The sequence below is a fragment of the Thermosynechococcus sp. genome (assembly GCF_025999095.1).
Taxonomy (GTDB): Bacteria; Cyanobacteriota; Cyanobacteriia; order Thermosynechococcales; family Thermosynechococcaceae; genus Thermosynechococcus.
The window spans coordinates 1,989,634-2,045,982 of sequence record NZ_AP024678.1; the positions used below are offsets into that span (position 1 = coordinate 1,989,634).

Sequence of the window (56,349 nt, forward strand, 5' to 3'; positions counted from 1 at the left end):
GGCAGCAACACCCCTGGCAAGTGTCCTTTTGGCCAATTCTTCTCTGCCTTCTTGTGGGGGCGATCGCCTGCTGCTGGCCTGCTGATGCCCAAACAATTCGCCCCTACATTGACCGTGCCATGGCTCAAATTAGTGAATTCTATCTTGACAATGGAATGCACTTCATTGTCATGGAGCAACACCAAGCCCCGATTGTGTCGTTTCTCACCTATGTGGATGTGGGGGGCGTGGATGAACCCGCAGGCCAGACGGGTGTCGCCCACTATCTCGAACACTTGGCCTTTAAGGGTACCCGCCGTATTGGCACAACGGATTATGCTGCCGAAAAAGAGAAACTGGCCCACCTGGATCGTCTCTTTGAGCAACTGCAAGCTGCAACCGATGAGCGGCAACGTCAGGCATTGATCACAGAATTTGCGGCTGTGCAGCAGGCGGCCGATCGCTATGTGATTCACAATCAATATGGCCAAATTGTCCAACAGGCTGGCGGAGTAGGTCTCAACGCCACCACCTCCGCCGATGCCACCCGTTACTTTTACAGTTTTCCCGCCAACAAATTGGAACTGTGGATGTCCCTAGAGTCAGAACGCTTTTTGGAGCCCGTCTTTCGCGACTTCTATCAGGAAAAAGCCGTCATCCTTGAGGAGCGGCGACTGCGCACAGAAAATTCCCCCACAGGGCAGCTTTTTGAGGCTTTTTTGGCCACGACCTTTCGGGAGCATCCCTACCGCCGACCCGTCATTGGCTACCGTGAAGACATTCAAAACCTGCGCCGCGCCGATGTGGAGCAGTTCTTTCGCCAGTATTACACCCCCGAGAAAATGACAATGGTGTTGGTGGGAGACGTGGATCCGCAACAGGTTAAGGAATTAGCCACAGTTTATTTTGGTCGCTATCCCAGGGGGACGGGCAAGACCACAACCATTCCCCCCGAAGCACCGCAAACAGCCCCTCGCCAAATCACCCTCCAATTAGCAAGCCAGCCCCTCTACATCGAAGCCTATCCCTGCCCACCCCTGCGCGAGCCTGCCTATCTGACCTATGAAATTTTGGCTCGCCTCCTCACTGGCGGTCGCACCTCCCGTCTCTATCGTTCCCTGGTTCTTGAGCAAAAACTTGCCCTCAATGTGCAGGCCTACGTGGGGTTTCCGGGTAATAAATACCCCAATCGCTTTCTCATCTATGGGGCGCCAGCTCCGGGGCAAACAACGGCTGCCCTGGCCGCAGGCATTGCCCAGGAACTCAAGGCACTGCAAACTACCCCCGTGACCCCAGTAGAATTGGAGCGGGTGAAAACGCAACTGCGGATGGAGCTGCTGCAAAACCTGATGTCCAATGAGGGCATGGCCAAACTCTTGGCGGAGTATGCCGTAAAGGGGGGTGGCTGGCAACAACTCTTTACTCGCCTAGAGGCAATTAATGACATTACCCCGGCCGATATTCAGCGGCTGGCTCAAGCCCTGAAACCTGAGCAGCGAACTGTGGCGCAGATTCAAACCCGTCTATGAAATCCCTTTGGCAGGAATGGCTGGGGGCGATCGCCTTCTACACCTGTTTGCCCATCTCCCCTAGCTGGCCAATTCAGTTGGCGGGGGCAGCCAAGTGGTGTCCTTGGGTGGGGATTGTGCTGGGGGGAATGCTCTGGGGAGTGCAGTGGCTGCTGGATTTTTTGCAGATTCCCTCCCCAGTGGCGAGTGTGGTGCTGGTGGCCCTTTGGTTGGCACTGACGGGCGGATTGCACTTGGATGGGGCGATGGACACTGCCGATGGTTTAGCTGTCAGGGATCAACAACGGCGTCTTGAGGTGATGGCAGATAGTCGAGTAGGGGCTTTTGGCGTCATGGCCGCAATTGTGATCCTGCTTTTGAAAGTCACAAGCCTAAGCAGTCTGGCAAAGGGCAGCGTCTTGGTTTGGGTATTGGTGGTGGGGCGCCTCGCTCAGGTGTGGGCGATCGCCCGCTATCCCTACTTGAAACCCCAGGGCACGGGTCAGATCCATAAAACCAGTGGTGTCTTTCCCCGCGATTTTTGGCCGAGTGGTTTACTTGTGCTCTTACTCAACTTCCTGCTGCCGCTGCCCCTTGGGCAATTGCTTTTTGGTCTGCTTTTAATTCTCTTGATCCCTGCATGGTTTCAGTGGCAGTTGGGGGGTCACACGGGGGATACCTACGGTGCCGTGGTGGAGTGGACGGAAGCCTTGATGCTGGCTGCCTTTACGGTTGGATCAGCCAGTTGATCGGGTAGGGCCACAGCCACGGTGATGATGCCCAAAACCTTGTATCCTGCCTTGCGCAATACGGTGGCGGCGCTGCGTGCCGTTGTTCCCGTTGTATAGATGTCATCGCACAGCAATAGCCAGCGTTGTCGCTCCAGACCGTGCCCAAGGCAAAAGGCATTTTCCAGATTGGCCTGGCGTTCTGTCAGGGAAAGGTGAAACATCGACTGGGTTGGCCGTTGGCGGATTAATCCTGCTGGGGCAAGGGGTAGCTCAAGGGCACGGCAAAAACCCTCAGCAATGAGCGCCGCTTGATTAAAGCCGCGGCTTTTCAATTTGTCGCGATGGAGGGGAACAGGCACAATCTGGAGGGGAAGGCGTTCGACGATCCTCGATTCTAACCAACTCAAGGCCAGCCATTGGCCAAAAAGGGCACCCAGCTCCGGCTGGTTGTTGTATTTCATGGTGGCGATCGCCCGCTTGAGGTCTTGCTGATAGTACCCCCAAGGAAAAAGGGGCAGACTGCCCCGCCAGTAGCGTTGCCGTTGGCGCACTTCCCATGACCTCAGGCGCCGGACACAATCCCTACAAATCCTTTGGGGACTTGCCCGACCACAACAGGAACAGGGCTGCTGCACTAAAAAGGAGGTCAGCGATCGCCACACTAGGGCACCCCCTATGGGCTAACAGTAAGCACTAATATCCTCATGGCACTCATTTGCCAAGTAGCAAAGGGCGCGGTAGCGCAGCACCATCAGTTCCTCATAGAGGGGATTCAGGTGGCACAGCGGCGGAATGTGAATGTGCCATTTGGCAACCACAATATCGCGTTCAAAGGGACACTGGGCCGGGATCAAGCGGCACAGACGATGGGCAAGCTGGCGATCGCGCACTTCCAGATGCTCTAGCCACTGCCGTACCGGCCACAGGATCGTGCGGAGCAGACGTTGCCCCAACGTAAAAATCATCATCAACTCAACACCTCAACTCAATCATTGAAGTTGGCAGCGCATTGAAGTTGGCAGCGCTCAATTCCCTTCCCCACCTTTTCAGAAGGGAATTGCAATCACTTAAAATGATGTTTTAAGAAGAGCAAACTTGTCGCTGCCTCTTATGGCAAAAAGGTGGTTCTGATTCACTTTGGATCATCCCTAGCGAGGCGCGACACCCCAGACAAATCTCAATGAAAATGGCATCACGATAGACAATCTCCTTGTTTCAGAGTTGTTTCAGAGAGATTTAGTAGTAGTGGATACATTGTTGAATTTAATGATGATCCTGTATCCATCCTTATTCTAGTGACTCCTGTTGAAGTTGACGATGAGGTTTTCCGAAAAGTTGCCCTTATAGCCACTGAAGTCCGCGGCGGCCACTTCAGATGCAGAAATTATAGCCTTGGAATTCAAAGGATGAGGGGGCATCATGCCAACCGCAGGTGAGTGCTAATCACAGCCTACTAGCACACATCCCCCTTCCTAAGCTAATCTGCAATTAGAGTCTGGCATTGGGGAGCACTGGTATGTTTAAGAACATATTGATTCCAACGGATCTCCATGATGGCCTCCCCAAACTCACCCACTACCTTGAGGCACTGCAAACCGCAGGTGCCCGCAAATTGATCTTTTTCCATGCCCGCCCCATAAACGAGGATGGGGATAAGCCTCGGCTACGGGAGGAAAAGCTGCAACAGGCGCGTGAGTTACTCAAAATTGACCCCACCAATGTGCCAGCCGATTTTAAAGCAGAGGTGATCATTGAAAATCGCCGCCCCGCTGATGCCATTCTGGACACCGTTGAAAAACATCACATTGACTTGGTACTGGCTAGCCGTCCCGTCCGCAATCTATTGGATGAGAAACTCTTTGGCAGTACAACCATTGAGGTACTGCAACGGATTAAAGTCCCAGTCATGATTATGCGCCCGCACCTGTTGTGGGTGATGACCACCGCAGAACTGAATCTCCGCTGTCAAAATCTCTTTCGTCATCTCCTTGTCCCCTACGACCACAGCCCCTCAGCCCAGCACCTCGTCCAAAAACTGCGGCAGGGTGTCCAACAGCCCGGTCAAACGAGCATTGCTTCCCTAACGTTTTGCTGGATTATTAGTGATGCGGGTCAAAGGGAGCTGGGGATTGCTGAGGAGCGCCCCAAGGCGGAAAAAATCCTGGCCCAGCTAAAGCAGGAATTCACTGGCTATGGCCTGAGCGTTGAAACAGAGATTCGCTTTGGCAGTCCGGTTGTGGAAGTCCAGTTGGCAGCTCAATATCGGGACATCTATGGAATTGCGGTTTCCTCTAGTTCCGTTGGTAAAATTTGGGAATTATCAATCCCCAGCTTTGCCGGGGAAATCATTCGCCGTTGCCTCTTTCCTGTGATCTATTTTCCGCCCGCTGGTCGCTAATAGATTAAAGCATGGGGCAGCAAAACTACCCCAAGGAGTTTAATCGGGAGCTAAGACCTAGCTAATCGTCACTTCGCGGGGTTCCTCAGGAGCAGCGGCCTTTGCTGCTTTTTGCTCCATCATTTCCGAGCGGGCTTCGGCAACCAAGTCCTGGAAAGACTCACTGGCTTCAGCGATCGCCGTCTGGGCTTTCTCATAGGTTTCAAAGGCCCACATCAAACCTGATTTTGCCGCATTGCGAGCTTGCTCTGCCAAGTTGTGACCGGTCATTGAGTCAACAGCACCCACAACAGGAGCAACAGCAACAGCACCAACCCCAAGGGCAAGCACGGCGAGTGGTTCTAAACCAAGTAACAGGGCTTCAAACTCCATTCTGCGGCATCCTCCAAAGAAAGAGCAATGATAAGTACATCGCACCTATGATAGCAAAGGTGCAGGGAGGGCCATGTCCCCACTCGCTTAATCGCTCCACCCAGAATCTTATGCAGGGCTGAGCCAAAAGCTTAGGAGAGCTTGAGGGCAGTACTGGGAACATCATCCCAAGAGGCCACGGTACGCAGGCGAACTTGCCAACCAGCAGCTTTTTGTTCTGTTGTCAAGTTTTTCTCAAAGGACTGCACACACTCCCTCGCCTGGGCTTCATTACAACAGGCAATGCAGGCATAAAGCAAGCCAGAGGGATCTATTTGCTCACTTACCCAAATCGTCATCATCGCTCACTCCTTGGTGCAGTTTGCCGATTTCACAGAACTATCTACAGCCTAGGCGAAATACCCTGGGATCGTCAGGCCTTCTTAACAGCACTTTAATAAAGCTGCCAATGCTGCCAGTAGTTGTTCAATGTGCGCGGGGGTATGATCGGCTCTTAGGGTAATGCGCAGACGACTAAAGGGCACAGTCGGTGGCCGTACCGCCGCCACCCAACATCCGGCCTCTTGTAATTTCTGACCCCATTGGAGGACGGTGGCTGGATCGGGAGCAGGCAGGCAAAAGATAGGAGTCGGTAGGGGACGGGGCAAAACCGGGCAACCCAATGCTTGCAGGCCTTTTTCTAGTTGTTGAATGCGCTCCTCTAGGGCTTGGCGCCGGGAAGGATCTGTTTGGAGTTGCTCAAGGGCAGCAAGGGCAGCAGCAGCGTCCGCCGGTGAGAGGCCAGTGCTATAGATCCATGTGCTGGCACGGTGTTGCAGATAGGTGATCAGGGCGTGGGAGCCGGCAATGTATCCCCCTAAACTACCGAGGGCTTTGCTGAGGGTACCCATTTGAATGACCGCCGCGCTGGCTTGCCCCAAGGCGGCTAAGGTACCAGCACCATTGGTTCCCAACACCCCTGTGCCGTGGGCATCATCCACTAGAACCATAGCCCTATAGGCCTCTGCCAAAGCCAAAATTTCCGGTAGGGGAGCAATATCCCCATCCATACTGAAGACCCCATCAGTAAGGATGAGACAACGACGGTATTGGGAGCGATGAGTCTCTAGGAGTTGAGCAAGGGCGGCAACATTGTTGTGGGGGTATTCATAGAACGTAGCCTGGCTGAGGCGGGCGCCTTTTTTCAGACAGGCATGGTTGTAGGCATCCCCAAGCACCACGTCCCGCTGATCCACAAGGGCAGCAATGGTGCCAAGATTGGCCGCAGTACCGGAACTGAAGACCAAGGCAGCTTCTGTACCCTTCCACTGGGCGATCGCCCCCTCGAGTTGGGCATGGAGGTGGCGCTGCCCACTGAGCAAGCGAGAGCCTGTGGCTCCGGTACCCCACTGTTGAATGGCTGCAATGGCGGCGGCTTTCACCTGCGGGTGGTTGGCCAGACCTAGATAGTCATTGCTGCAAAAGTTAATCAATGGACGAGGCGGCTCGCCTACACTCACTACGGCCGCCGGTGCGCCACTGAGCAGGGGCTGGCGGTACCAATGGGCACGGTGCAGCGTATCTAGGGCAGGCTTTAGCCAGTCAAAGGGATCGCTCATTTGGGAATATTTTAGGGCAGAGTTGACAAAGTCTAAAAAGACGTGGTCTAAACCAATACATGGCGGGGCGATCGCGGGGGACGGAGTTGATTGCCATGCTGCTGGTGGCGCCCATTCAATGGCTCAAGGTGCAGCCGATAGCCGACATTGCGCACGGTTTGAATCAAACGTGGCTGTTGCGGATCCACTTCAATTTTCTTACGCAAAGATAAAATATGCGTATCGACGGTGCGGGGGTTATCAATGCTCTCTGGCCAAGCGCGCCGCAGCAATTCCTGACGACTCAAAGGCGTGCCCCCCATTTGGGTGAGGACATAGAGCAAGCTAAATTCCTGCGGTGTTAAGTCCACTGGGACATTGCGTACTACCACTCGCCGCTGCACCAAATCTATTTGCAACTCACCTAGGTTCAAGATGCTGGGTAAACAGGGGCGTGCTCGCCGTCCCAAGGCCTCGACGCGGGCAAGAAACTCCTGCATCCCAAAGGGCTTGGCCAAATAATCATCGGCGCCTGCCCGCAGCGCCGTCACCACCTCCGCTTCATTCTCACGGGCGGAAAGGACTAAAATCAAAACGGGGCTTTGATGGTGGAGCCAGCGGCATAATTCCAAGCCGTTTCCCTCATTTAAGTCCAGATCGAGAACAACTAAATCGGGATGGCGCAGTTGAAACACCTCCTGTCCCTGTTGACAGCCACTGGCAAGGTGAACAATGTGCCCCACTTGTTGTAGGTGCCAGCCAAGGAGGGAACGCAGGTGGGGGTTGCTTTCAATAATTTCAATGTGCATCAACATGAATACATCCCCACAACAAGATGTGGTTCTACATTTCTGGGAGACTTTGGCAGAAGGTGCAACAGGATGGCAGTATCTGAATGAATTGGATGCTAATTTAGCAAATCTAATACCCAGTATTTCGTAACGAATAATACTTTAGGGTTTTTTCTTGTTCCCACAATAGAAAATTCTTACCCCTTCTCTAGTGACAAAATTCTAGTGACAAAATGAAGTGGGGTTTCTAAACAAGGGATATGGCTGTGCCCATTCTCAAGCTCTTAGGGGCTGATGGTTCACAACAGCAAATTCAACTGGGGCGCGATCGCCTGAGCATTGGTACTGACCCCCAAAGCCAAGTGATTCTCGTCGGCGAGGGGATTTCCCGCCACCATGCCTTGATTCTTCGCACCGAAACAGGCTACCAAGTGGCGGATCTCGGGAGCGCCAGTGGCACTTTTTTGAATGGCACAAAGCTGCGGCCCCGCACCCCTGTGGTTCTCAAGGCGGGCGATCGCCTACGAATTGGTGACTTTGAAGCCATTTTCGAGCCAGATGGCGTGACAACAACGGAACTGCCGGGCACGGTCGTGATGGGGGCTGCGAGTACCCCTATTTTGCAGGTGGCCACGCCTCACTGGTTGCAGGAGTTTCCGCTGCTCAAGGAGGAACTGATTCTCGGTCGGGATCCGAAGGCAGACATTACCATTGACCATCCCTTTGTGTCCTTTCACCATGCCAAGCTGGTGCGATCGGCGGATCACTACAAAATCATTGACTTGGGCAGCAAGAATGGCCTTCACTGGCGCGGCACAACGATTAGCGAACATACCTTGGCACCGGGAGATGTCATTCATGTGGGGGAATCTCTGCGCCTCACATATCTGTTGATGCCTGCCACGGAGGTTGTTGAGCAAACTCGCCCCCTCCAACTGCGCGATCGCCAGCGGGTTCGGATTGGCCGCGATCCCAGCAATGATATGGTGCTGGATCATCCCGTTGTCTCACGGTTCCACGCTCGCCTCTATCTCCAAGAGGGACAGTGGTACATCGTCGATCTCGACTCCGCCAACGGCACCTTTGTCAACAACCGGCGCCTTGACCCCCGCAAACCGACGCCCTTGCCAGCGGGAGCCCTGGTGCGCATTGGTCCCTATAGTTCTGTTTTTACCCCCGACGAAACCATTGTTCCCCACAATGACAGTGGTAACCTACGTCTCGATGCCATCCACCTCAGTAAAACCACCCCTAAGGGGGCGAAGCTCCTGCAAGATATTTCCCTTTCCATTTTGCCCCGCGAGTTTGTCGCCATTGTCGGTGGCAGTGGTGCTGGTAAATCCACGCTGCTCGATGCCCTCAATGGTTTTCGTCCTGCCACCGAGGGCACGGTACTGGTCAACGGCTATGATCTGTACCGCTACTTTGGAACATACCGCACCCAGATTGGCTATGTGCCTCAGGATGACATTATTCACCGGCAGTTAACTGTGGCTCAAGCCCTAGATTATGCAGCACGACTGCGCCTACCCGCTGATTTTAGCGATCAAGAGCGACAGGAACAGGTGAACCGGGTTCTGGCGGAGTTGGAGTTGACAGCGCAGCGGCATGTCCTTGTCAAGGAACTGAGTGGTGGTCAGCGCAAGCGGGTGTCGATTGGTGTGGAATTGCTCACCCGCCCTAGTTTGTTTTTCTTGGATGAGGCAACCTCTGGCTTGGATCCGGGCACGGAAACCCAAATGATGCGCCTCTTGCGCCAGTTGGCGGATCAGGGGCGAACGATTTTACTCATTACCCATGCCACTAAGAATGTGATGCTCTGCGATTTGGTGGTGTTTTTGGCGCGGGGCGGCCACCTTGCCTATTTTGGGCCACCGGATCAAGCCCTCAGCTATTTTGATGTTCAAGATTTTGATGAAATTTACCTCAAGATTGAGAGCGAAGCTAATCCAGCCCTCTGGCAGCAACGTTATCGCCAGTCTCATCTGTATCAAACCTATGTGGTGGAGCGACAGCGTCCCCTCAATGTGGATACAGGGGCAACGCGCCAGGTCCAACCCCAACGTCAAAAAGCCACGATTCCGCGAGTGGCACCATGGCGGCAGTGGTGGATTCTCATCCAGCGAAACTTGGCCATTTTGCGACAGGATCGGGCGGCCCTTATTCTCATGCTCTCTTTGGCACCAATTTTGGGAGCCTTGGATTTTGTCCTCTGGAAGCCAATGATTCTTGATCCAGATCAGGGGGATGCGGGGCAGGCATTTACGATGGCCTTTGTCACGGTGCTCATTGCCGTGATGGTGGGCAGTTTAACCACAATGCGCGAAATTGTCAAGGAACTGGAGATCTATCGCCGTGAGCGGATGGTGGGGTTGGGGCTGTGGCCCTATATTTTTTCGAAGCTTGGCCCAGCGGCGGTCCTGGCACTATACCAAGCAGCCATTTTCTTGGGGATGAAGTTTTTGGCGATCAACCTGAGCCTGGGAATTGGGGCGATCGCTGGCCTTTACTTGACACTGTTTCTAGTGACCTTTGGCGGCATGGTAATGGGGTTACTGGTTTCTGCCCTCTCCCCCACTCAGACGGTGGCTCCTCTACTCACGATTCTCTTTTTGGTGCCGCAGATTACCTTTGCCGGTGCCATTATTCCCCTCAAGGATCTAGGGCCACTGGGCAATTGGCTCAGCAATGTCACCTTGACCCGCTGGGGCTATGCCAATGTCGTTTCCCTCTTGGGCTTTGGTCAGGATGTGGCTCAAGATCCCTGCTGGCAGCAACCAAAGTCGGTACGGGAGAAGCGAAGTCCTGAAGCTTTGGCTGAGTGTCCCTGCTTTGGCGAGAACCTCTTCCGGCGTTGCCGCTTTCCGGGAGTGCGCAAGGAGTACCACCCCGCTGTGGATGAACCAGAACCCCCCCGACCTGCGGAACCAGGTGATCCACCGGCACTGCCCAAGTCTGTCTTAGAGTTTGATCAGGCCTATCGCGATCGCGTTGAGGAGTACAATCAGCGGGTCAAAAACTATCAGACGGCCATGGAGCGCTGGCAAGACCAATTTGCCCTCTGGAAAGAGCAGCGAGGGCGGGCGATCGCCAGCGGTGAAGCCCTCATTGATCGCTTTTGGAGTCTTCAGGGGCAGACCTTCAAGGCCAATGTTACTGCCAATCACCTGCGCTTAGGGGGCATTATTGCCCTCATGCTGGGACTAGTGGGGGTCTTTCAAAAGCGTCAGGATGTGCTTTAGTCTCGAGCAATAGGGTTACCGTTTCAGCAGCGGATAAGTCCCGAGGCCAGCACCAATGGGCTAGCCACCACCGCCCTTTGAGCCATTTCTCCAACACCGAGCATCCCTGAGGCAAGGCAGAGCTCATACCAAGGGCAAAGCCAACCCCAGATGCCCCAGCAGGGCACAAAAAAATAGCACTTACTAGACAACCCGCTGACCCTGCTAAACCATTTGGCCACCTTCTGGCTCCTCATCTCCTGAGGCTCAAGTATTAGGCTGTTAAGTGGGCAAAGGCTCGGCCCATTGCCCCTAAGGCCATATCAATCTCGGCAGCACTGACAATGAGAGGAGGGACAAAGCGCACCACCTTCGGCCCCGCCGGCACCAGCAATAGCCCCTCAGCAAGGGCGGCTTTGACGACTTCAGCAGCGGTGAGAGGGGTGTCGGGTTGGAGTTCAAGACCGCGGATCAGCCCCCAGCCGCGCACTTCGGCAATAACTTGGGGATAGGCGGCCGCCAGTTCCTGGAGTCCTGTCCGCAGTTGCTGCCCGCGATCGCGCACATTTTCGAGGAGATTCTCTTTTTCAAGGGTCTCACAGACGGTGAGGGCTGCTGCTGTGGCCAAGGGGTTACCGCCAAAGGTACTGGCATGATCCCCCGGCTGAAAGACGGCACAAAACTCCTTGGCAATCATGGCACCAATGGGAACGCCCCCGGCAAGGCCTTTGGCGGCGGTGAAAATATCCGGTTCGACACCGAGGGTTTCATAGCCCCACAGGGACCCCGTGCGACCCATGCCCACTTGCACTTCATCAAAAATCAGGAGAATGCCTTTTTCTGTGCAGAGTTGGCGTACCTGCTCAAAGTAGGCGCGATCGCCGGGGCGGACTCCCCCTTCCCCCTGCAAGGGCTCCAAAAGAATGGCGGCCACTTGCGGTTCCGGTTGATCCAAGGAGGCCACGAGGGCTTCTAGGGCACCTAAGTCGTTGTAGGGCACATAGGCAAAGCCGGGCACCAAGGGGTCAAAGTGTTTTTGGTATTTTGGTTGCCCCGTAGCGGTAATCGTGGCCAGGGTACGTCCGTGGAAGCTGGCCTGTGCTGTAATGATGATCGGGTTAGCAATGTGGCGAACGGTATGGGCATATTTACGGGCCAGTTTAATGGCAGCTTCGTTGGCTTCAGCACCAGAATTGCAGAAAAAGACGCGATCGCCACAGGAGTGAGCCACCAACCACTGCGCCAATGCCCCCTGTTGGGGAATGTAATACAGATTCGAAACGTGGTGCAGCGTTTGCATTTGGCGGCTGACCGTCTCCACTAAGGCCGGATGGGCATGGCCGAGGGTACAGGTGGCAATTCCCGCCACAAAGTCTAAATAGCTGCGGCCTTGATCATCCCAAACCCGACAGCCTTCACCGCGCACGAGCGTAATCGGAAAGCGGCCATAGGTGGTCATCACCACTTGGTCAAAGGCCTCAGTACTGAAGGATGTCGAGGGAGCAGCAACCATTGACTCTGGACCCAAAGCAAAAACTTCCTGCTATCTTAGCATCTCCCTATCGCTGTGGCAGGGGAGTTGGGGATCACCCTAGGATTAGTGCTTATTGACCGCCAAGGATGGCTTCGGTACACTACACCTAGTATTAGCCATTAAATCCTGACCCTATGGTGCAAAATCCTCCCCGTCCCCAAACCAGCTTCCCCACGACAGCCCCCACAGCCTATCCCGTGTTTTACCGTACCTACAGCCGCCAAAATGAAGCGGGCGAGCGGGAGAGTTGGCAACAGGTGTGCGATCGCACCCTCAAAGGCCTACAGGAAGTGGGACACCTCACCGAAGCAGAAGTGGCACTGCTAAGAGAAATGCAGCAGGAGCTGAAGGCACTGCCCTCTGGCCGTTGGCTGTGGGTCGGCGGCACTGATTGGGTACGCCAGCCGGAGAACTTTTCCGGTGCCTACAACTGCACCAGCACCAATGTCGTGGATTGGGACTCCTTTGGCCTCATGATGGACTTGGCCATGCAGGGCTGTGGCACGGGGGCGATTCTGGAGCCAAAATACATCTCTCAGTTACCCCCCATTTGCAATCGCCTAGAGGTCACCGTTGTCGGCAACATTGGTCAAACCCCCAGGGAAGCGCGTCAAGAGCACACCACCGTCACACTCAGCGGGCAGACCTGCCAGATTAAAGTGGGGGATAGCCGCCAAGGCTGGGTGAAGTCCTACCAAACGCTTCTTGAGCTAGCCAGTAACCCGCACCTCGGTGGTTCAGTGCAGGTAACGATTGACATAAGTGATGTGCGTCCGACAGGTGAGCGGCTCAAGGGGTTTGGGGGAGTGGCCAATCCAGTCAAGCTGCCAGAGCTCTACCATCGCTGTGCTGCTCTGTTGAATGCTGCAGTGGGTCGGCAGTTGACCGCTGTGGAGTGCTGTCTGCTGATTGATGAGGCAGCCGTTGTCGTCGTTGCAGGTAATGTGAGGCGATCGGCTGGCATGCGTCAGGGCGCTAGTGATGATGAGGCGTTTGCCCAGGCGAAGCAAAACCTCTGGCAGCAGGATGAGCAGGGCAATTGGCGCATTGATCCCAAGCGGGATGCCCTGCGAATGGCCAACCATACCCGTGTCTTCCACAGGAAGCCTAGTCTTGAAGAATGTATCAATGCGGTGCGGAGTCAGTTCTATTCTGGGGAAGGGGCTATTCAATGGGCAGGGGAGGCGATCGCCCGCGCCAATGCCGATCTTCTAACCACACCCCATCTAAAGCAGGCTTTTCTGCGTGCCTATGAAAATCAACAGGGGGACGCCTTTTTGCAGAAGCTGTTGCCTGCCATGGATCAGCGGGAGCTTGCCCACCGCCTGGGTCGCTATGGCCTCAATCCCTGTGGGGAAATTATTGGTGCGGATTTTCACTGTAACCTGGCGGAAATTCACCTCAATCAGATTGATCCAGCGGATACAGCCACCCAAGAAAAAGCGTTCAAAGCCGGCGCCCTCTCCGTTGCCGCCCTGTTAAACCATCGGTTTGTGGTTGAGCGCTATCAATACTCCCGTGCCGTTGATCCCATTGTGGGCGTCAGCTTTACGGGACTCTTCGATTTCTTTGTCCATGCCTTTGGTGTGCCTTGGCTCCAATGGTGGGCCGCAGGGCGTCCCGATACACCCCAAGGGCGGGAGTTCAAGGCCCAAGAAGCAGCCTTCCTCCAACGCTGGCGGCGGATTGTCCATGAAACCGTTTGGGAGTATTGCGATCGCCATGGCCTCAAGCGCCCCAACCGTTGTACCACTGTCCAACCCTCCGGTACTAAATCCCTGCTGACGGGTGCCTCCCCCGGTTGGCATCCCCCCAAGGCCCAACGCTTTATTCGGCGGATTACCTTCCGCAAGGGCGACCCAGTAGCGATGGCTTGCTATGACTATGGCTACAATGTCATTCCCTCCCAGTCCGATAAGGATGAGACGGGTAAGCTTCTGGATGATCCCTTTGATCCGCGGTGTACCGAGTGGCTGGTCGAAATTCCCGTTGCTGTCTCTTGGGCAGATCTGGCGGGGGCAGACACGATTGATATTAGCCAGTTTTCCGCTTTAGCGCAGTTTGACTTCTATATGCAGGTGCAGCAACATTACACCACCCACAACACCAGTGCCACCATTGAGCTACGGGAAGCTGAAGTGGAACCCCTTGCCACAGCAATTTACACGGCGATTCAGCAGGATCAAGGGTATATTTCTGCGGCCCTCTTGGCACGCTTTGATGCCCATGAAACATTCCCCCGGCTGCCCTTTGAACCCATTAGCAAAGAACGCTATGAGCAGGAAGTTGCGGCAGTTGCTCGGCGCAAGCGGGTCCATGATTTCCATGAAGCCCTATCGCGCTATAGCCAACCCCTGACGGAGGCAGGGCCAGCCGGCTGTGACTCCGATAAGTGTCTGATGTCCTAAGAGAATGGGGGCAAACTTGCCCCTCTATTTAGGCAACTTTGTAAACCAGTTCTTCTTGGCGTGATCGAGCTGACCTTGAACGAATCCCGAGACCATACTAAAGTCTGCTCCAGAAATGTCGGCACCGGTAAAGTTTGCTCCTGAGATCGAGGCATCCAGTAGTTTTGCCCCCTTCAAATTTGCCCTCTCAAAGTTGGCTTGCACCAGATAGGCACCGCAGAGATTGGCATCATTCAGGTTAGCTCCCTGAAAATTGGCTTCCCGCAATACAGCATTGGCAAGAATACAGCCTTTCAAATCTGCATTGGTAAAATTGGCGTTGGCAAAGTTAGCCCCCGCCAGATCCGCATTGCGGAGGACAACATTGGAGAGATCGACATCCATAAAATCTCGCTCTCCCCGTTTATAGGCTGTGAGCACCTGTGCCGCTGTCATCCGTGGTGTGACTTTGGCGCGGAGGTGTTGACCGGGACCAGTTCCGACAACGGGTGGGCCTCCCAATTGGGTCCCTGTCATCTTTGATTGGCGCACTCGCGCCGCTTGGGCATTTTGACTCACCGATGAGGCATAACTGGAGCGCTTAGGTGCTCCAGGAACACGGGAACGGTTTTGGGTCGGCGGGGTCGAAAGGGCATTGCTGAGGTCATCATCCTCTGCGGCAACAGTAGGAGCAGCCCCACCAGCTGCTTGTTTGGACTCAAGTAGTTGCAGATCCGCAAGGACATCCATGGCGGTTTGGTAGCGATCTTTAACCGCATCCTGGAGCATTTTGTTGAGGAGAGCAGCAAACTCAGGGGAAATATTCTTGACGTAGCGCTGCCAATGCCATTCGCCGGTGCGCGGATCCCGTTCAATTTCCTTGGGGGATTTAGCGGTCAGTAAATAGACACAGGTGACCCCAAGGGCATAAATGTCACTGGCATAGACCGGACGCATGGCCATTTGCTCTGGCGGCGCATACATGGGGGTTCCCACGGCGAAGCTGGTAAATGTGGATAGCTCCGGGGCATTTTCCACCATGGCCTGCGTGACTTTGTCTTTCACGGCACCAAAGTCAATCAGCACCAACCTGTTATCAAGATCACGGCGGATGAGATTAGCCGGCTTAATGTCGCGGTGAATGACACTATTTTGGTGTAGGTAATCAAGGATGGGCAGCACTTCCTGCAAAACCTGCTTTACCTCTTCTTCGCTTTTGGGCCCAAAGCGCTTGACCTCCTGTTGCAGGGTAAGGCCACCCACGTATTCTTGGATCAGGTAAAATTCATTTTCATTTTCAAAGTAGCCGAGCAGCCGAGGCAATTGTGGGTGATTGCCAACTTTACCCAAGGTTGTGGCTTCCCGCAAAAAAAGCTCCCGCGCCATCGCTATGATGTGGGGAGCTGTGGCGGCGGGTCGCAACTGTTTAATCACACAGGTGGGATTGCCCGGCAGTCGCGTATCAATGGCCAAAAAGGTAGCACCGAACCCCCCTCGCCCTAGAACTTTAATTGCCTTGTATTGATCATTGAGTAGAAGTTTGCTGCCGCAGGCTTGGCAAACATCGACATCGTCAGGGTTGTCTGGTTTGGTACAGTTCGGATTTAGGCAATAACTCATAAGCAGCCAAGAAGATGAACAGCACGTTCAACAAGGGGGGAAGGGAGATAGGGTGACCTGTTTTTTTTGAAGTCAAAGCTTACAGGAATATACCCCCACCGCTAGCATAACTCAGTAGTTTTCACAAAACGATTCTGTACTTTTACGATACTCTTTTTTCTTTGCCTCGCCCTATCCGTGAAATTACGGAAGTTTGACAAGAAGTCTGGAGCCCTTTTCTCAAGTATGGGATGTCTCAGGAGAACGCTGATCCTTCCCGACAGGGGCTTTGACTGTTTTGAAGATCTCCCGACCTTGTGAAAAGAGCCTTTGTTATGATACAAGGGTAGCACTTCATCCTCCCTGGTGTGGCTTTGGCTATGACCCCGCTTGTGACAGCTAGTCCTAAGGACTCCTTGTGCGATCGCCAGCAGGTTTTGGCCTGGCTAGCGGCAAATGTACCTGCGCCACGACTACAGCACATCCTGAGGGTGGAAACAATGGCGGCGGAGCTAGCTCTACACCATGGCTTGGATGTGGATCGCGCTGCTTGGGCTGGATTACTGCATGATTTGGCGAAGTACTTTCCTCCAGAGCGATTGTTAAGTATGGCACGGGAGGCGGGGCTACCCATTACAGAGGTAGACGAAGCAGATCCCCATTTGCTCCATGCCGACATCAGTGCTTTGGTGGCGCGGCAGCAATTTGGTGTGACTGATGAGCAGGTCTTAGCAGCCATCGCCAATCACACCTTGGGTCAAGCCGGCATGGATGCCTTGAGTTGTGTCGTGTTTCTTGCGGATAGCTTGGAGCCAGGGCGGGGCCAGACGGTGGAGCTCGAGGAATTGCGCAAGGTGGCTCACCAAAATTTACAGGAGGCGGTGTGGCGAGTGTGCGATCGCACGCTGTTGTGGCTGATTGATCAGCATCGCTTAATTCATCCACGCATGCTCCTCACCCGCAATTGGGCAATGCAGGTGGCACCGGCAAAGCCGAAAAAGAGCGAAAGGACAGCTACCGCCAAGGTTGAGAGGCATTGTTAACCTAGAAAGTAGGTTTAATCTTGGAGTTGCCCTATGAGCACCGCTGCAGCAACGGCTGTTCCCAGTATTTTCTCAGGTGAATTTGTTCAGGAAACACTGGCTTTAACCCGTCGCCTGTTTATCCAACTGCAACGGCGCCCTTCCACACTGGTGGCGGGGGTGGTACAACCCTTGATTTGGCTGGTCCTCTTTGGTGCCCTCTTCCAAAATGTGCCGCAGGGCCTCTTTGGCGAGAGCACGAGTTATGGTCAGTTTCTTTGCGCTGGCATTATTGTCTTTACGGCCTTTAGTGGTGCCCTCAATGCGGGGTTGCCGGTGATGTTTGACCGTGAATTTGGGTTTTTGAATCGGCTGTTGGTGGCACCGTTGGCTTCGCGGTTTTCAATTGTTCTCGCCTCGGCGTTGTTTATTACCACCCTAAGTCTGATTCAGGTGGGGGCGATCGCCAGCTTGGGGGCACTCCTAGGAACGGGGCTACCCAATTTAGCGGGTATTGGGGTTGTCTTGGCAACGGTGCTGATTTTGGTTTTCGGCGTAACGGCCTTGAGCCTCGGTCTTACCTTTGCCTTGCCGGGGCACATCGAATTGTTGGCCGTTATTTTTGTCATCAACCTACCGTTACTCTTTGCCAGTACCGCCTTGGTGCCCCTGTCGTTTATGCCTCGCTGGTTGCAGTGGATTGCTAGCCTCAACCCCCTCAGTTTGGCCATTGAACCAATTCGCTATGTCTATCTGCACCCCGATTGGCGGTTGAGCGATGTGGTGATGGTGGCTCCTTGGGGGTCACTGAGCTTGGGAGCGGCACTGCTAATCCTTTTGACTGTCGCCCTAGGAATGAGCCTACTGATCCAACCGCTATTACGGCGCCGCTTGGCCTAGACCACCCGCAATGTGAAGCCTTGGGTACACCACTCCCGCACATCCAAGCAAAACTCATTCCCTTCCGGTTCACTGCTGAGATCCCCTAGCAGACCGAGAACCAAGGCAAGACTATCCTCACCAGAAATTAGGAATGGCTCTGAATGATTGGGGTGGCTACTCAGTTGACTAAAACGGCTCAGAGGACGGGGGCTGCTGATGATAAAGACCTTCAGCCATTGGCAAGGGCGATTCAGCGTCCAAGTATAGAGGGGAATATTCAAGCCGGGGGCAACCGCTAACTGCCACGACTGCGTTTGCAGCGGCAGCAGGAGCATCCCCTGACTGCTATCCCAGGCAAGGGCGACAATGTTGAGGGGGCGATCGCCATAGTTGTAGAGGCTCCAGCGGCAAGTATCTCCCTTGGCCAAGGTGAGGGGGCTGTGTAAATTCATGGCTGGCAGCTTAGTGCTCAGGACATCTGGAAGGGGATTGGGACTGCGGGGGGGGGATTGGCGGCTCAAGAGTTTTGCTGTTGGCGATAGTTGTTCAAGAGTTGTACACACAGCCACCTGACTGGAGGTGGGATTGAGCGTTAGGGTCAGCCATTTCTGGGCCAGGAGGGCATTCAGTAGGGGGTTCAAGCGACGGATACCGGCTTTGGCGGCTTCATTGCTACCACTACAACTGTGTTCCAACAACGTCCCTACTGGCCACTCCAGCCCATAACTGCCCGCTGTCTCACTTTTGGTGAGAACCACATCCGGCAGGGAGTCACTGCTGTTGAGGACGGCAGCTTTTTCTTCATTGGCCAGGGCATTGATGGCATCCACGCGCTCAATTTTGCTGAGGTTGGTGTCGAGGGCCACCTGCAGATGGAGATTTTTCCCTAAACGCCGCTGTTGTTCATAGAGGCGATCGCCCACTTGCAGAGGCTGACTGCTGACTCCTTGGGCCAGCAGGCCATTAAAACTCGCCATATCAACCACGGTGCCACCATCGGCAGTGCTCCAGCGACTGTGGGGATGACAGTAGGTCAACAGCCAAGGACTGAGGCCGCCACACCAGATTTGTAGGGAGCGATCGCGCCCTATTGCCTGCACTACACCATCAAATCCTGGGGATAGGGTGAGGTTCGCCGCTAACCCGTCGCTCACCAGACGCATTTCTGCCCCCGTTTGCCAGCGCAGTTCATCGGCTGTGTACATCAGGCTCGTTGCCAAGGGGCGATCGCCCCCCAAAGCCGCTAGATAATGGCTAAAACTAGCAGTAAAGAGTCCCATAGGGACACCATTCAGGTGTGTTTCTACTCCCAAATCAGCCCAGAGGAGATGATCTTTGGGAACTTGGCCTATGCCACGGGTCTCTCCGGGGTGCAACGGGACAAATCGCCAACGCAGCATCTCCCCCTCAATGGGGGGCGGGCTAAAGCGAGTGTCGAGCCATACCTGTACCCCTTTGGTACGCAGTAATTCAGCCAGAGGTAAGATGCCCTCACCAGCTCTTGTGGCATCCGCCAAAACCAGCGCTGGTTGTTGCTGCCAGAGGGTGCCATAGCCACTAAAGTAAACCAAAAGGGGCTGACCAGAGCGCTCCAGCACCCCTAGGGTTTCTTGGACAGCATCCAGGGTTGCCGCCTGTTCCGTCAGGAGTGTAATGTCACCGTCCGCCAGCCCCCACCCGTCTAACAACAGGTTTTTCACTAGCTGAACATCTGTCAGACAACCCGCTAAGGGGGGCACACCGGCCAACTGGGGATAGTGGTTAATGCCAATCAGGAGGACTCGCCACGGACGAAGGGAGTCTGCCCAGGAGCCGCCTGCCGTTTGCCAAACCCACGGCATCAGTGTCAGTGCCGCAGCACCATACAAAAAAGAACGACGGCTTAACCGCATGCCTTACCTCCCAACAAACCCATCCTCAGGTTAGAGCACGGGCACAACAACACTTATGAATTAGGACTAGTTCTATTCTCAAAGGTTGTGGACTCAATTAGGTCCACAGCGAGCATAAAACATCAATTTTTCCTAAAGGCCTTCCCCCCGCACAATGAAGCGGACACGCTGGCTAATAGTTGTCGCATGGTCACCAATGCGCTCCAAGTTGCGAATCAGCAGCAGTAGGATCAAGCGCAGTTCCACCGGCTCTTGGGGATTCAAAGGGGCGCAAAGTCGCCCATAAAGACGTTGGTAGTCGGCATCGACGGCATCATCGCAGTTGGCTAGGGCGACTCCCGCCTCAGGATCAAAATTGGCAATGGCGGATAGGGCGGCCGATAGCAACAGTTGCGATCTCTCGAACATCAAGCGGAGGTCCTCAAAGTAAGGTGGGGGTGGGTACCGCAGCAGCGTTTGAGCAGCACGGCCAATTTCAAGGGCATCATCGCCGATGAGCGCTAGATCGCGACAGAAGTGGGAAAGCATGACCAGAAATCGCAGATCCTCTGCCACAGCGGCTTGCAATGTCAGCAGGGCGATCGCCTGGCGATTGAGTTCTTGAGCACTGCGGTTAATGTCTTGTTCCCTTTGGATCAACTGCTCAACACTGAGGAGATTTCGCTCAATCAGAGCACCATAGGCCAGTTGACAGGCACTTTCCACCAGTGCCCCTAGGCGCAGCAAGTCACTGCGCAGACGTTTTAGTTGCCGTTCAAAATGGGTGGCCACAGTCTCAGGCACCCACCCTTGCTCAAATAACTGTGCTCCCTAGTGTGCCAAAAAATGGGGTGAGTTGTGCCTTGGGCACAGCCGGAATCAATGATGTATAAAATATAGGCATTTTGATTCTTGCATCCACTGGCGCGATCGCAACCGCACAGCTGTATTGGCCTTCACTTCCAGGACCTCAATGGTTGGTTATCTCATTTCCCTTGGTATTTTCACTGCCACCTTTGCCCTCTTTAGCTTGGGGCTAAATTTGCACTGGGGCTATACGGGGCTAATTAACTTTGGCCATGTCGGCTTTTTGGCCATTGGTTCCTACACCACGATTTTGTTGGGGATTGCTGGCGTGCCGATGTTCTTTGCCGTCCTGGCTGGGGTGGTGCTGGCCATGGGACTAGGCTTTTTAATGGGGATTGCTACGCTGCGACTGCGGGAAGATTACCTGGCAATTGTGACCATCGGCATGGCGGAAATTGTCCGCCTGATTGCCCTCAATGAGGATTGGCTAACCCGAGGGGGTCGGGGAGTGTATGGGTTTCCGCTGCCCCTTGCTCAGTTCAATCCCAATATACCGACTAAGCTGGGGATGATAGCTCTTTTTTGGGCTGTGGTGGGGGGGGCTGCATGGCAGTGGTGGCAATGGTTACAGCGGCAGTATGGGCGATCGCACCCCCGCTGGTTACTCCCGAGCTATGCAGCGTTATTGATTGCCAGTACCCTCAACCTTTGGGCAACGTTACTGCCTTTGAGCTTGGGACGGGGAATTGCCATTTTGCCTCTTGTGTTGACACTGGTGACCCTTGGTGGAGCGATCGCTCTTGTGAGCTACTATTGCCGTCCAGAAAGACGAGCGGTGCTTCCCATTGCCCTGAATACCTTGGCCGCTGCCTTAGTTGGTCTTGTGGTCAAAGCCCTCACCCTTGGCCTATGGGAGTTTAGTTACCGAGCTGGGCTATTGTGGCTGTTGGTCTTGGTTTTGGCTTTGGTGGTGTGGCAGTTAGAGCGTTGGATTCATTCCCCCTGGGGACGGGTACTCAAAGCAATCCGCGAAGATGAGGAGGTGGCCAAAGCGCTGGGCAAGAATGTCTTTGCTTACAAAATGCAATCGCTGTTGTTGGGGGGAGCGATCGCCGCGGTGGCAGGATCTTTTTATGCCTGGCAGCTCACATTTATTAACCCCGATGGCTTTTTATCTCTGATTACATTTCAGGCGTGGACAATTGTGGTTTTGGGGGGGGCAGGCAACAACATGGGACCTCTCCTCGGTGCCGCCCTTTTTTGGGCCTACACTGCACTGACCCGCTTTATTCCCCTAGATGGCGGTCGCTTAGAGGCGCTGCGGATGATGCTCATTGGCCTTGTCCTCATTGTCTTGATGATGTGGCGACCCCAGGGTATCTTGGGCAAAAAGGAGGAACTCAGCCTTGGTCGATAAGCCTTCTCTCGCACCTGTCTCTAGCGGTGTCAGTCAAGTCTTGCCCTCAGACCTCCTAGTGGCCACAGGCCTATGCAAAAGTTTTGGTGGCATTCGCGCCGTCGATCATGCGGAAATTCGAGTTGCCCGTGGCAGTATTACTGGTCTCATTGGTCCAAACGGTGCCGGCAAAACCACCCTATTCAACCTCTTGTGCAACTTCCTTACGCCCGATCAAGGCCGTGTGATTTTTGATGGTGTCCCCATTAGTCATCTGCCAACCCACCAAGTTGCCCTTCAGGGACTCCTGCGCACCTTCCAAGTGCCGCGGGTACTCTCACGCCTATCGGTTCTCGAAAATATGCTCTTGGCAGCCCCGCTGCAAACTGGAGAGAAGTTGTGGAATAGCTGGCTTCAGCCCCTGCGCATTCGCCAAGAGGAACAGGAACTGCAGCAACGGGCGTGGGCAATTTTAGAGTCTGTGGGGCTAGCAGCCAAGGCCAATGACTATGCGGGTGCATTGTCGGGAGGGCAGCGAAAACTCCTTGAAATGGCGCGAGTCATGATGCACCGTCCCCGCATGGTCCTCCTCGATGAGCCAGCCGCCGGCGTCAATCCGACCTTGATCAACCAAATTTGTGGGCATATTGGGCGCTGGAATCAAGAGGGCGTGACGTTTCTGATTATTGAGCACAATATGGACGTGGTCATGTCCCTGTGTCAGCACATCTGGGTCTTAGCGGAGGGGAAAAATCTGGCTGACGGTCCTCCGAGCGAGATTCAAAGCAATCCTGAGGTCTTGAGAGCTTACCTTGGACAATAAACCTTGGACAATCAGTCCGTTGGGGTGGGTCAGGGGTTCTCGCCTCTATCGCTTCTCACGTGACGTTGCTCATGTTTTTTGGGGGACAGCCCTCTTCGCAGCGATCGCCCACACTCAACACTCCGAAAGCCAATCAAGAATAGTCACGGATCACCGCCAAGGAAGGACAGCGCTGCTGATCCAATTGCTGCAGGTATTTGCGATGCCGATAGTAGTCACGCCGTAGTTGTTCAAGGCGTTGCAGCCCCTCTGGTGCCACACCCGAAATATCGTCAATCTCAGTGTCGCTGTTGGTGAGTACCAGATAGCGGCGTAGGTCTTCAGTGGCAGGAGATTGCCTTAAAATCAAGGCAACAGTTTCCTGCCAAGACTGCAGGAGGCAGCGACAGCGCTTTTCAACGGCAATGCGCTCAAGGGCAGCGGCGGCGGCCTGGATGACTAGTTTGGGGCGATCGAGACTGCTGGCAGTAGTCTCATCTAAATGGAGTAGCGGCGTCAGCAGAGAAGCATCTTCTGCTTCATTGAGGCGATCAAAAAGATGACTGACCAAATCCAAGTCCCTCAGTTGTGTTCCAGTCTCCGTGGGTGAATGCAGTGGCCATTCAGCGTTATAGAGATCATCGGGTGCAGGCAGGCCGGCACAGTGTTTTTCTTCAATGGCCAAGATCTGCCGCCACAGCCAACGGTGGTGGGAGAGGCTAAATTCAATATCCCGTGCCTGCAGCGTTTGCCGAATGAGGGGGCGATATTCGCCACAGTGGAGGTAGAGGCGCAGGAGCTGTTCTTCAGCTGCTTGACGCAAATTATAGTCCGCTGGACGCTGCCATTTTTGCGATCGCCCCTGCCAGCGGTGCCCCCGCACCTGTTGCCGCAGTGCCTCTTCAATACGGAGCGTCAAACGACTATCGTGGCGTCCCAATAGCTCAGCACAGTGGTGAATGTAGTGGCTGCGCAGGGTGGCGTTGGGAAGCTTGGCCAAAAGTTCACTGAGGGCTTGGCTGGCTTGCTGAAATTGATCGCCCTGCTCCAGATCGTACTGCTGCACAAGGGTCTGAATTTGCCAGTCCAGCCAAAGGGGGGCTTGATCCAACAGGCCTTGGTAGGCTGCCTGCTGTGCCGCTAAGGTGGCCTCATCGCCTGTGAAAAAGTCCGCCGCATCCTTACCCGCTGGCAAGGTGAGAATCCGCAGTCGTAGATCCCCCCGATAGGCCAAATCCGCAGCCTCGCCAATGGCGCGATCGGCAGCCCGCTGTCCCGCCTTATCTGCATCAAAGTTGAGAATAATTTGCTTTGACTCGGTGTAGCGCAGTAGCAACTTAATTTGGGCCTGACTGAGGGCAGTCCCTAAACTGGCCACCGCCTGGGGAAATCCCGCCTGGTGCAGAGCCATCACATCAAAGTAGCCCTCAACAACGATCGCCTGATCCCTTTGGGCAATCGCCTGCCGTGCCTTATCGAGGCCAAAGAGCAACTGCCCCTTTTTAAAGATCAGGGTTTCTGGGGAGTTGAGATACTTCGGCTCCTGATTACTGAGGGTGCGACCGCCAAAGCCTACTACCCGTCCCTGGGCATCCATAATTGGGATCATCAGGCGATCGCGAAAGCGGTCGTAGTAGCCATCCCCGTTGGACCGCGGCAGAATTAAGCCGGCCTGTTCCACAAGGGCAGGGGGATACCCCTTTTGCTCCACAAGATAAGTATAAAGAACTTGCCACCCTGGGGGGGCATAGCCCAAGCGAAACTGCTGGATGGTTTCCTCCCTGAGCTGGCGCTGCCGCTGCAAATAGTCTTGGGCGTCTTGACCAACGGGTTGCCGCAGGGCGTGCTCATAGAAACGGGTGGCGATCGCCAGAATCTCGTAGAGTTGCTCTTGAAGGGATAGCCGCGCCTGTAGTGCCTGTTTTTGCTCACTAGCGAGGGTGCGCACGGGAATCTGATAGCGTTGGGCAAGGTCGAGCACCACCTCAGTAAAGGAGCGCTTTTGCAGTTCCATCAGGAACTTAATTGCATTGCCCCCGGCACCGCAGCCAAAACAGTAGTAAAAACCCTTGCAGGGGGCTGACCGTAAAACTGGGGGTTTTCTCCTCATGAAACGGACAACAGCCAACATATTCTTGGCCGCGCTTGCGTAGGACAACGTGCTCGGCCACCACATCAACAATGTTGACCGCTTGCCGCACAGCCTCAATTGTGTCGGGGTGTAGGGGAGGCATGTCCATAGACCATTAGTTTAGCCGATCCCCTAAGTCAGATCTTCCCCGCTGGCAAATTCAACAGTTCCTGAGCATGTTGCAAACTCTTAACTGGAGCAGTCAGGGGCGATTCACCTTCGCTAGGATGTTGACGTTGCCCTTGTTAGGTGCAGAGGCAGGCTTTGAGGCCATAACCGTTCACATAGGGAGCCAATATTCATGAGTACCAGCCGCAAACGACTTGGTGTGTTCACCAGTGGCGGAGATTGCCCAGGTCTAAATACAGCTATTCGTGCCATTGTTGCCCATGCCACCTTAAGTTACGGTTGGGAGGTTCTTGGCATCCTCCACGCCACTCAGGGGCTAATTGAGCGGAAGGCGATCCCCCTCAATGCCGAAGGCCTCGGGGGCATGGACGTACTGCTCAACATGGGGGGAACCATTCTCGGCGCGATTAATAAGGGCGATACCCTTGGCCATGCCGATGAAGTGATTGCCGGGTACTATGAATTGGGCTTGGATGCCCTCATTGCCATTTGTGGCGATGGCAGCCTGAAAATTTTGCATCAACTGGCGCAAAAGGGAAACTGGAATTTTCTTGCAGTGCCGAAAACCATTGATAACGATGTCGCCTTGACCGATCGCGCCATTGGCTTTGATACCGCTGTCAACACTGTTGTCGAAGCTCTGAGTCGAATTACCTCCACCGCCGCTAGCCACGATCGTGTTTTTGTAGTGGAAGTGATGGGGCGCACCGCTGGTCACTTGGCTCTGTATTCGGGCATTGCTGGCGGCGCTGACATTATCCTGATTCCAGAAATTCCCTACTCCATTGAAGGCATTTGCCAGCACCTCCAGAAGTTGCGCGATCGCTGGGGACGTCAAGTTTGCCCTCATCGTCGTTGCTGAAGGCTGCCAGGAGCTAGAAGAAGACGCCAACCATCCTCGTCATTGCGGTATTGGCCAGTATATTGCCAATAAAATTGATCAGCACAGTCCCATCCCCATTGAGCTACGGGTTTCGGTGTTGGGTCACATTCAGCGGGGGGGCGCCCCAATGGCCATGGATCGGCTGCTGGCAGCAGGCATGGGCAATACCGCTGTCGATTTGGCGGCTCAAGGGACGTTTGGCCGCATGGTGGCGTGGCAGGCAGGGCAAGTGGTGACAGTGCCCATTGCCGATGTTGTTGCTAAATCCCCGCGCCATGTAGATCCGAATAGCTTCTTGATTCGCACCGCTCAAGGATTGGGGATTTACGTTGGTGACAAGCCGATGCTGCCCTACGTAGATCCCACCCTCTGCCGTGATCAAGTGATTTGCGCGATCTAGAACCCCCTGAATCAGCAAACTAAGGAGTAGTCCGCAAGGGGCACGCCACTGAGGCTAAAAGCTCGCGCCGCGGTAATGCGGACACGCACCAGTTGTCCCCGTAGGGTCTCAATATCGCCAGGTAGGTACGTAAGGCGGTTACCATCGGTGCGGCCATAGACTTGCTGCGAATCCTTGGGATTTACCCCCTCCACCAGCACTACCTCTTCCCGTCCGAGATAGCGTTGGGAGCGATCGCTGGCGATCGTGGCCACCAGACGATTCAGTCGTTGGAGGCGATCTTCTTTAATTTCTTCTGGTACTTGATTCTCCCAGGTGGCCGCTGGTGTATTGGGTCGCGGAGAATAGGCCGCCGTATTCAGTTGGTCAAACCCCACCGCCGCCACCAGATCGAGTGTGCGCTGGAATTGTTCTTCTGTTTCACCGGGAAAGCCCACGATAGCATCCGCACTAATGGCAGCATCCGGCATGTAGCGGCGAATGGTCTCGATGATCTGCAAATAGCGCTCCCGGGTGTAGCCCCGGGCCATGGCCTTGAGAATCTCGTTATCCCCTGACTGAAAGGGAATGTGAAAATGCTTACACACCTTGGGCAGTTCGGCACAAGCCCGAATCAATCGCTCCGTAAAATAACGGGGATGACTGGTGGCAAAGCGAATCCGTTCAATACCTGCCACATCATGGATGTAATAAAGCAAATCGGTAAACGTGTGCTGTCGCCGGCCCTCTGGGGTAATTCCCGGCAAATCACGACCGTAGGCATCAATGTTTTGCCCAAGGAGTGTCACTTCTTTATAGCCTTGAGCTGCCAGCTCCTCAATTTCAGCGCGGATTGCCTCGGGGCGGCGGGATTGCTCTTGTCCCCGTACCCCCGGCACTACACAGTAGGTACAGCGTTCATTACAGCCATAAATCACGTTAACCCAAGCGGTAACCGTACTATCGCGCCGGGGTTTGGTAATGTCCTCAACAATCTGCAGCGGCTCTGTGGCCACCACTTGGCTGCCATTCCACACCTGCTCAAGCAGCTCACCAAGGCGATTGGCATACTGGGGCCCCATCACCAGATCCACTTCAGGAACTCGCCGCAGCAGTTGCTCCCCCTCCTGTTGAGCAACACAACCAGCGACAATTAACGTTAGGTTGGGGTCTTGATGCTTGCGCTTCGCCTGCCGCCCTAGGTAGGAATAGAGCTTTTGCTCGGCGTTGTCCCGAATTGTGCAGGTGTTGTAGAGCAACACATCGGCCTCATCCGGTTCAGCCACCGGTTCTAAACCCATGGCTTCCAAGACCCCGGCCATGCGCTCGGAGTCAGCTTTATTCATTTGGCAGCCAAAGGTGGTGATGTAATAGCGGCGTGGCATTCTCTTTCTCTTTAAAGTGCCCCTATGCGTCGGTTACATCATTCGTGGGTTTGATCTCGCTGCCACTGCCCTCTTCAGGTGCAGCAGCCACCTTGACCATGGCATGGCGTAGCACGCGATCGCCCAGCATATACCCCCGTTTGAGTTCTTCGATCACTGTGCCTTCAGGATGTTCATTGGTTGCTTCCCGCAGCACAGCCTCGTGGAGATTGGGATCAAAGGGCTTGCCTTTAGCTTGCATCGCCGAAACGCCAATGCGCTTGAGGCACTCCACCAGTTGCTTGTAAACGCCCTGATAGCTGCGGTGGATTTTTTCTTCTGCTTCGGTTTCTGTTTGAATGTGGGTGCGGGCTAGCTCAAAGCTATCTACCACAGGCAGTAAATCAGCAATGACACTGCACTTAATCTGGAGCTCGAGCTCCTCTTTTTCCCGCTGGGTGCGTTTGCGGAAGTTCTCAAAGTCAGCGGCAAGGCGCATATATTGGCTATTGCGCTCCTCCACCATCTGGGAAAGACTAGCCTTGGCAGCTTCAAGGGCAGTAATTTTCTCTAGCAAGTCGGCTGCAGCCGCAGAGGTTGCCTCAGATGCTTGACCTTCTTCGGCCGTGGTGGCCGCTGCAGGATTCTCAACATTCTCAACCGCATTCTCAACGGCATCAGGGGTAATTTCCCCTTCTTGGGCTTCAGCAGCGGGGTTGGTTACGGTTTGATCACTCATAGCTTGACTCAGGTTATGCCCTCTAGACTGTGGATTGCGCACCGCAGTGCGTTTAACTCATGCAATCGTTTTAGCCTATCATTTTACCCATTGTATCAACAGGGGCGAGGCATCCGTCTATTACGGGCTTCTCTACTACGACTCTTTTCACAGAGCTGGCAGGCACCCCAAAACCCAAGAGGTATTATGGGAGAGGGTCGCATCCATCTTTGATGTCTCCCCTAATTTTAGGGCATGGTCTTGACTGGTTTTGGCACTGCAAGATTCGGTTGCTCGGCCCCTAAGGGAGATGTTCTGGCCAAGCAAAGTTTATGACTAGGAGTTTTCGTTGATGTCCTTTCGCTCCCTAAAATTCAACCTCGTTCTAGCCTGCACGTTGACAGGTGTCACTCCAGTCCTAGCACAGACAGAGCCACCGCCACGGGAAAACTTCAATCCCTTTGGGGTGGATAATCCAGTCCTACAGCGGGCACGGAATTGGGCACGGCAGGCAACAGAGCGAGCCAACGGCGGGCTGAGTCGCTACCGCGCTGAAGCCTCCATGTTTGGGCCTGCAAGTCAATCACCCTACGTGGATAATGGTGATGGCACGTTTACCTTTCGTTTTCTAGGGGGGCCACCTGCGGAGCCACCAACCATTGAAAGTATTGTCACGGTCAACCCTAATCCTGATAACCCGATGATTCGCATTGACTACAATGGGCCAATTCGATCAGCACCACCCCCGCCGCCCCCGGTAGAAATACTGCCCCCAAGGGGCACAGAGCGTTTCTAGCGGCCTCAGTTCATAGAAATTCCCTTATTGAGGGGGTCGAAAATCTCTGAACTCTGCCCCTTACAACGGGATTGCTGGTGCGATATGATAGCCACAGCCCTGCTACAGCTCTTTTTCTGAAGATGTGGGATGTGCAAGGGGAATGTTGCCCTGTCCCACGGGGATTTTCACTGTTTTGAGCATGTTCTATCCTTAGGAAAAGGGCTGCACTTCAGACCTGTGTTTAGGAGAGTTTGCAATGACAACGGCCACCGCCACCCTAGAATTGGACTATCAAAGCGATCGCTACAAGGATGCCTATAGCCGCATTAATGCCATTGTCATTGAAGGTGAGCAGGAAGCCCACGATAACTACATGAATTTAGTCAAATTGCTGCCGCAGCATCAGGAAGAACTCACCCGCCTAGCCAAAATGGAAGCGCGCCACAAAAAGGGATTTGAGGCCTGTGGCCGCAACTTGAACGTGACCCCCAATATGGAATTTGCCAAGGCATTCTTTGAAACGCTTCACGGTAATTTTCAAGCAGCCCTGGCGGCGGGAAAAATTGCCACTTGTCTTTTGATTCAAGCTTTGATCATTGAATGCTTCGCGATCGCCGCCTACAACATCTACATCCCGATGGCGGATCCCTTTGCCCGTAAAATCACTGAGGGTGTGGTTAAGGACGAATACAGCCACCTCAACTTTGGCGAAATCTGGCTCAAGGAACACTTTGAGAGCGTCAAAGCGGAGCTTGAAGAAGCCAATCGCGCCAACTTGCCCTTGGTCTGGAAAATGCTCAACCAAGTGGAGGCCGATGCCAAAGTGCTCGGCATGGAAAAAGATGCCCTTGTGGAAGACTTCATGATTCAGTACAGCGGTGCCCTAGAAAATATCGGGTTTACCACCCGCGAAATTATGAAGATGTCGGTTTATGGCCTAACTGCGGCATAATGGTGGCTTAATATATCGTTACATTTCAGTCACCGCACGCTTGTATGTTTGGATTAATTGGTCATCTGACGAATCTGGAGCACGCCCGAGCCGTTGCCCATCAGTTGGGTTACCCCGAATATGCCGATCAAGGCTTGGAGTTTTGGTGTATGGCACCGCCGCAGATCGTCGATGAGATTACGGTGACGAGCGTAACGGGCAAAACTATCTATGGCAAATACGTTGAGTCCTGCTTTTTACCAGAGATGCTGGCCAACCAGCGGGTGAAGGCAGCGACTCGCAAAATTATTAACGCCATGGCCCATGCCCAAAAGCACAACATTGACATTACGGCCTTGGGGGGCTTCTCCTCGATCATCTTTGAGAACTTTGACCTGGAGAAAATGTCCCACGTTCGCAACATTGAGCTGGACTTTCGCCGCTTTACAACGGGGAATACCCACACCGCCTATATCATCTGCCAACAAATTGAGCAGGCGGCACCCCAAGTGGGGATTGATTTGCGGCAGGCCACCGTGGCTGTTTGTGGGGCTACGGGGGATATTGGTAGTGCCGTCTGCCGTTGGTTGAATACCTGTTTGGATGTGCAAGACCTCTTACTGGTAGCACGCAATCGGGATCGCCTGCTGGAGCTCCAGGCCGAATTGGGACGGGGGAAAATCCTTGACTTGATGGAGGCGCTGCCCCTTGCCGATATTGTGGTTTGGGTGGCCAGTATGCCCAAGGGAGTTGAGCTGAGCATTGAGCAGTTAAAACGTCCCTCCCTGATGATTGATGGCGGTTACCCCAAAAATATGGCCACCAAAATTCAGCACCCCCAGATTCATGTTCTCAGTGGTGGCATTGTCGAGCACGCCCTCGACATTGACTGGAAAATTATGGAAATTGTGAATATGGATGTGCCCTCGCGGCAGATGTTTGCCTGTTTTGCAGAGGCTATGCTTTTGGAGTTCGAGGGCTGGCACACCAATTTCTCTTGGGGGCGCAATCAAATCACTGTGGAAAAAATGCAGCAAATTGGTGAGGTCTCCCGTAAACACGGATTTAAGCCACTACTGTTGAACCCTCAGTAAAACCAAAAGGAACCCATTCGCCTATGGCAAACGAACGTCGCACGCTTCTGTTGGAGTTTGAAAAGCCCCTCGTGGAGCTAGAAGCCCAAATTCAGCAGGTGCGGGATAAGTCTTCGGAGTTTGGTGTTGATGTCTCAGAGCAAATCCGTGAATTGGAGGAGCGCGCCAGGCAACTGCGCTATGAAATTTTTAGTAAGCTGACACCGGGACAAACCCTTCAAGTGGCTCGCCATCCGCGTCGTCCCAGCACGTTGGATTACATCCAAGCCATTAGTGAAGAGTGGATCGAACTTCATGGCGATCGCCGGGGCAGTGATGATCCCGCTATTGTCGGTGGTATCGGTCGCCTCAATGATCAACCGGTTGTGATGCTAGGGCAGCAAAAGGGTCGCGACACAAAAGATAATGTGGCTCGCAATTTTGGCATGGCCTCCCCTGGGGGCTATCGCAAAGCCCTGCGCTTGATGGAGCACGCCAATCGCTTTCAGATGCCCATCCTCACCTTCATTGATACACCAGCGGCTTGGGCGGGGGTGGAGGCGGAAAAGTTTGGTCAAGGGGAAGCCATTGCCTACAATCTGCGGGAGATGTTTCGCTTTGAAGTTCCCATCATCTGTACTGTGATTGGCGAAGGCGGGTCTGGTGGTGCTTTGGCCATTGGGGTGGGCGATCGCCTGCTGATGTTTGAACACGCCGTCTATAGTGTGGCGCCGCCGGAGGCCTGTGCAGCAATTCTCTGGCGCGATGCCCAAAAGGCGCCCCAAGCAGCGGAAGCTCTGAAAATCACGGCTCGCGACCTGCTAAAGCTAGGGATTGTTGATGAAATTGTGCCGGAGCCCGTTGGTGCTGCCCATAGCAACCCTGTAGAGGCTGCGGAAAATCTCAAGGCTGCTCTCCTACGCAATCTGGCGGAATTGCAAGCCCTCAGCAGTAGTGAACGGCGGGAGTTGCGCTATCAGAAGTTTCGGCGCATGGGCGTCTTTACTGAGGCGGTATGACCCAACAAGTCTTAATCACCGGAGCCAGTAGTGGCATTGGGGCAGCCACGGCCATTGCCTTTGCCCAAGCGGGGTTTAATGTGGTGCTATTGGGGCGATCGCCCGCCAAACTGGCCGCTGTCCATGCCCAAGTCGTGGCCTGTGGGGTTGAAGCCCACACGTTTAGCGTGGACTTTAGCAATCCTGAACCCCTGCGATCGCGCCTTGATGAGATCCTCAGTAGTGTCGGCGACGTCCATGTCCTAGTGAATAATGCAGGGATGGCAAGAACCGCTCCCCTCATTGATCAACCCTTGGCGGACTGGCAGCACATCCTGAACGTCAACCTCACCAGTGCCCTCATCTGCTCCCAAGCGGTACTGCCGCAACTACGAGCTCGCCAGTGCGGTACGATAGTCAATGTTGTTTCAATTGCTGGACGCCAAGTTTTTCCCGACTGGGGCGCCTACTGTGCCTCAAAGTTTGCCCTCATGGCCTTGACCAAAACGATGGCGGCTGAAGAACGCGCCCACGGTATCCGCGTGATTGCCATCTGTCCCGGCGCCGTTGACACCCCCATTTGGGAAGACGTAGCAGGAGACTTTGACCGCACGGGGATGCTCAGCCCCGAACACATTGCTAACACCATTTTGTACACGACTCAATTGCCGCAAACGGCTTTTGTGGAAGAGCTAGTGGTTATGCCCCTTGGCGGAACCCTCTAGACTCCCCTTGTCCTTTACTTGTCACCCTTTATGGCAGCGTTCAATATGCCCGATTCGATCATTAACGGTAAAGCGACCACACCGGCAATTCTGCCCGATCGCAACACCCACCAAGGCAAAGAAGCGATTCCCCACCCACCCCCGCCAGAGGTTGCCAAGGAAGAAATGATGGCGGCAGTACGCACAATTCTGCTGAATGTGGGTGAGGATCCCGATCGCGAGGGGTTGCTGAAAACACCCAAGCGGGTCGCCGAAGCAATGCAATTTCTCACCAGTGGTTACAGTCAATCCCTTGAAACCCTGGTCAACGGCGCGATTTTTGATGAAGGCCACGATGAAATGGTCTTGGTGCGCGACATTAACTTCTTTAGCCTCTGTGAGCATCACATGTTGCCTTTCATTGGCAAAGCCCATGTGGCCTATATCCCCAACCAGCGAGTGATTGGCCTCAGTAAATTGGCACGGATTGTGGAAATGTATGCGCGGCGGCTGCAAGTGCAGGAACGCCTGACCCGTCAAGTGGCTGAAGCCATTGAAACCGTTCTCGATCCGAAGGGCGTGGCGGTGGTTATGGAAGCAACCCACATGTGCATGGTGATGCGCGGTGTCCAAAAACCCGGCTCTTGGACAGTGACCAGTTCGATGCTGGGGGTGTTTCGTGAAGATCAAAAGACCCGTGAGGAGTTTCTCAACTTGATTCGCCATCAGCCGAACTTCTAGGGAGCAGTCCTTGGGGGACGATCGCCCCCTTAGTGATTCTCAAGAACTTGGGCTAGGATGGATAATCAGCGAGATCCTCATGGGCGCATTGTGGAAAGATTTCACTTGTCTCAGTCTGAACATCGCCAATACCCGCAAACGCAGCCCCCATCCCTGAGTGTGTCAGTTGCCTACCTACTGTGGTCCTTGAGCTTCCTGGGGCTTTGTGGCCTGCAACGCTTTTATGTAGGGCAGCCACTGGTAGGTCTGTTGTACCTAGTCACCTTCGGCGTCTGTGGTGTGGGTCAATTCATTGATCTGTTTCTGATTCCAGGGCTGGTGGATCGCCATAAAACCTACCTGCGGGGACGCTACCTAACAGCAGAGAAGGGCCCTGACCTCAGCCCTGCCTCTGGTACACCGATACACCGTTTACTGCAAGTCGCAAAAGAACATGGGGGCGTTCTCTCAGCGGCCCAAGTAGCCCTCTATACCCATCTGGATCCCCAAACCGTGGAGGAGTTGCTCTTTGAGGCTCAGCGGCTCGGTTATGCCACAGTATTCAATGATCCCGAGACGGGAGCAGTGCGCTATCGCTTTGATGTTTAGTTCATGCCGCCCTTAGACCCGTTTCAACCCCTTGGGGCGATCGCCACCACTTCCCAAGGACTGGCTCAACTCCAGCGCCTTGTTGATGCAGGCATTCCCCTAAGCATTTGGGTTTCGCCCCAGTTAGGTGCCCACCGCCCCATACACACCTACGAGGGTTCTCTGGCAGCCCACTTGCAGAAACACTGGTGCCACTATCGCGCTTGGATCTTTGCCTTGGCCTGCGGTGCTGTGGTGCGGTTAATCTCACCCCTGTTGACCCACAAAAGACAGGATCCGGCGGTTTGCGTTCTTTCTGAGAATGGCCAATGGATCCTGAGTTTGCTGGGGGGGCATGGGGCAGGCGGCGATCGCCTGTGTCAAATCCTCAGTGCTACCCTTGGCGCAACACCAATTCTCACGGGAGCAAGTTATAGCCAAGGCTACTTTGCCGTGGATACTTGGGGAACAGCCTTGGGGTGGCAACGGGGGACAGGAGACTGGAATGCGATCGCCAGCCAACAGGCGCAGGGAAAGGCGCTGCAAGTGTATCAAACCTGCGGTAGCTCTTTGTGGCGCACCGGTCTCGGTTCAGACCAGCCCCTTGAGTTGGTCAGCACCCCACCCCTAGAAAATGCGGTGTGGATTACCGAAAAAGTGTTACCCGCCGCTGTTACCTCAGGGGTAGCTTGGCATCCACGGGTTCTGTGGCTAGGGATTGGCTGTGAACGGGGAACATCGGCGGCCCTGATCCAGCACGCCATTGATCAGACCCTTGCCGAAGCGGGACTCAGCCCCCTCGCGATCGCTGGCCTTGCCAGTATTGATCGCAAAGCCGATGAAGTGGGGTTAGGTCAAGTGGCTAAGGCGCACGATTGGCCAAGCCGCTGGTTTTCCGCACCAGAATTGGCGCCTGTTACAGTGCCTACCCCCTCAGCGATTGTGGCTGCAGAGATGGGAACCCCCAGTGTCGCTGAAGCCGCAGCAGTGTTGGCCAGCGAGGGAGGTCGTTTAATTGTTCCTAAGCAGATTTACCGTCAAGGGGGTGAGAGGGGGGCAGTGACGATTGCCATTGCCCAATCTGCACGGGAATTCATTCCCCGCCAAGGCTCCCTGAGCCTCATTGGCACTGGTCCGGGATCTTTGGATCAACTCACCCTCAGGGCACGCGCTGCCCTTTTGGCCGCTGATATTCTTGTGGGCTATACCCTTTACCTCGAATTGATCGCTCCCCTACGGCGACCAGGACAGATGGTGGCCGCCTATGGCATTACCCAAGAGCGACAACGTGCCCAAGTGGCGATTGATCTGGCACAGTGGGGACTCAATGTTGCGGTGGTTTCTTCGGGCGACTGTGGCATCTATGGCATGGCCGGTCTGGTACTAGAGCTATTGGCAGAAGCGGACATCACCGATTTACCGGTAGAGGTGTTTCCAGGGGTGAGTGCTGTGAATGCTGCTGCGGCTCGCTTGGGGGCACCCCTAATGCACGATTTTTGCACCATTAGCCTCAGCGATCGATTGACCCCTTGGCCAGTCATTAAGAAACGCCTACAGGCGGCGGCAGAAGCGGATTTTGTTACCGCCCTTTATAATCCTCGTTCCCGCGATCGCCAGCAACAATTGGTGGACGCCAAAGCTATTTTCTTAGAGTATCGTTCACCGCAGACACCAGTTGCAATTGTTCGTGCCGCCTATCGCCCTGAGGAGCACATCACCCTCACCACCCTTGGGGCATTTGAACCAGCAATAGTGGATATGTTCAGCTTGGTGTTGATTGGCAACGCCAGCACCCGCCGCTTTCAGGATTGGCTGATTACCCCTCGTGGCTATTTAAGGAACCCTAAAGCAAGCCTGCCTGACCGAGGAGATTAAAACAAGCCCAGTTGACGATACTGAGCGCAATCGAGCCAAAAAAGGCACTCCAAAAACCATTGCGGAGGGTAAATCCATCCACAAAGGCAGCGGCAAGGGCAAAAATGGCTGCATTAATGATCAAGGCAACTAAGCCAAACGTGAGAAAAATAAAGGGGAACGTTACAAACTTGAGCACTGCACCAAGGGTGGCATTGAGCAGACCAAAGACAATCGCCGACCACAGAGCAGTTGAGAACTTGTCAATTTCTACCCCCAAAAATGAGAGACGCGACACAATAAACAAGCTAATACTGGTGACAATCCAAGTAATGAGTAAACCCCACATAGGCAGCTCCTCATAATCTATTTAGATAACTATTGAGATAACGCTAGATAACAATCAAGAAAAAGGGGAATACCGGTACACCAAAGGTCACACTGAACCAGTAGCTAACCAGACTCAGGAGAAGGCTCAAGAGCAGCGAAAGACACAGTGACCACAGCAGATAGGCGGCGAACTCGTAGATTCCTTGCCAAAAGGAATCAAAGGGCACGTCTAGCACATATCCATTGGCAGAGACCTGTACAGGGGCTTGAGACATTGCACGCTCCTCTAGCAGCATTGCTTTTATTTTAGGCCAGGGATGAGAACGTAACGTTTTGAGACATAAATTTTTGTAAATCATGTGTGTTCAGAATCTGGGGCGATAATAGAGATAGAGCGCGATGCACTGAGGTGGGCATGGGACAAGGTTGGCAAGTGGGGCGTGTCTTTGGCATTCCCCTGTATATTGATCGCTCGTGGTTTCTGGTGATTCTGCTATTTGCTTTTCTTAATGGCAGTGACTGGCAGGACACGTACCCGCAGTGGGGAGCATTGGTATGGCTGATGGGATTGGTGGTTTCCCTGCTGTTGTTTGCCTCAGTATTACTCCATGAATTGGGGCATAGTCTAGTGGCGCGCTCCCAAGGAATTACGGTACGCTCAATTACCCTCTTTCTCTTTGGTGGTGTGGCAGCCATTGAACGGGAATCCAATACTCCTGCTCAAGCCTTTCAGGTGGCGATCGCAGGGCCTTTGGTGAGTTTTGCCCTTTTTGTCCTGCTACAGGGGGGAGCTGTCCTACTGCCGGGAGATTCTCCCCTCCATGAACTGTTGCGCTATCTGGCGAACATCAACTTTGTCTTGGGGGTCTTTAACCTCTTACCTGGACTTCCCCTCGATGGTGGCCAAGTCCTCAAAGCAGCGGTTTGGAAATTGACCGGCAATCGCTTTCAGGGGATGCGCTGGGCAGCGCGATCGGGACAATTGTTGGGCTGGTTGGCGATTAGTTTTGGGCTATTTGTAACACTCCTTGGCACTGGCAATGGCCTCTGGTTGGGTCTATTGGGGTGGTTTGCCCTGCAAAATGCCACACTCTACAATCGCCTTAGCCAACTCCAAGAAGCATTGGTGACTCTGACGGCGGCTGATGCCATGACACGGGATTTTCGGGTAATTGAGGGAACTTTATCGCTGCGGGAGTTTGCCGATCGCTATCTTCTACTGGCCGATCGCCAGCCCATAGCCTACTTTGTCGCCACTGATGGCCGCTATTGCGGCTATTTAGATCCCCAGGCCCTGAACCATGTGGAGCGCAGCCGTTGGGAAGTAACGCCAGTGGCAGAATTGGCCGTACCCTTGCGGGCGATCGCCACCGTCAAAGAATCAGACTCTCTCGCCAAGACTGTTTGCACCCTCGAGGAACAACAACAACGCTTTATTACTGTTTTAACCCCTGCAGATGCCGTGGCGGGCGTTATTGATCGCGGTGATGTCCTCCTGGCGTTGGCCCAACGGTTGCACTGGCAACTGGCGAAACAGGACATTCAACGCCTCAAGCAAGAAAAGCACTATCCCCCAGAACTGCAATTATTGGAACTGGCACGCACTGCTCTGCAATTTCAGGGGAGCAATAGCGGGACGATACTTTCTTCACAAAGCCGCTAGTTTGTTTTAGCAGCCCACAATCAGGGTGGAAGAAGCTGGAGTGACGCGCCCTGGAGGACTCGAACCCCCGACATCCGGTTTTGGAGACCGACGTTCTACCAACTGAACTAAGGACGCAAACTTGTTTACAGGGGGCGATCGAACCGTGGTTTGATCCGCGAAGCTTTACCCATACGATCGCGCAGGTAGTAGAGCTTGGCCCGACGGACTTTACCCCGCTGAATTACTTTTATACTATCAATTCGTGGCGAATGCAGCAAAAAGACCCGCTCAACGCCCACCCCTTGGAAGACACGGCGCACGGTGATGGTGCGGTTAATACCCGTGTTGCGCATAGCGATCACATCCCCTTCGTAGGGTTGGACGCGCTCTTTATCGCCTTCTTTAATTTTGACGCCAACCCGAACGCGATCGCCCACATGAATCACGGGCAAGTCACTCTTCATTTGCTCCGCTTCAATCGAGCGAATAATCTCTTGGGCGTTCATGACAGTTCCTTAACTCGCAATCTCTTAGCGTACCCTAAGCGTTTAGACTTGTCCAGGCCAATTTTCTATTTTTTGCTTTGCACATCGCCAAGGGGATATCCCAAGCTCAGTAGCATCCGCCGCAGGAGGGGCAAGCTCAAGCCAATTACATTACTGGGAGTACCGACAATCTTCTCGACAAAGGCACCCCCGCGGCCATCGAGGGCAAAACCGCCAGCACAGACAAGGGGTTCACCGGAGGCCACATAGGCAGCAATTTCGGCATCGCTAATATCGGCAAAGACAACTTGGGTGGATTCCACTTCAACACAGGTGCGACCCTGTGCCAAATCAATCAAAGCATGGCCTGTCAGTAGGTCTCCCGTTTGACCGCGCATGTGTTGCCAGCGGGCGATCGCCATCTCTGGTGAGGCCGGTTTACCGTAAATTTCCCCGCCAAGCACCAGCACCGAGTCACAGCCCAAAATTAAGGCGGGGGCCGAATAACACTGAGCGACCGTTTCTGCCTTGCACCGTGCCAGTAGGCGCACCAGTTCTGTTGGCGTTGTTGCCTGAATCACCGACTCATCAAAGTGACTGGGCTGAATAATGGGATCAATGCCAATTTGTTGCAGCAATTGGCGGCGGGCAGGGGAGGCCGAGGCAAGAACAAAGGGCACCATAGCGCTGTGTTTGAAGCAACCGGTTGTGATGATCTCATATTGAAATTATTAAACCTGCATGTGGTATCCGATTGAGGGCTTATTATCTAGGTGTTGCGTCTAGAGTCAGACAAATGACGAGTACGGCCTACACCTACACTCCCGCCGGCGGGCTCCCCCAAGATGCGCCATTACCCGATCACTTTTTGCCCTACAAAACACTCCGCTCGCTGCCGGAAATGTGGCCCCTATTGGCGCAACGTCATGGGGATGTGGTGGCCCTTGATGCTCCCTACGAAGATCCCCCGACCCGCATTACCTACAGTGAGCTCTACCAACGCATTCAACGCTTTGCGGCGGGTCTCCAAGCTCTGGGTGTCGCTGCGGGCGATCGCGTGGCCCTATTTGCTGACAATAGCCCCCGCTGGCTCATTGCCGACCAAGGCAGTATGATGGCTGGTGCCATTAATGTGGTGCGCAGTGGTACCGCCGATGCTCAAGAACTGCTCTACATTTTGCGCGACAGTGGAGCCACCCTGCTGCTCATCGAAAACCTAGCCACCCTCCGCAAGCTGCAAGAGCCTCTGGTGGATACAGCAGTCAAAACAGTGGTGCTCCTGAGTGGAGAATCCCCTGAGTTGGCAGGTTTTCCCCTGCGGCTTTTGAACTTTGGTCAAGTCTTTACGGAAGGACAATATGGCACAGTGCGGGCGGTGGCTATTACCCCCGCTGACTTGGCAACCCTGATGTACACCTCCGGTACCACGGGTCAACCCAAGGGCGTAATGGTTACCCACGGGGGGCTACTGAGTCAAATTGTCAATCTCTGGGCAATTGTGCAACCGCAGGTGGGCGATCGCATCCTCAGTATCTTGCCCATTTGGCATGCCTATGAACGGGTGGCCGAGTACTTTCTCTTTGCCTGTGGCTGTAGCCAAACCTATACCAATCTCCGCCACTTCAAGAATGACCTGAAACGGTGTAAACCCCACTACATGATTGCCGTCCCCCGTATCTGGGAAGGCTTTTACGAAGGAGTACAAAAGCAACTGCGGGACAGTCCAGCTACAAAGCGGCGCCTTGCCCAGTTTTTCCTCAGGGTTGGCCAGCAATATATACTGCAACGGCGACTGCTCACGGGCCTGAGCCTGACCAACCCCCATCCCAGCGGCTGGCAGAAATTGGTGGCTCGCGTGCAAACCCTCCTCCTCAAGCCCCTCTACGAACTGGGGGAGAAGCGTGTTTATAGCAAAATTCGTGAAGCCACCGGCGGTGAGATTAAACAGATCATTAGTGGTGGCGGCGCCCTTGCTCCCCATTTGGACACCTTCTATGAAGTCATTAACCTAGAAGTCTTGGTGGGCTACGGTCTCACCGAAACGGCCGTAGTGCTAACCGCTCGCCGCTCTTGGGCCAATTTACGGGGATCTGCTGGCCGCCCAATTCCCGATACCGCCATTAAAATTGTTGACCCGGAAACCAAAACCCCCCTTGAGTTTGGCCAAAAAGGACTGGTGATGGCCAAAGGGCCACAGGTGATGCGCGGCTACTACAACCAGCCAGAGGCCACCGCTAAGGTGCTAGATGCTGAGGGGTGGTTTGACACTGGGGACTTGGGCTACCTCACCCCCAATGGAGATCTGGTGCTGACGGGACGGCAGAAGGACACGATTGTTCTCAGTAACGGCGAAAATATTGAACCGCAGCCCATCGAGGATGCCTGTGTCCGCAGCCCCTATATTGACCAGATTATGCTGGTGGGTCAAGATCAAAAGGCTCTTGGTGCCCTCATTGTGCCCAATTTAGAGGCGTTGGAGGAGTGGGTGGTTGCCAGGGGGTACCGACTGGAGTTGCCAAACCGACCGGCAGGAGCGGGCAGTGGTGAGGTGGTGACGCTGGAGAGCAAAGTCATTATTGATCTCTACCGTCAAGAACTGCTGCGGGAAGTGCAAAATCGCCCCGGCTATCGCCCAGATGATCGCATTGCCACGTTTCGCTTTGTCCTCGAACCCTTTACGATAGAGAATGGTCTTTTGACCCAAACCCTAAAAATTCGCCGTCATGTCGTGAGCGATCGCTACCGCGATATGATTAACGCCATGTTTGAGTAATCTTCATGACAGACCCTATGGATACTAAACTGCTCCTGCGGCGCCAGATTATGGTGAAAGCCATCGTCACTCCCGAGTGGAAAGACGACGCCCAAAGGCAGCTTCAGGCACAGCTCAATCAAGTGGATGCCCAAATTCAGCAGTTGGATCTGCAAGTGCAGCAAGTGATTGACGAACTGCGCAAAAGTAATGAAGCAGCGGATGTGGTCAATGCCCGTATTCAAGACGTTCAAGGGCAAGCCAACAACCAAAAGGCACAACTCCTACAGCAAAAAAATCTAATTCTTCAGCAATTGGATCAGGTGCAACGCCTGCAAATGGGTCAGGAAGTGGATCAAGGCCAGGTGGATAATTTCTTCTATGCCAGCAAAGGGGACAACCTGATTCAAAAGATGCAGGTGGAAATTCTCCTGCGCAATGGTGTCATCGAAGAAATTCGTGGCACGCTCTAGGTTTTACTCTTTATTTTTTAGTGAATTAGTGAATTTGAGATTTGACTCCCTTGCGATTGCCAACTAAGGATAGCAGCCTCTATGATTCGTGAACTGTTCATGCCCGCCCTCAGCTCCACCATGACCGAAGGGAAAATTGTCTCTTGGCTGAAATCTCCCGGGGATAAGGTGGCTAAAGGAGAAACCGTACTGATTGTGGAATCCGACAAGGCCGATATGGATGTGGAGTCCTTCTACGACGGCTATTTGGCAGTGATTACCGTACCTGCTGGCGAAGTGGCACCCGTCGGCTCCACGATTGGCCTGGTGGCAGAAACAGAAGCAGAAATTGCGGAGGCACAGGCAAAGGCCAAGTCCCTTGGGACGGCTACCAGTTCTGCTCCAGCTCCGGCCACGAGTAATGGCTCAGGAACGGCTCCTGCCGCCAGTACTGCTGCTGTAGCGGCTGGGCGAGTGATTGCCTCCCCCCGTGCCCGCAAATTGGCCAAGGAACACAAAATTGATTTGAAGACGCTCAAGGGAACTGGCCCCAATGGTCGGATTACGGCCGCCGATGTGGAAGCTTTGATTGGCGCGCCGGCAACCCCAGTGACACCGGTGGCAACGTCCCCTGCCCCTATCCCCACAGCCCCCCCTGCTACTGCTGCGGTGGTAGCTCAGGAGGATTTGGTGCCCCTGACAACGCTGCAAAATGCCGTTGTGCGCAATATGGTGGCCAGCCTTGGCATTCCCGATTTCCACGTAGCCTACACAATTACCACCGATGCTTTGGATCGCCTGTATCAGCAAATTAAGTCCAAAGGGGTAACAATGACGGCGCTCCTTGCCAAGGCGATCGCCCTGACATTGCAAAAACACCCAATTATGAATGCCTACTACACAGAGCAGGGGATTCAATACCGTCGTGATATTAACATTGCTGTTGCAGTGGCCATGCCGGGGGGTGGTCTGATTACACCGGTGCTGAAGAACGCCGATCAGATTGACATCTACAGCCTCTCGCGTACTTGGAAAGACTTGGTGGAACGGGCACGCGCCAAGCAACTGCAACCCGCTGAGTACAGCACGGGCACCTTTAGCCTCTCGAACCTCGGCATGTTTGGAGTTGACTCCTTTGATGCCATTCTCACGCCTGGTCAAGGGGCCATTATGGCGGTGGGGGCGTCGCGTCCCACGGTGGTTGCCACAGAGGATGGCCTGCTGGGGGTAAAACGGCAGATGAAGGTGAATATCACCTGTGATCACCGGGTGATCTATGGTGCTGATGCAGCCGCCTTCCTTCAGGATTTGGCAAAACTGATTGAAACCAATCCCCAAGCCCTGACGCTCTAAACAGTGACTGCCCTGCTGGAAATCAGGGATCTTCATTTTGGCTATGGGACAACCCCCTCACTACTCCAAGGGATTGATCTGAGGGTGGCGGGGGGCGATCGCCTGGGCATCATTGGTGACAATGGTTCTGGCAAAACCACACTCCTCCTTCTCTGTGCTGCTGTTCTCAAGCCCCAGCGGGGAACGATTACCTGCTTGGGGCAGTCAGTGGTGGCTGGACAGTTTCAACCAGCAGTGGGCGTCGTGCTGCAGCATCCAGCGGATCAGTTAATTGGGACTACTGTCGCTGAGGATGTCGCCTTTGACCCTGAGAATTTAGGTTGTTCAACCCTAGAAGTCCAGCAGCGAGTGCATCAAGCCTTGGCGATGACCGGAACTTTGCATTTGGCCAATCGCGTGCCCCATCAACTGTCGGGGGGAGAACAACGCATGGTGGCGATCGCCGGCATTTTGGCCATGCAGCCCAAGCTCATCCTCTACGATGAACCCACTGCCTTTTTAGACCAACGGAGTTGCCGCACCTTGATTGAGTTTCTGCAAACCAATGCCACTCCCGGTCTAGTTGTCAGCCATGACCTTGCGTTTTTACGCGCCGTCTGTACACAGATTTTTCTCCTTGAGTCAGGACATCTGTGTCCCCTAGGGTTGTAGCCTATGCTGCGTCGTCGCATTTGGTTGTGGTTCATTCTCTTCTGTTGGAGCTTGTCTTGGACGATTTGGCCCGTACAAGCACAAAACCCAAGGTTCATTCGTGGGGTTTGGCTGACCAAGAATGATTTCCCAATCCTGCGCGATCGCCCGCGGTTGGTGGCAGCCCTCAATGATCTACAGCGACTGAACTTCAATACCCTTTACCCCGTTGTCTGGAACTCCGGCTATGTCAGTTTCCCCAGTGCCACTGCCAGGAATCTAGGAATCCAGCCCTTTGTTCTCCGTGGGATTCAGGGATATGACATTCTTGCCGAACTCACCCAGCAGGCACACTGCCGCAATCTGTTGGTCATTCCCTGGTTTGAATTTGGCTTTATGGTGCCAGAAACCTCAGAACTCGCCCTTGCTCATCCAGACTGGCTCACCCAGGCTATCAACGGTCAGACCACTCGCTTAACGGCGGCCGGGGAAGTGGCCTGGATGAATCCCTTTCATCCACAAGTACAAGAATTTCTCACCAATATTGTCCTTGAGGTACTGCGGCAATACCCGGTGGATGGTGTGCAGTTTGATGATCACCTCAGCCTGCCCGTGGAATTTGGCTACGACGACTACACCCGTGCCCTCTATCAGCAGGAAACCCAAAAGCCCGTTCCCGACAATCCCCGTGATCCGGACTGGATGCGCTGGCGTGCTGACAAACTCACTGGCTTTGTGCAAACGTTGCGGCAGCGAGTAAAGCAGGAATTTCCCAATGCCATTTTTTCCCTCTCGCCGACCACATTGCCAACCGCCTACCAAACCTTTCTCCAGGATTGGCCCCAGTGGGTTGCCCTTGGACTCCTCGATGAAGTGATTGTGCAAGTGTATCGCTACAATCTCTCCAGCTTTGTGCAGCAGGTGACTCAGCCGGAGATACTCCAGGCCCAAGCTAAAGTTCCGACTGCCGTTGGTGTGCTCACGGGGCTCCGTACTAACCCTGTGCCCATTGAACTAGTGGATGCCAAGGTACAGGCTGCCCTGCGAGCCGGGTTAGGAGTGTCCTTTTTCTCCTTTGAAACCCTGTGGGAACGGGGACCGGATCCCCGCGATCGCCGCCAAAGTCGCATCCTCTTTCATTTTCGCCAGCCCCTGCCACGGCGACTCTTTAGCCAAACTTGTCCAAGAACCTAGAGCTTGCTGCCACACTCTGGACAAAAGCGATGGGTTGAAATGGTTTTGGCGCCACAATTGGCACAGTAGACCAGTTCAGCGGCCTTTTCCAGAACCTTGCGCTCCGGTAGGCCCAGCATTTGAGAGTTCGGCTTGCCGGGGGCAACCATTGGGTAGCAGTTTTCATCGCGGGTGACATGGGCATCCAGCAGCACTGGCCCATCGTAGGCCAAAACCTCTTGGACAATGGCATCCAAATCCTGGCGATCGCTCAGCCGTAACCCCTTAACCCCATAGGCCTCGGCCAATTTCACAAAATCGGGCATTCCCTTGGCCATATTGGAATGGGAATAACGCTCCTCGTAAAAGGCCTGCTGCCATTGCCGCACCATTCCTTGCCAAAAATTGTTAATAATGACAGTCTTGACAGCAATACCGTACTGAGCCAGGGTGGCCAGCTCTTGGGAATTCATCTGGAAACTGGCATCGCCACTAATACAAATCACCTGTTGATCGGGCAAGGCCACTTTGACTCCCATAGCCGCAGGCATACCAAAGCCCATTGTGCCCAAGCCAGCACTGGAGATCCAACGCCGAGGGCCATTTTTTAGGAATTGCGCTGCCCACATCTGGTGCTGACCCACATCGGTGGTGTAATAGGCATCGGGGGCGTGACGGCCAAAAGCCACAATTACCTCCTGCGGTGAGAGTTCACCACTGGGTTGGGGAACAATGAGCGGATAATCCTGTTTCCAGATATTGATACGCTCTAACCAAGCTTGGGTCTGAGCTTCAACGGCTTGACCACTGTCTTCAATGTGCTTGAGGAGCTGCTGCAGAACAGGTTTGACGCTGCCCACAATCGGCACATCGGGCACACGGTTTTTGCCCACCTCAGCCGGATCAATGTCAATGTGAATAACTTTAGCGCGGGAGGCAAATTCATCCAGCTTACCGGTCACGCGATCGTCAAAGCGTGCCCCCACCGCAATCAGCAGATCACATTCACTGACGGCAAAGTTGGCATAGGCGGTGCCATGCATCCCCAACATCCCCACAGAGAGGGGATGGGACTCAGGAAAGGCCCCTTTCCCCATGAGGGTTGTGGTCACCGGAATCTGAAAGAGCTCGGCTAACTTGAGTACCTCCTCGTGGGCCCCCGCTGTAATTGCGCCGCCCCCCACATAAAGCAAGGGTCGCTTGGCCTCCCGCAGGAGTTGAACCGCTTGGGCAATTTGACGGGCATTGCCGCGAATCGTGGGGCGATAGCCGCGCAGCTTGACCTGCCCTGGCTCGACGGGCTGATACTCACAGACCTCTAACCCCACATCCTTGGGAATATCCACAAGCACAGGCCCGGGCCGACCGGTGGTGGCAATGTAAATGGCCTCAGCAATGATCCGTGCCATGTCCTTGGCTGCACGCACCACGTAGGAGTGCTTAACAATGGGCAGGGTAATGCCAAAAATATCTGTTTCCTGAAAAGCATCCGTGCCAATGGCAGAGCGAGGCACCTGACCTGTGATCACCAGTAGCGGAATTGAATCCATGTGGGCTGTGGCAATGCCTGTCACTAAGTTCGTCGCCCCTGGCCCTGAAGTCCCAAAACACACCCCCACTTGACCTGTGGCACGTGCATAGCCGTCAGCGGCATGGGCTGCCCCCTGTTCGTGGCGCACCAGAATGTGCTGAATGATTCCCTTGGACTCAGCACGGTAGAGTTCATCATAGATGGGTAAAATGGCTCCACCAGGATATCCAAAAATATGCTTAACGCCGTGACGGCATAGGCTATCAATCAGAATGTATGCTCCGGTTGCTTGCACAGGCCGACCTCGTCAGACAGGGGTAGTAGATATTGCTAAATTCTAATTTTTCAATGAGGGCCTCGGCAAGGGCGCAAAGGTTTGAAGGCATTGAATTTTTGGCTTTATACTCCTCAATGCTTAACATATCTTTGCAATGAGTCCCTGCCTCTGTTGGCGGCAAGAACAGCGTTTATTTAAGTTCATTTAGTTAGGTAAAATGCGCATTAACGTTTGGCCATACTCAATTGGTTCAGCATTTTGCACCAGAATTTCCACGACTTGGCCGTTGACTTCGGCTTCAATTTCGTTCATCAGCTTCATGGCTTCAATGATGCAAACCACTTGGCCTTTTTTGACTGTGTCACCCACTTCAACAAAGGGGGGTTCATCGGGGGCAGGGGCACGATAAAAGGTTCCTACCATTGGCGCCACAATATCTATGGTTTTGCGATTGGCAGGGGGTGGCGTTGGTTCCGGATCAGGGGTAACGGCTGGCGGGGGCGCCGGGGTGGGTGTGAGGGTTGATGCCGGAGCTGGAGCCACAACCACGGGGGTGCTGCCACTGATGTGCTCACGCTTGCGGAGTTGAAGTTCTAGTTCGCCACTCTTGAGGTTGAGTTCGGTGACGCTGGTTTGGTCAAACATTAGTAGCAGTTCGCGTACTTGATTGAGGTCAAGCTCCACATCCATTACTCCTATTCGCGGCCAAGATACGTATCTGAGCGAGTATCAATGCGAATCCGCTCGCCGACAGAGATAAATAACGGTACCATGACTTGGGCACCCGTTTCGACAATGGCGGGTTTCGACCCACCGGTGGCGGTATCTCCTTTAACCCCCGGATCGGTTTGTACGACTTCTAAAACAACGGAGTTGGGTAGCTCCACCTCAAGGACTTGCTCACCCCACTTGACAATATTGACCTCCATGCCTTCCTTGAGATACTTGGCGCGATCGCCCACTTGTGCAGGGGTGAGGCGAGTTTCCTCATAGCTTTCCATGTCCATAAAGACATACTCTTCGCCATCTTTGTAAGTATGCTGCATGGTGCGTTTTTCAAGGGTGGCTTGGGGAACAGTCTCGCCGGCGCGGAAGGTGCGCTCAATCACGTTGCCCGTTTGCACATTCTTTAACTTTGTCCGCACAAAGGCAGAACCCTTACCGGGTTTGACGTGCAAAAATTCGACGACTCGCCAGACGGCACCATCCAGCTCAATACTTACACCGGGGCGAAAATCATTACTGGAAATCATGTCCTACCGTGCAGTTCACCAAGCTACTATTGTATCCTTGAGCGCTGCTGTTCCTAACACTGTTGAGCAGATTTCCCTAGAGCGGGATCCATTGGCACCCCTGGGAATTCCCAAAGGGCGATCGCTCCTGTAAATGCTACACTGAAAATGAATGTGACTGATATGCCAAAGACGATAACAATGGCTGCAACCCTTGAATTGAGTCAAGAAAACGTCGAAAAAGTCCTCGATGAACTCCGTCCCTATTTGATGGCCGATGGCGGCAATGTCGAGCTCGTGGAAATTGAAGGTCCGGTGGTGCGGCTGCGGTTACAGGGTGCCTGTGGTTCCTGCCCCAGCTCAACCATGACGCTGCGCATGGGCATTGAGCGCAAGTTGAAGGAATCCATTCCAGAGATTGCTGAAGTCCAGCAGGTTCCCTAAGGTACTGGCTCCTGGGGAGAGATAGAGAGTGGCGATCGCGATCGAGTTAACCCCAGATCAGATTGATCGTCTGGACTTATCTCCCCTCCAACAAGTACTTGACCCCCTGATTGCAGAGCGGCAGCTTCTGGATCATCACCAAGCACTGCGTTTTACGATTGATTATCCGCGGCCAGTGGATGAGCCTGATCTGGAACTTTCGGAAGTGGCACCGGTACGCCTTTGGTTCATTCGTGCCGATGTAGCCTACCCGTGGCTACCCTACTTACTGGATTGGTCAGCCGGCGAGCTGGTGCGTTATGGGGCGATGCTGGTGCCCCACGAATTTCATCCGCAGCAGGGGATTATCTTCAACCCGCAAGCCCTTGATATTTTTGTGATGACCAAGGTATTTACCCTTTGGCAATGGCTGCAGGGGCAGGGCTATCCTGCCATTGAAAAAATTAAAGGCATGGCGGCGATGTTTGGCTATGAGCTGGATAGCGAGCTCTTTACGCTCCTCCAATAAGTGATGGGGAAAGCGGTCACAGCCCTAGGCATTGATTTTGGGACCTCGGGGGCGCGGGCGATCGCCATCGATCCTGAGGGCAATGTTCTAGCTACTGCCCGTCGGCCGCTACACCAGCCCGATCAACCCCCAGAATGGGCAGCAACATTGTGGGCGTTGATTTTAGATATTCCAAGCGCTATCCGTCAGCAAATTCGGCGGATTGCAATTGATGGGACCTCGAGCACCGTTTTCCTCTGTGATGCCCAGGGGCAGCCCTCCTCACCCGTCCTTTTGTACAACGACGATCGCGCCCAAGATCATCTTCAAAGGTTGCGGCAGATTTTAGCCACAGATCACCTTGTCCTTAGTGCCACCAGTAGTCTGGTCAAGCTGTTGTGGCTCCAGACCCACTATGCCACTGCCAATGCCTTTTTCCTACACCAAGCGGACTGGCTAGCCTTCTTACTTCACGGTCAACTGGGGATTTCCGACTGGCACAATGCCCTGAAGTTGGGCTATGACCCAGCAAAGGAAGCCTACCCCGACTGGTTCAGCCACCCCATACTTGCCCCCTTGCAGCCGCTGCTGCCTAAGGTGGTTGCCCCGGGAACCGTTCTGGGCAGGGTCACAGCCACTGATTTAGGCTTGTCTCCAGAGTGTCAGGTGTGTGCGGGTACTACCGATAGCATTGCCGCCTTCTTGGCTAGTGGTGCCTCTGAGGTGGGTGAAGCGGTGACCTCCTTGGGCTCAACCCTTGTGCTGAAGCTTTTGAGTGCCTCTAGGGTAGAGGATTTGACAGCAGGCATCTACAGTCATCGCTTGGGCGATCGCTGGCTAGTGGGGGGCGCCTCTAACTGCGGTGCGGCGATTTTAGCCCAGTTTTTTAGTCCAGAGGAACTCGAACGCCTCAGTCTCCAAATAGATGTCAGTCAACCCACGGGCTTGGACTACTATCCGCTGCTCAAGCCAGGTGAGCGCTTTCCTATCAATGATCCGCACCGGCAACCGCGCCTAGAACCACGACCCGCCGACCCTCGCCTCTTTTTGCAGGGACTGCTGGAAAGTCTCAGTCGCATTGAAGCCCAAGGTTACGCTCAATTGCAGCGTTTGGGTGCCTCACCCCTGAAACAGGTCTGGACAGCGGGAGGGGGTGCCCGTAATCCAGCATGGTTAGCGCTGCGCCAGCAATACCTAGGGGTTCCGGTGGCCATTTCACCCCACACTGAGGCCGCCTATGGAACAGCGCGTCTTGCTCAACTCGGGTACAACTGCTCCTGAATTTCTAACTTCAGCCGATGGAGGATATGGCGCTGATCCAGTTGACTGAGGATTTGCTGAACAACCGTTTTTGGCCCTGCAGCCCCCCAGCCTGCGCCGTTGGCAAAGTAGGTTTTGGCCACTTGTCCCATCGTGTAGGAGGAAAAGCCAGCTATCCCCGCCTGGGTCATAGCCACCGATAGGTAAGGGCCAAGGGCAAGGCCACCGCTCATTGGCGTAGCCAATCCCAACAGTCCCTTGAGGGAACTCAGTCCCAAATGAACGGCAAATTCCCCTAAGCTAATGCTGCCCATGGCAAGGGCAATCGTTTGGAGCAGTTCCTTGGCCCCTGCTTCTGTGAGTTCAATGCCGTAGAGGCGCGAGAGCAGTTGAATCGTCGTCAAGTCAATGACCGCACTGCTGACCATATCGAGAACGGTGACCGGGTTGAGGGCGATCGCCAGCGCCTTAGCAACAGCCCCTTTCCAAATCAGTTGGTTGGCCTCCTGATCCCGCAGTTCCAGCTTGTAGCGGGCCAATTCTTCACTCACCCTATTGGCAAAGAGCATTGAATTGAGAGCAAGCAGGGCTTTCCCTTCCTGCTCTAGGACCTCCACGATTTTCCGTTTGAGGGGTTCCACTTGGGGAGCACCGACAGTCATTTTCACCTGTACCCGTCCTTGGCTATCCCGCTGCACCTGGGGCACAAGGGGCGCGGCCGCCACCATCACAATTTCTTTGGGGGAGAGGAGTTCCTTGACACGCTCATCCCGAATTTTGGCATAGATGGCCTCGCGATCAGCCTCTGGATACTGATCCACTTTGTTAAAGACCAGAATCATTGGCTTGCCTGCTTGCCGCAACTCACTGAGGGCTTGGTATTCAAGACGAGTCAAGTCTCCCGCAATGACAAAGAGAATCAAATCCGCTTGGGCAGCCACCTCCCGTGCCAGTTGCTCCCGGGCGGCACCATTGACTTCATCTAACCCCGGGGTATCAATGAGGCGAATGGGATTACCCCGCTGGGCTTCAGAGATTTGCCAAAGGGCACTGGCTTCCCCTTGGGTGACGCCATGAATGGGGCCAGTGGCAAAGTAGGGTTCTCCGAGCAGCGCATTGAGCAGGGAGGACTTTCCTCGCCCCACCATGCCAAAGACAGCAATTTGCACCACACCATGGTGGAGTTTGTCGAGCATGGCTTCGAGGTCGGCGATCGCCCGGACGAGGGAAGCTTTTCCAGTGCCAGTGGCTTTGCACTCACACAGTAATTTTTCAAGAGCACTCTTGGCCGCTTCATAGCTAAGGGCGCTTTGGTAGTCCTCAAGGTCATCAATGGTCCCTTGAAGTTCCTTCAGGAGAGAATGCGCGGGCGATCGCTCCACCACAGCCAAACTGCCCTCACAGAGATTTAGCTTCCATTTTAATTTTAAGGAGAAGAACGGGACTGGTGCGATTTGAACGCACGGCCTAGCGCTTAGGAGGCGCTCGCTCTATCCGACTGAGCTACAGCCCCAAAGGGATACCTTCTATCCTAGCGAGTTTCGATGCCCCTAGGCGGCTGTCGCTACTGTTGCCCCCTGAGCTAAAGCGTCAATTTCCTGAAACAAGCGCTCTAGGGGCGCATTGGGTTCTAAAAACGAGAAGAGATGCTTGTAGCGCAGCTTGCCTGCCTGGTCAATGAGAAACTGGGCCGGCAGCGGTGCCCCCAAGGCTTGACCCGTGCGGTACTTGCGAAAGACTTGACAACTGGGGTCATAGAGCAGGGGCATCTTTAGGGCCATATCCGCCTTGACCTTCTCGCTTTGCTGGGCATCGGTACTGGTGACCACAAGAACGGCCACCCCCTTGCCTTGAAATGTTTCATAGTTTTCATTCAAGGTCTTGAGATAGGGGTAGCACAGTGGGCAGTATTGGTGCTCTGTGAAGATACGGGTAAACACCAGCAGCAGCGGCTGCTCTTGCCACACCTTTGAAAGGCGAACGGGGGCACTTAGCCCTACAGCGGGTAGCTCCACATCTGGAACCACCGCCCCCCGCTGCAGTTGATTTTGGGGCGGTACTGGCCAGACATTTTGCCAAAACCGCTCATTAAAGAGGCCACTAAAGTTGGTGGAGGTGAGAAACGGTAATTGAACAGCCATAGCATCCTCGCTGGTGGCTCGACAAGCGTCTAGCGATCAACGGAGCCCATAATCACATCAATACTGCCAAGAATAGCCACAATATCGGCCACTTTCATCCCCTTCAGCAACTGGGGCAGCACCTGCAGGTTATTGAAATCCGGTGGCCGAATCTTCCAGCGCCAAGGGAAAACGTTGTCATCTCCAATCAGGTAAATGCCCAGCTCCCCTTTGCCCGACTCAACCCGCACATAGTGCTCCCCCTTAGGGATTTTGAAGGTGGGAGACAGCTTCTTGCCAATGTACTGATAGTCAAAGCCGTGCCACTCCGATTTGGCCCCCTCAAGCATCCGCTTGGCTTCTAGGTTTTCGTAGGGGCCACCGGGCAGGCCATCCAAGGCTTGGCGAATGATCTTCACCGATTCGCGCATTTCCTGAATACGAACAATGTAGCGAGCAAGGCAATCGCCTTCGGTGGCCACGGGTACATCCCAGTCAAAATCGTCATAGCACTCGTAGTGATCCACTTTGCGCAGATCCCACTTCACCCCAGATGCACGCAACATCGGCCCCGATAGCCCCCAGTTAATGGCCTCCTCACGGCTAATTTTGCCCACCCCCTGTAGGCGACGCACAAAGATGGGGTTGTTGGTGATCAGGCGCTCGTACTCATCAACTTTGGGTAGGAAGTAGTCGCAAAAGTCACGGCATTTCGTTACCCAGCCATAGGTGAGGTCAGCGGCCACTCCCCCGATGCGGAAGTAGTTGTTGTTGATGAAGCGCATGCCTGTGGCGGCTTCAAAGAGATCGTAGATGTACTCCCGCTCGCGAAAGATATAGAAAAAGGGCGTCTGGGCACCGACGTCCGCCAAGAAGGGGCCTAACCACAGAAGGTGATTGGCAATGCGGTTCAACTCCAGCATGATCACGCGAATATAGCTGGCGCGTTTGGGGACAGGAATCCCCGCCAATTTTTCTGGCGCATTAACGGTGACCGCTTCGTTAAACATTCCTGCGGCGTAGTCCCAACGACTGACGTAGGGAATGAACATGATGTTGGTGCGGTTTTCAGCAATTTTCTCCATACCGCGATGGAGGTAGCCAATCACTGGCTCGCAGTCAATGACATCTTCGCCATCAAGGGTCACCATTAATCGCAACACCCCGTGCATTGAGGGATGGTGCGGCCCCATGTTGATGACCATGGGTTCAGTGCGAGTCTCTATCGTGGGCATAGATGGCAGTTCCGCTAGAGGGTTGGAGGCTTACTGTTGATATGCTACACAGGTTTTTACCGCTTGCCAATTCAAATTTGCTTATGGCTTAGATAATGGTGCCGTCGGGGATCACGGCATTTTTGATGATGACGACCACACCGCTGCGAATATAGAATCCTTGATCTTCTCGATTGGATTCTTCAACGTTGTCTTTGTTGATGATTTTGACATCGCGGCCAATGCAGGCATTTTTATCCACAATTGCCCGGCGAATGACACTGTTGGCCCCAATGCCGATGGGGATTTTATGTTGCAACCGTAACTGGCTGCGGTGAGCTGAGTCTTGGTAGTAGTCTGCCCCCATCAGCAGGGAGTGATCAATGACGCAGCCGGATTCCACGCGCGATCGCACCCCCAAGACCGAGCGGTGAACTTGGCATTCCTTGAGGATACAGCCCTCACTAATGATGGACTCCGTAATGGTGGAACTGAGAATTTTACTGGGGGGCAAATAGCGGGGACGAGTATAGATGGGGGCATTTTCATCGTAGAAGCTAAAGGGCGGCTGCGGCTGTTGGGTGAGGGCAAGGTTGGCTTCGTAGAAGGAGCCAATGGTTCCAATATCTTCCCAATAGCCATTGAAGAGATAGGTTTGGACAAGGTGGGAACGGGCCGCAGCGGGGATGATTTCTTTGCCAAAGTCCGTGGCATCGGCCATTTGCTCCAACAGATCAATGAGGACTTGCCGCTTAAAGACATAAATCCCCATCGAGGCAATGTAGGGTTTGCGATGGGCTTCCTCGATGGTCAGGCCATAGCGGGTGGTGTCCACTCGCATATCCCGGAGGGCATCCCCGGTGGGCTTCTCGCGAAAGTCAGTCACTCGCCCCGTACCATCTACCTTCAGGAGGCCAAAACCAGAGGCTGCCTTTTCCTCCACCGGTAGAACGGAAAGGGTAATATCGGCACCGGTGTCGCGGTGGCGTTGGACAAACAGGCGATAGTCCATGCGGTAGAGGTGATCTCCTGAAAGAATCAGGTATTCATCCACATCCCAGTCCGCCAACAGCCACAGGTATTGACGTACCGCATCAGCAGTGCCCTGAAACCAGTTGGGATTTTCGGGGGTTTGTTGGGCTGCCAAGACTTCGACAAAGCCGCCCGTCAGGCCGGGAAAGGTGTAGGTACGGGCAATATGACGATTGAGGGAGGCCGAGTTGAATTGGGTAAGGACGTAAATATTATGGATTTCGGAGTTGATGCAATTGCTCACAGGAATATCAATGAGGCGATATTTTCCAGCAAGGGGAACCGCAGGCTTGGCGCGACGCTTGGTCAAGGGATACAGACGTGTTCCGGCACCGCCCCCAAGGATAATCGCCAGGACTCGTTTCATTGAACACTCCATCTGAACGGCCACACCAACAGTGTACGCTGTGGCGGCACTTCTCTTTGCGCAGCAAACGCCTTTTGGTAAAGAAGCTACCCAATGGCATGATAATGATATTTGGTCGTTGATCCCAAGCAGGGAGTGGCAGCATGGGATTTGTGGACATTGCGATCGCGGATCTGGCAGCGGACTACGGCGTGTCGGTCGAAACAATCTGTGCATGGTGCGATCGCTTAGGTATTCGCTATACCAGCCCACAAACACGCCTGCCCCTTGAAGATGCCAAAGCAATTATTTTGGCGTTGACGACCCCTGCGCCCACCAACGATCAACCAGACACACCGCAATCGTAAGACCTGCTTATTGGGAGAACTATGTTAAAAAAATGCGTTTGGCTTGCGGTCGCTCTCTGCCTCTGCCTCTGGCAACTCACCACGGGCACAGCACTGGCCGCCGAACTGACCCCTGAAGTCTTGACTGTCCCCCTCAACAGCGAGGGCAAAACAATTACGCTGACCGAAAAACAATACCTAGAGGGTAAGCGCCTCTTCCAGTATGCCTGTGCTTCCTGCCATGTGGGAGGGATCACCAAAACGAACCCCAGCTTGGATTTGCGCACGGAAACCTTGGCCCTAGCCACGCCGCCACGGGACAACATTGAGGGCTTGGTGGACTACATGAAGAACCCCACCACCTACGATGGTGAGCAAGAAATTGCTGAGGTGCACCCCAGTCTGCGCAGTGCCGACATTTTCCCGAAAATGCGCAACCTGACGGAGAAGGATTTGGTGGCGATCGCCGGCCATATTCTCGTCGAACCCAAAATCTTGGGTGATAAATGGGGCGGTGGCAAAGTTTATTACTAATGACTCGTAACAAGGATTTCCCCAACACCCATGTACCAACCTCACTTTTGGCAACGATCTATCGGCTGGCTCTGTAGTGGTCTGTTAATGTTGCTGTTGGCCTGGGCAATGGTGCCGGCAACAGCACTGGCAATCGCCGGTGTAGATAACTATGTGCTCCAATACCTCAAGGTAGCGGACACCGTAGAACTACCCCTCAATGATCGCGGTGAGACCAAAACGTTCACCGCCGTTGACTTGACCCGTGGCAAGCGGCTCTTTGAGGAAAACTGCAAAAACTGCCATGTCGGTGGCAGTACGTTACCCAATCCTTTGGTGTCACTGTCTCTAAAGGATCTCAAGGGGGCAATGCCGCCACGGGATACAATTGCCAGCCTCGTGGCTTTCCAGCGATCGCCGAGATCCTACGATGGCAGCGAAGAGAGTTATTCCTGTCGCCGCGTGAGTGAGGACTGGTTGAGCACGGAACAGCTTGAGAGCTTGGCTGCCTTTATTTTGCGAGCGGCAGCCGTAGCGCCCGGTTGGGGCGTAGAAAGCTTTCCGGACAGTGCCCCCTAGGTTGGGAACTTTGCTACACT

53 protein-coding genes, 2 tRNA genes and 2 pseudogenes are annotated in these 56,349 nt (G+C 54.2%); 31 read left to right on the forward strand and 26 right to left on the reverse strand.

The genetic code is table 11. The annotated features are described in order from the left end of the window. Positions 1 to 20 precede the first annotated feature (20 nt). Positions 21 to 1,508, forward strand: coding sequence for a pitrilysin family protein (locus tag Q0W94_RS09780; protein WP_297758452.1), 1,488 nt, complete (start codon positions 21 to 23; stop codon positions 1,506 to 1,508). Next, on the forward strand, positions 1,505 to 2,236 hold the full coding sequence (gene cobS, locus Q0W94_RS09785) for an adenosylcobinamide-GDP ribazoletransferase (RefSeq protein ID WP_297758454.1): 732 nt from the start codon (positions 1,505 to 1,507) through the stop codon (positions 2,234 to 2,236). Before Q0W94_RS09780 ends, cobS begins: the two co-directional genes overlap by 4 nt. Here cobS and Q0W94_RS09790 read toward each other — a convergent pair. Next, positions 2,167 to 2,769, reverse strand: a complete 603-nt coding sequence (locus Q0W94_RS09790) for a ComF family protein (RefSeq protein WP_297758458.1) — start codon at positions 2,767 to 2,769, stop codon at positions 2,167 to 2,169. The two genes, cobS and Q0W94_RS09790, sit on opposite strands and share 70 nt — an antisense overlap. A 129-nt stretch (positions 2,770 to 2,898) precedes the next feature. Further along, positions 2,899 to 3,186: a Mo-dependent nitrogenase C-terminal domain-containing protein gene (locus Q0W94_RS09795; RefSeq protein WP_297758459.1), complete on the reverse strand. Its 288-nt coding sequence runs from the start codon at positions 3,184 to 3,186 to the stop codon at positions 2,899 to 2,901. 548 nt (positions 3,187 to 3,734) lie between these two features. Between Q0W94_RS09795 and Q0W94_RS09800 the strand changes: the two genes are divergently transcribed. After that, complete coding sequence (locus Q0W94_RS09800) at positions 3,735 to 4,616, forward strand: universal stress protein (RefSeq protein WP_297758461.1); 882 nt, start codon at positions 3,735 to 3,737, stop codon at positions 4,614 to 4,616. A 57-nt stretch (positions 4,617 to 4,673) separates the two neighbouring features. Here the strand turns inward: Q0W94_RS09800 and Q0W94_RS09805 are convergent, their stop codons facing one another. The 4 genes from Q0W94_RS09805 to Q0W94_RS09820 all read right to left on the reverse strand — a co-directional run bounded on the left by Q0W94_RS09805 (position 4,674) and on the right by Q0W94_RS09820 (position 7,380). Then, positions 4,674 to 4,988: a DUF5132 domain-containing protein gene (locus tag Q0W94_RS09805; RefSeq protein WP_297758464.1), complete on the reverse strand. Its 315-nt coding sequence runs from the start codon at positions 4,986 to 4,988 to the stop codon at positions 4,674 to 4,676. A 131-nt stretch (positions 4,989 to 5,119) separates the two neighbouring features. Next, positions 5,120 to 5,326, reverse strand: a complete 207-nt coding sequence (locus tag Q0W94_RS09810; RefSeq protein WP_297762412.1) for a glycogen debranching protein — start codon at positions 5,324 to 5,326, stop codon at positions 5,120 to 5,122. Positions 5,327 to 5,410: 84 nt separating this feature from the next. After that, on the reverse strand, positions 5,411 to 6,586 hold the full coding sequence (gene bioF / locus Q0W94_RS09815; protein WP_297758466.1) for an 8-amino-7-oxononanoate synthase: 1,176 nt from the start codon (positions 6,584 to 6,586) through the stop codon (positions 5,411 to 5,413). Positions 6,587 to 6,633: 47 nt separating this feature from the next. Beyond that, a complete protein-coding gene (locus Q0W94_RS09820; RefSeq protein ID WP_297758468.1) occupies positions 6,634 to 7,380 on the reverse strand; it encodes a response regulator transcription factor in 747 nt (248 codons plus the stop codon). A gap of 236 nt (positions 7,381 to 7,616) precedes the next feature. On the opposite strand from Q0W94_RS09820, the gene Q0W94_RS09825 reads away from it, so the two are divergent. Beyond that, complete coding sequence (locus Q0W94_RS09825; protein WP_297758471.1) at positions 7,617 to 10,598, forward strand: ABC transporter ATP-binding protein/permease; 2,982 nt, start codon at positions 7,617 to 7,619, stop codon at positions 10,596 to 10,598. Between the two features lie 253 nt (positions 10,599 to 10,851). On the opposite strand, the gene Q0W94_RS09830 is transcribed toward Q0W94_RS09825, so the two are convergent. Continuing rightward, positions 10,852 to 12,090, reverse strand: a complete 1,239-nt coding sequence (locus tag Q0W94_RS09830) for an aspartate aminotransferase family protein (RefSeq protein WP_297758474.1) — start codon at positions 12,088 to 12,090, stop codon at positions 10,852 to 10,854. Between the two features lie 155 nt (positions 12,091 to 12,245). On the opposite strand from Q0W94_RS09830, the gene nrdJ reads away from it, so the two are divergent. Then, the gene (gene nrdJ / locus Q0W94_RS09835) at positions 12,246 to 14,519 is read left to right on the forward strand and encodes a ribonucleoside-triphosphate reductase, adenosylcobalamin-dependent (RefSeq protein ID WP_297758477.1); all 2,274 of its coding nucleotides are present in this window, start codon (positions 12,246 to 12,248) and stop codon (positions 14,517 to 14,519) included. Between the two features lie 24 nt (positions 14,520 to 14,543). Here nrdJ and Q0W94_RS09840 read toward each other — a convergent pair whose 3' ends face one another. After that, a complete protein-coding gene (locus Q0W94_RS09840; RefSeq protein ID WP_297758480.1) occupies positions 14,544 to 16,118 on the reverse strand; it encodes a serine/threonine-protein kinase in 1,575 nt (524 codons plus the stop codon). Between the two features lie 359 nt (positions 16,119 to 16,477). Between Q0W94_RS09840 and yqeK the strand changes: the two genes are divergently transcribed. Next, on the forward strand, positions 16,478 to 17,140 hold the full coding sequence (gene yqeK / locus Q0W94_RS09845; RefSeq protein WP_297758483.1) for a bis(5'-nucleosyl)-tetraphosphatase (symmetrical) YqeK: 663 nt from the start codon (positions 16,478 to 16,480) through the stop codon (positions 17,138 to 17,140). 33 nt (positions 17,141 to 17,173) lie between these two features. Further along, complete coding sequence (locus tag Q0W94_RS09850; protein WP_297758486.1) at positions 17,174 to 18,019, forward strand: ABC transporter permease; 846 nt, start codon at positions 17,174 to 17,176, stop codon at positions 18,017 to 18,019. Here Q0W94_RS09850 and Q0W94_RS09855 read toward each other — a convergent pair. Together Q0W94_RS09855 and phoU are read right to left on the reverse strand one after the other, a co-directional pair. Continuing rightward, on the reverse strand, positions 18,016 to 19,893 hold the full coding sequence (locus Q0W94_RS09855; RefSeq protein WP_297758488.1) for a caspase family protein: 1,878 nt from the start codon (positions 19,891 to 19,893) through the stop codon (positions 18,016 to 18,018). The genes Q0W94_RS09850 and Q0W94_RS09855 overlap by 4 nt on opposite strands. Before the next feature lie 132 nt (positions 19,894 to 20,025). Then, entirely contained in the window at positions 20,026 to 20,676 is a 651-nt protein-coding gene (phoU, locus tag Q0W94_RS09860) for a phosphate signaling complex protein PhoU (protein ID WP_297758490.1), read from the reverse strand. Positions 20,677 to 20,845: 169 nt separating this feature from the next. Here phoU and Q0W94_RS09865 point away from each other — a divergent pair, with 169 nt between their 5' ends. Beyond that, entirely contained in the window at positions 20,846 to 22,096 is a 1,251-nt protein-coding gene (locus Q0W94_RS09865; RefSeq protein ID WP_297758493.1) for a branched-chain amino acid ABC transporter permease, read from the forward strand. After that, the gene (locus Q0W94_RS09870; protein WP_399371645.1) at positions 22,086 to 22,898 is read left to right on the forward strand and encodes an ABC transporter ATP-binding protein; all 813 of its coding nucleotides are present in this window, start codon (positions 22,086 to 22,088) and stop codon (positions 22,896 to 22,898) included. Before Q0W94_RS09865 ends, Q0W94_RS09870 begins: the two co-directional genes overlap by 11 nt. Before the next feature lie 133 nt (positions 22,899 to 23,031). Here Q0W94_RS09870 and dnaG read toward each other — a convergent pair. Continuing rightward, positions 23,032 to 25,117, reverse strand: a pseudogene (dnaG, locus tag Q0W94_RS09875) (DNA primase). 192 nt (positions 25,118 to 25,309) lie between these two features. Between dnaG and Q0W94_RS09885 the strand changes: the two are divergent. Beyond that, a pseudogene (locus tag Q0W94_RS09885) lies at positions 25,310 to 26,420 on the forward strand (ATP-dependent 6-phosphofructokinase). 11 nt (positions 26,421 to 26,431) lie between these two features. Here Q0W94_RS09885 and miaB read toward each other — a convergent pair. Beyond that, the gene (gene miaB / locus Q0W94_RS09890; protein WP_297758498.1) at positions 26,432 to 27,784 is read right to left on the reverse strand and encodes a tRNA (N6-isopentenyl adenosine(37)-C2)-methylthiotransferase MiaB; all 1,353 of its coding nucleotides are present in this window, start codon (positions 27,782 to 27,784) and stop codon (positions 26,432 to 26,434) included. Between the two features lie 22 nt (positions 27,785 to 27,806). Further along, positions 27,807 to 28,502 carry a nucleotide exchange factor GrpE gene (gene grpE, locus Q0W94_RS09895; protein ID WP_315863066.1) on the reverse strand — a complete coding sequence of 232 codons (696 nt, stop codon included), beginning with the start codon at positions 28,500 to 28,502 and terminating at the stop codon, positions 27,807 to 27,809. A 331-nt stretch (positions 28,503 to 28,833) separates the two neighbouring features. On the opposite strand from grpE, the gene Q0W94_RS09900 reads away from it, so the two are divergent. The 8 genes from Q0W94_RS09900 (at position 28,834) to cobJ (ending at position 36,148) form a co-directional block, all read left to right on the forward strand. Next, the gene (locus Q0W94_RS09900; RefSeq protein ID WP_297758503.1) at positions 28,834 to 29,277 is read left to right on the forward strand and encodes a hypothetical protein; all 444 of its coding nucleotides are present in this window, start codon (positions 28,834 to 28,836) and stop codon (positions 29,275 to 29,277) included. 238 nt (positions 29,278 to 29,515) lie between these two features. Next, positions 29,516 to 30,211, forward strand: a complete 696-nt coding sequence (locus tag Q0W94_RS09905; RefSeq protein ID WP_297758505.1) for an aldehyde oxygenase (deformylating) — start codon at positions 29,516 to 29,518, stop codon at positions 30,209 to 30,211. A 44-nt stretch (positions 30,212 to 30,255) separates the two neighbouring features. Then, positions 30,256 to 31,284, forward strand: a complete 1,029-nt coding sequence (locus Q0W94_RS09910) for a long-chain acyl-[acyl-carrier-protein] reductase (RefSeq protein WP_297758509.1) — start codon at positions 30,256 to 30,258, stop codon at positions 31,282 to 31,284. Positions 31,285 to 31,307: 23 nt separating this feature from the next. Beyond that, positions 31,308 to 32,282, forward strand: coding sequence for an acetyl-CoA carboxylase carboxyltransferase subunit alpha (locus Q0W94_RS09915; protein ID WP_297758511.1), 975 nt, complete (start codon positions 31,308 to 31,310; stop codon positions 32,280 to 32,282). Continuing rightward, on the forward strand, positions 32,279 to 32,986 hold the full coding sequence (locus Q0W94_RS09920; RefSeq protein WP_297758513.1) for an SDR family oxidoreductase: 708 nt from the start codon (positions 32,279 to 32,281) through the stop codon (positions 32,984 to 32,986). The genes Q0W94_RS09915 and Q0W94_RS09920 overlap by 4 nt, the downstream gene beginning before the upstream one ends. A 45-nt stretch (positions 32,987 to 33,031) precedes the next feature. Then, on the forward strand, positions 33,032 to 33,706 hold the full coding sequence (gene folE / locus Q0W94_RS09925) for a GTP cyclohydrolase I FolE (RefSeq protein WP_297758516.1): 675 nt from the start codon (positions 33,032 to 33,034) through the stop codon (positions 33,704 to 33,706). 105 nt (positions 33,707 to 33,811) lie between these two features. Then, positions 33,812 to 34,294, forward strand: a complete 483-nt coding sequence (locus Q0W94_RS09930) for a TM2 domain-containing protein (protein ID WP_297758518.1) — start codon at positions 33,812 to 33,814, stop codon at positions 34,292 to 34,294. A 3-nt stretch (positions 34,295 to 34,297) separates the two neighbouring features. Then, positions 34,298 to 36,148 (forward strand): precorrin-3B C(17)-methyltransferase, encoded by a 1,851-nt coding sequence (cobJ, locus tag Q0W94_RS09935; RefSeq protein ID WP_297758519.1) that lies wholly within the window; start codon positions 34,298 to 34,300, stop codon positions 36,146 to 36,148. Here the strand turns inward: cobJ and Q0W94_RS09940 are convergent. Both Q0W94_RS09940 and Q0W94_RS09945 read right to left on the reverse strand, forming a co-directional pair. Next, positions 36,117 to 36,476 (reverse strand): phage holin family protein, encoded by a 360-nt coding sequence (locus Q0W94_RS09940; RefSeq protein WP_297758522.1) that lies wholly within the window; start codon positions 36,474 to 36,476, stop codon positions 36,117 to 36,119. The genes cobJ and Q0W94_RS09940 overlap by 32 nt on opposite strands. 43 nt (positions 36,477 to 36,519) lie before the next feature. Beyond that, positions 36,520 to 36,732, reverse strand: coding sequence for a hypothetical protein (locus Q0W94_RS09945; protein WP_297758524.1), 213 nt, complete (start codon positions 36,730 to 36,732; stop codon positions 36,520 to 36,522). 140 nt (positions 36,733 to 36,872) lie between these two features. Here Q0W94_RS09945 and Q0W94_RS09950 point away from each other — a divergent pair, with 140 nt between their 5' ends. Further along, positions 36,873 to 38,120 (forward strand): site-2 protease family protein, encoded by a 1,248-nt coding sequence (locus Q0W94_RS09950; RefSeq protein WP_297758527.1) that lies wholly within the window; start codon positions 36,873 to 36,875, stop codon positions 38,118 to 38,120. Positions 38,121 to 38,164: 44 nt separating this feature from the next. Here the strand turns inward: Q0W94_RS09950 and Q0W94_RS09955 are convergent. The 3 genes from Q0W94_RS09955 to Q0W94_RS09965 form a co-directional block, all read right to left on the reverse strand. After that, positions 38,165 to 38,237, reverse strand: a tRNA-Trp gene (locus Q0W94_RS09955). A gap of 8 nt (positions 38,238 to 38,245) precedes the next feature. After that, entirely contained in the window at positions 38,246 to 38,608 is a 363-nt protein-coding gene (gene rplS / locus Q0W94_RS09960) for a 50S ribosomal protein L19 (protein WP_297758530.1), read from the reverse strand. A 65-nt stretch (positions 38,609 to 38,673) separates the two neighbouring features. Next, positions 38,674 to 39,270, reverse strand: a complete 597-nt coding sequence (locus Q0W94_RS09965) for a nucleoside triphosphate pyrophosphatase (protein ID WP_297758532.1) — start codon at positions 39,268 to 39,270, stop codon at positions 38,674 to 38,676. 113 nt (positions 39,271 to 39,383) lie between these two features. On the opposite strand from Q0W94_RS09965, the gene Q0W94_RS09970 reads away from it, so the two are divergent. From Q0W94_RS09970 to Q0W94_RS09990, 5 genes are all read left to right on the forward strand, one after another. Continuing rightward, positions 39,384 to 41,360 carry a long-chain fatty acid--CoA ligase gene (locus Q0W94_RS09970; RefSeq protein WP_297758535.1) on the forward strand — a complete coding sequence of 659 codons (1,977 nt, stop codon included), beginning with the start codon at positions 39,384 to 39,386 and terminating at the stop codon, positions 41,358 to 41,360. Between the two features lie 5 nt (positions 41,361 to 41,365). After that, on the forward strand, positions 41,366 to 41,812 hold the full coding sequence (locus Q0W94_RS09975; RefSeq protein WP_315863067.1) for a YlqD family protein: 447 nt from the start codon (positions 41,366 to 41,368) through the stop codon (positions 41,810 to 41,812). 81 nt (positions 41,813 to 41,893) lie between these two features. Beyond that, the gene (locus tag Q0W94_RS09980; RefSeq protein WP_297758541.1) at positions 41,894 to 43,144 is read left to right on the forward strand and encodes a dihydrolipoamide acetyltransferase family protein; all 1,251 of its coding nucleotides are present in this window, start codon (positions 41,894 to 41,896) and stop codon (positions 43,142 to 43,144) included. 3 nt (positions 43,145 to 43,147) lie between these two features. Continuing rightward, the gene (locus tag Q0W94_RS09985; protein ID WP_297758544.1) at positions 43,148 to 43,795 is read left to right on the forward strand and encodes an energy-coupling factor ABC transporter ATP-binding protein; all 648 of its coding nucleotides are present in this window, start codon (positions 43,148 to 43,150) and stop codon (positions 43,793 to 43,795) included. 3 nt (positions 43,796 to 43,798) lie between these two features. Further along, positions 43,799 to 44,968, forward strand: a complete 1,170-nt coding sequence (locus Q0W94_RS09990) for a glycoside hydrolase family 10 protein (protein ID WP_297758547.1) — start codon at positions 43,799 to 43,801, stop codon at positions 44,966 to 44,968. On the opposite strand, the gene ilvB is transcribed toward Q0W94_RS09990, so the two are convergent. The 3 genes from ilvB to efp all read right to left on the reverse strand — a co-directional run bounded on the left by ilvB (position 44,965) and on the right by efp (position 48,008). Continuing rightward, a complete protein-coding gene (gene ilvB / locus Q0W94_RS09995; protein WP_297758550.1) occupies positions 44,965 to 46,773 on the reverse strand; it encodes a biosynthetic-type acetolactate synthase large subunit in 1,809 nt (602 codons plus the stop codon). The two genes, Q0W94_RS09990 and ilvB, sit on opposite strands and share 4 nt — an antisense overlap. Before the next feature lie 186 nt (positions 46,774 to 46,959). Further along, complete coding sequence (gene accB, locus Q0W94_RS10000; protein WP_399371656.1) at positions 46,960 to 47,445, reverse strand: acetyl-CoA carboxylase biotin carboxyl carrier protein; 486 nt, start codon at positions 47,443 to 47,445, stop codon at positions 46,960 to 46,962. A 5-nt stretch (positions 47,446 to 47,450) separates the two neighbouring features. Next, complete coding sequence (gene efp, locus Q0W94_RS10005; RefSeq protein WP_297758552.1) at positions 47,451 to 48,008, reverse strand: elongation factor P; 558 nt, start codon at positions 48,006 to 48,008, stop codon at positions 47,451 to 47,453. Between efp and Q0W94_RS10010 the strand changes: the two genes are divergently transcribed. Genes Q0W94_RS10010 through Q0W94_RS10025 form a run of 4 tightly spaced genes read left to right on the forward strand, consistent with a single transcriptional unit; the run spans position 48,007 to position 50,199 of the window. Next, on the forward strand, positions 48,007 to 48,141 hold the full coding sequence (locus tag Q0W94_RS10010; protein WP_297758554.1) for a hypothetical protein: 135 nt from the start codon (positions 48,007 to 48,009) through the stop codon (positions 48,139 to 48,141). The genes efp and Q0W94_RS10010 overlap by 2 nt on opposite strands. Positions 48,142 to 48,188: 47 nt before the next feature. Beyond that, a complete protein-coding gene (locus Q0W94_RS10015; protein WP_024124414.1) occupies positions 48,189 to 48,431 on the forward strand; it encodes a NifU family protein in 243 nt (80 codons plus the stop codon). Positions 48,432 to 48,459: 28 nt separating this feature from the next. Then, positions 48,460 to 48,939, forward strand: a complete 480-nt coding sequence (locus Q0W94_RS10020) for a CRR6 family NdhI maturation factor (protein ID WP_297758557.1) — start codon at positions 48,460 to 48,462, stop codon at positions 48,937 to 48,939. Between the two features lie 3 nt (positions 48,940 to 48,942). Beyond that, on the forward strand, positions 48,943 to 50,199 hold the full coding sequence (locus Q0W94_RS10025) for an FGGY-family carbohydrate kinase (protein WP_297758560.1): 1,257 nt from the start codon (positions 48,943 to 48,945) through the stop codon (positions 50,197 to 50,199). Here the strand turns inward: Q0W94_RS10025 and Q0W94_RS10030 are convergent. The 5 genes from Q0W94_RS10030 to Q0W94_RS10050 form a co-directional block, all read right to left on the reverse strand. Beyond that, positions 50,175 to 51,563 carry a GTP-binding protein gene (locus Q0W94_RS10030; RefSeq protein WP_297762418.1) on the reverse strand — a complete coding sequence of 463 codons (1,389 nt, stop codon included), beginning with the start codon at positions 51,561 to 51,563 and terminating at the stop codon, positions 50,175 to 50,177. The genes Q0W94_RS10025 and Q0W94_RS10030 overlap by 25 nt on opposite strands. 54 nt (positions 51,564 to 51,617) lie before the next feature. Next, positions 51,618 to 51,691: transfer RNA gene (locus Q0W94_RS10035), tRNA-Arg, on the reverse strand. 37 nt (positions 51,692 to 51,728) lie between these two features. After that, positions 51,729 to 52,319 carry a redoxin domain-containing protein gene (locus Q0W94_RS10040; RefSeq protein ID WP_297758562.1) on the reverse strand — a complete coding sequence of 197 codons (591 nt, stop codon included), beginning with the start codon at positions 52,317 to 52,319 and terminating at the stop codon, positions 51,729 to 51,731. 29 nt (positions 52,320 to 52,348) lie between these two features. After that, positions 52,349 to 53,533 carry an NAD(P)H-quinone oxidoreductase subunit H gene (locus Q0W94_RS10045; RefSeq protein ID WP_297758564.1) on the reverse strand — a complete coding sequence of 395 codons (1,185 nt, stop codon included), beginning with the start codon at positions 53,531 to 53,533 and terminating at the stop codon, positions 52,349 to 52,351. 88 nt (positions 53,534 to 53,621) lie between these two features. Then, positions 53,622 to 54,911, reverse strand: coding sequence for a glucose-1-phosphate adenylyltransferase (locus Q0W94_RS10050; RefSeq protein ID WP_297758567.1), 1,290 nt, complete (start codon positions 54,909 to 54,911; stop codon positions 53,622 to 53,624). A gap of 143 nt (positions 54,912 to 55,054) precedes the next feature. Between Q0W94_RS10050 and Q0W94_RS10055 the strand changes: the two genes are divergently transcribed. The 3 genes from Q0W94_RS10055 to psbV2 are packed head-to-tail and all read left to right on the forward strand — an operon-like array spanning position 55,055 to position 56,329. Beyond that, positions 55,055 to 55,258, forward strand: coding sequence for a translation initiation factor IF-2 (locus Q0W94_RS10055; RefSeq protein ID WP_297758570.1), 204 nt, complete (start codon positions 55,055 to 55,057; stop codon positions 55,256 to 55,258). Between the two features lie 21 nt (positions 55,259 to 55,279). Further along, positions 55,280 to 55,771: a photosystem II cytochrome c-550 gene (gene psbV / locus Q0W94_RS10060; protein WP_024124422.1), complete on the forward strand. Its 492-nt coding sequence runs from the start codon at positions 55,280 to 55,282 to the stop codon at positions 55,769 to 55,771. Positions 55,772 to 55,801: 30 nt separating this feature from the next. After that, positions 55,802 to 56,329 carry a photosystem II cytochrome PsbV2 gene (gene psbV2, locus Q0W94_RS10065; protein WP_297758573.1) on the forward strand — a complete coding sequence of 176 codons (528 nt, stop codon included), beginning with the start codon at positions 55,802 to 55,804 and terminating at the stop codon, positions 56,327 to 56,329. Positions 56,330 to 56,349: the final 20 nt, after the last annotated feature.

Bases quoted from the DNA above. Each gene is read 5' to 3' on its own strand.
- cobS (WP_297758454.1), top strand. From the start codon at position 1,505: ATGAAATCCCTTTGGCAGGAATGGCTGGGGGCGATCGCCTTCTACACC.
- Q0W94_RS09795 (WP_297758459.1), bottom strand. From the start codon at position 3,186: ATGATGATTTTTACGTTGGGGCAACGTCTGCTCCGCACGATCCTGTGG.
- Q0W94_RS09800 (WP_297758461.1), top strand. From the start codon at position 3,735: ATGTTTAAGAACATATTGATTCCAACGGATCTCCATGATGGCCTCCCC.
- Q0W94_RS09805 (WP_297758464.1), bottom strand. From the start codon at position 4,988: ATGGAGTTTGAAGCCCTGTTACTTGGTTTAGAACCACTCGCCGTGCTT.
- Q0W94_RS09810 (WP_297762412.1), bottom strand. From the start codon at position 5,326: ATGACGATTTGGGTAAGTGAGCAAATAGATCCCTCTGGCTTGCTTTAT.
- bioF (WP_297758466.1), bottom strand. From the start codon at position 6,586: ATGAGCGATCCCTTTGACTGGCTAAAGCCTGCCCTAGATACGCTGCAC.
- Q0W94_RS09820 (WP_297758468.1), bottom strand. From the start codon at position 7,380: ATGTTGATGCACATTGAAATTATTGAAAGCAACCCCCACCTGCGTTCC.
- Q0W94_RS09825 (WP_297758471.1), top strand. From the start codon at position 7,617: ATGGCTGTGCCCATTCTCAAGCTCTTAGGGGCTGATGGTTCACAACAG.
- Q0W94_RS09830 (WP_297758474.1), bottom strand. From the start codon at position 12,090: ATGGTTGCTGCTCCCTCGACATCCTTCAGTACTGAGGCCTTTGACCAA.
- nrdJ (WP_297758477.1), top strand. From the start codon at position 12,246: ATGGTGCAAAATCCTCCCCGTCCCCAAACCAGCTTCCCCACGACAGCC.
- Q0W94_RS09840 (WP_297758480.1), bottom strand. From the start codon at position 16,118: ATGAGTTATTGCCTAAATCCGAACTGTACCAAACCAGACAACCCTGAC.
- yqeK (WP_297758483.1), top strand. From the start codon at position 16,478: ATGACCCCGCTTGTGACAGCTAGTCCTAAGGACTCCTTGTGCGATCGC.
- Q0W94_RS09850 (WP_297758486.1), top strand. From the start codon at position 17,174: ATGAGCACCGCTGCAGCAACGGCTGTTCCCAGTATTTTCTCAGGTGAA.
- Q0W94_RS09855 (WP_297758488.1), bottom strand. From the start codon at position 19,893: ATGCGGTTAAGCCGTCGTTCTTTTTTGTATGGTGCTGCGGCACTGACA.
- Q0W94_RS09865 (WP_297758493.1), top strand. From the start codon at position 20,846: ATGGTTGGTTATCTCATTTCCCTTGGTATTTTCACTGCCACCTTTGCC.
- miaB (WP_297758498.1), bottom strand. From the start codon at position 27,784: ATGCCACGCCGCTATTACATCACCACCTTTGGCTGCCAAATGAATAAA.
- grpE (WP_315863066.1), bottom strand. From the start codon at position 28,502: ATGAGTGATCAAACCGTAACCAACCCCGCTGCTGAAGCCCAAGAAGGG.
- Q0W94_RS09900 (WP_297758503.1), top strand. From the start codon at position 28,834: ATGTCCTTTCGCTCCCTAAAATTCAACCTCGTTCTAGCCTGCACGTTG.
- Q0W94_RS09905 (WP_297758505.1), top strand. From the start codon at position 29,516: ATGACAACGGCCACCGCCACCCTAGAATTGGACTATCAAAGCGATCGC.
- Q0W94_RS09910 (WP_297758509.1), top strand. From the start codon at position 30,256: ATGTTTGGATTAATTGGTCATCTGACGAATCTGGAGCACGCCCGAGCC.
- Q0W94_RS09915 (WP_297758511.1), top strand. From the start codon at position 31,308: ATGGCAAACGAACGTCGCACGCTTCTGTTGGAGTTTGAAAAGCCCCTC.
- Q0W94_RS09920 (WP_297758513.1), top strand. From the start codon at position 32,279: ATGACCCAACAAGTCTTAATCACCGGAGCCAGTAGTGGCATTGGGGCA.
- folE (WP_297758516.1), top strand. From the start codon at position 33,032: ATGCCCGATTCGATCATTAACGGTAAAGCGACCACACCGGCAATTCTG.
- cobJ (WP_297758519.1), top strand. From the start codon at position 34,298: ATGCCGCCCTTAGACCCGTTTCAACCCCTTGGGGCGATCGCCACCACT.
- Q0W94_RS09940 (WP_297758522.1), bottom strand. From the start codon at position 36,476: ATGTGGGGTTTACTCATTACTTGGATTGTCACCAGTATTAGCTTGTTT.
- Q0W94_RS09945 (WP_297758524.1), bottom strand. From the start codon at position 36,732: ATGTCTCAAGCCCCTGTACAGGTCTCTGCCAATGGATATGTGCTAGAC.
- Q0W94_RS09950 (WP_297758527.1), top strand. From the start codon at position 36,873: ATGGGACAAGGTTGGCAAGTGGGGCGTGTCTTTGGCATTCCCCTGTAT.
- rplS (WP_297758530.1), bottom strand. From the start codon at position 38,608: ATGAACGCCCAAGAGATTATTCGCTCGATTGAAGCGGAGCAAATGAAG.
- Q0W94_RS09965 (WP_297758532.1), bottom strand. From the start codon at position 39,270: ATGGTGCCCTTTGTTCTTGCCTCGGCCTCCCCTGCCCGCCGCCAATTG.
- Q0W94_RS09970 (WP_297758535.1), top strand. From the start codon at position 39,384: ATGACGAGTACGGCCTACACCTACACTCCCGCCGGCGGGCTCCCCCAA.
- Q0W94_RS09975 (WP_315863067.1), top strand. From the start codon at position 41,366: ATGACAGACCCTATGGATACTAAACTGCTCCTGCGGCGCCAGATTATG.
- Q0W94_RS09980 (WP_297758541.1), top strand. From the start codon at position 41,894: ATGATTCGTGAACTGTTCATGCCCGCCCTCAGCTCCACCATGACCGAA.
- Q0W94_RS09990 (WP_297758547.1), top strand. From the start codon at position 43,799: ATGCTGCGTCGTCGCATTTGGTTGTGGTTCATTCTCTTCTGTTGGAGC.
- accB (WP_399371656.1), bottom strand. From the start codon at position 47,445: ATGGATGTGGAGCTTGACCTCAATCAAGTACGCGAACTGCTACTAATG.
- Q0W94_RS10010 (WP_297758554.1), top strand. From the start codon at position 48,007: ATGTCCTACCGTGCAGTTCACCAAGCTACTATTGTATCCTTGAGCGCT.
- efp (WP_297758552.1), bottom strand. From the start codon at position 48,008: ATGATTTCCAGTAATGATTTTCGCCCCGGTGTAAGTATTGAGCTGGAT.
- Q0W94_RS10015 (WP_024124414.1), top strand. From the start codon at position 48,189: ATGGCTGCAACCCTTGAATTGAGTCAAGAAAACGTCGAAAAAGTCCTC.
- Q0W94_RS10025 (WP_297758560.1), top strand. From the start codon at position 48,943: ATGGGGAAAGCGGTCACAGCCCTAGGCATTGATTTTGGGACCTCGGGG.
- Q0W94_RS10040 (WP_297758562.1), bottom strand. From the start codon at position 52,319: ATGGCTGTTCAATTACCGTTTCTCACCTCCACCAACTTTAGTGGCCTC.
- Q0W94_RS10045 (WP_297758564.1), bottom strand. From the start codon at position 53,533: ATGCCCACGATAGAGACTCGCACTGAACCCATGGTCATCAACATGGGG.
- Q0W94_RS10050 (WP_297758567.1), bottom strand. From the start codon at position 54,911: ATGAAACGAGTCCTGGCGATTATCCTTGGGGGCGGTGCCGGAACACGT.
- Q0W94_RS10055 (WP_297758570.1), top strand. From the start codon at position 55,055: ATGGGATTTGTGGACATTGCGATCGCGGATCTGGCAGCGGACTACGGC.
- psbV (WP_024124422.1), top strand. From the start codon at position 55,280: ATGTTAAAAAAATGCGTTTGGCTTGCGGTCGCTCTCTGCCTCTGCCTC.
- psbV2 (WP_297758573.1), top strand. From the start codon at position 55,802: ATGTACCAACCTCACTTTTGGCAACGATCTATCGGCTGGCTCTGTAGT.